This is a genomic window from Maricaulis sp., from assembly GCF_048268525.1.
In the GTDB taxonomy this organism is placed as follows: Bacteria; Pseudomonadota; Alphaproteobacteria; order Caulobacterales; family Maricaulaceae; genus Maricaulis.
The window spans coordinates 1-55915 of record NZ_JBLWVH010000017.1 but is presented as its reverse complement, the minus strand read 5'-3'; the positions used below and the strand labels follow the sequence as shown (position 1 = coordinate 55915).

At 63.9% G+C, this 55915-nt stretch carries 55 protein-coding genes and 2 tRNA genes (2 of these 57 running past the window's edge); 27 read left to right on the top strand and 30 right to left on the bottom strand.

Annotated features, from left to right (window positions below):
- On the bottom strand, nt 1-4 hold the 5' portion of the coding sequence (locus ACN0X9_RS10185) for a hypothetical protein (RefSeq protein WP_417487489.1). 1640 nt of this gene lie to the left of the window's left edge; the window shows 4 of its 1644 coding nt (coding positions 1-4); its start codon is at nt 2-4; its stop codon lies off the left edge, out of view.
- Nucleotides 1-113: the 5' portion of a hypothetical protein gene (locus tag ACN0X9_RS10180; RefSeq protein ID WP_190273920.1), read on the bottom strand. It extends 28 nt beyond the left edge of the window; the window shows 113 of its 141 coding nt (coding positions 1-113); its start codon is at nt 111-113; its stop codon lies beyond the left edge, outside the window. The genes ACN0X9_RS10185 and ACN0X9_RS10180 overlap by 32 nt, the downstream gene beginning before the upstream one ends.
- Before the next feature lie 107 nt (nt 114-220).
- On the opposite strand from ACN0X9_RS10180, the gene ACN0X9_RS10175 reads away from it, so the two are divergent.
- The 3 genes from ACN0X9_RS10175 to ACN0X9_RS10165 are packed head-to-tail and all read left to right on the top strand — an operon-like array spanning nt 221 to nt 3146.
- The gene (locus ACN0X9_RS10175; protein ID WP_417487488.1) at nt 221-760 is read left to right on the top strand and encodes a shikimate kinase; all 540 of its coding nucleotides are present in this window, start codon (nt 221-223) and stop codon (nt 758-760) included.
- Nucleotides 757-1860, top strand: a complete 1104-nt coding sequence (gene aroB, locus ACN0X9_RS10170; RefSeq protein WP_417487487.1) for a 3-dehydroquinate synthase — start codon at nt 757-759, stop codon at nt 1858-1860. The genes ACN0X9_RS10175 and aroB overlap by 4 nt, the downstream gene beginning before the upstream one ends.
- The gene (locus tag ACN0X9_RS10165; protein ID WP_417487486.1) at nt 1857-3146 is read left to right on the top strand and encodes an HlyC/CorC family transporter; all 1290 of its coding nucleotides are present in this window, start codon (nt 1857-1859) and stop codon (nt 3144-3146) included. Before aroB ends, ACN0X9_RS10165 begins: the two co-directional genes overlap by 4 nt.
- Before the next feature lie 32 nt (nt 3147-3178).
- On the opposite strand, the gene ACN0X9_RS10160 is transcribed toward ACN0X9_RS10165, so the two are convergent.
- Together ACN0X9_RS10160 and ACN0X9_RS10155 are read right to left on the bottom strand one after the other, a co-directional pair.
- Nucleotides 3179-3952 (bottom strand): hypothetical protein, encoded by a 774-nt coding sequence (locus ACN0X9_RS10160; protein ID WP_417487485.1) that lies wholly within the window; start codon nt 3950-3952, stop codon nt 3179-3181.
- A 51-nt stretch (nt 3953-4003) separates the two neighbouring features.
- On the bottom strand, nt 4004-4273 hold the full coding sequence (locus ACN0X9_RS10155) for a BolA family protein (RefSeq protein WP_417487484.1): 270 nt from the start codon (nt 4271-4273) through the stop codon (nt 4004-4006).
- A 65-nt stretch (nt 4274-4338) separates the two neighbouring features.
- On the opposite strand from ACN0X9_RS10155, the gene ACN0X9_RS10150 reads away from it, so the two are divergent.
- The 3 genes from ACN0X9_RS10150 to cobS all read left to right on the top strand — a co-directional run bounded on the left by ACN0X9_RS10150 (nt 4339) and on the right by cobS (nt 6560).
- Entirely contained in the window at nt 4339-4953 is a 615-nt protein-coding gene (locus ACN0X9_RS10150; protein ID WP_417487483.1) for a J domain-containing protein, read from the top strand.
- 71 nt (nt 4954-5024) lie between these two features.
- Nucleotides 5025-5444, top strand: coding sequence for a hypothetical protein (locus ACN0X9_RS10145; RefSeq protein WP_417487482.1), 420 nt, complete (start codon nt 5025-5027; stop codon nt 5442-5444).
- Between the two features lie 129 nt (nt 5445-5573).
- Nucleotides 5574-6560 carry a cobaltochelatase subunit CobS gene (gene cobS, locus ACN0X9_RS10140; protein WP_417487481.1) on the top strand — a complete coding sequence of 329 codons (987 nt, stop codon included), beginning with the start codon at nt 5574-5576 and terminating at the stop codon, nt 6558-6560.
- Here the strand turns inward: cobS and ACN0X9_RS10135 are convergent.
- Genes ACN0X9_RS10135 through ACN0X9_RS10125 form a run of 3 tightly spaced genes read right to left on the bottom strand, consistent with a single transcriptional unit; the run spans nt 6557 to nt 9638 of the window.
- Nucleotides 6557-6901, bottom strand: coding sequence for a copper-binding protein (locus ACN0X9_RS10135; protein ID WP_417487480.1), 345 nt, complete (start codon nt 6899-6901; stop codon nt 6557-6559). The genes cobS and ACN0X9_RS10135 overlap by 4 nt on opposite strands.
- On the bottom strand, nt 6898-8277 hold the full coding sequence (locus ACN0X9_RS10130; protein WP_417487479.1) for a multicopper oxidase family protein: 1380 nt from the start codon (nt 8275-8277) through the stop codon (nt 6898-6900). Before ACN0X9_RS10130 ends, ACN0X9_RS10135 begins: the two co-directional genes overlap by 4 nt.
- Entirely contained in the window at nt 8277-9638 is a 1362-nt protein-coding gene (locus tag ACN0X9_RS10125; protein WP_417487478.1) for a TolC family protein, read from the bottom strand. The genes ACN0X9_RS10130 and ACN0X9_RS10125 overlap by 1 nt, the downstream gene beginning before the upstream one ends.
- 40 nt (nt 9639-9678) lie before the next feature.
- On the opposite strand from ACN0X9_RS10125, the gene ACN0X9_RS10120 reads away from it, so the two are divergent.
- Nucleotides 9679-9975, top strand: a complete 297-nt coding sequence (locus tag ACN0X9_RS10120) for a metal-sensitive transcriptional regulator (RefSeq protein WP_417487477.1) — start codon at nt 9679-9681, stop codon at nt 9973-9975.
- On the opposite strand, the gene ACN0X9_RS10115 is transcribed toward ACN0X9_RS10120, so the two are convergent.
- Nucleotides 9963-10907: an NAD(P)/FAD-dependent oxidoreductase gene (locus ACN0X9_RS10115; protein ID WP_417487476.1), complete on the bottom strand. Its 945-nt coding sequence runs from the start codon at nt 10905-10907 to the stop codon at nt 9963-9965. The two genes, ACN0X9_RS10120 and ACN0X9_RS10115, sit on opposite strands and share 13 nt — an antisense overlap.
- Before the next feature lie 66 nt (nt 10908-10973).
- Nucleotides 10974-11801, bottom strand: a complete 828-nt coding sequence (locus ACN0X9_RS10110) for a flagellin (protein ID WP_417487508.1) — start codon at nt 11799-11801, stop codon at nt 10974-10976.
- 208 nt (nt 11802-12009) lie between these two features.
- On the opposite strand from ACN0X9_RS10110, the gene cobT reads away from it, so the two are divergent.
- On the top strand, nt 12010-13908 hold the full coding sequence (gene cobT / locus ACN0X9_RS10105) for a cobaltochelatase subunit CobT (RefSeq protein ID WP_417487475.1): 1899 nt from the start codon (nt 12010-12012) through the stop codon (nt 13906-13908).
- A gap of 70 nt (nt 13909-13978) precedes the next feature.
- Nucleotides 13979-14935, top strand: coding sequence for an esterase-like activity of phytase family protein (locus ACN0X9_RS10100; RefSeq protein WP_417487474.1), 957 nt, complete (start codon nt 13979-13981; stop codon nt 14933-14935).
- Nucleotides 14936-15654: 719 nt separating this feature from the next.
- Here ACN0X9_RS10100 and ACN0X9_RS10095 read toward each other — a convergent pair.
- The 4 genes from ACN0X9_RS10095 to rpmB form a co-directional block, all read right to left on the bottom strand.
- Nucleotides 15655-17367: a serine hydrolase domain-containing protein gene (locus ACN0X9_RS10095; RefSeq protein WP_417487473.1), complete on the bottom strand. Its 1713-nt coding sequence runs from the start codon at nt 17365-17367 to the stop codon at nt 15655-15657.
- A gap of 122 nt (nt 17368-17489) precedes the next feature.
- Nucleotides 17490-18620 carry a helix-turn-helix domain-containing protein gene (locus tag ACN0X9_RS10090; RefSeq protein ID WP_417487472.1) on the bottom strand — a complete coding sequence of 377 codons (1131 nt, stop codon included), beginning with the start codon at nt 18618-18620 and terminating at the stop codon, nt 17490-17492.
- A 93-nt stretch (nt 18621-18713) separates the two neighbouring features.
- Nucleotides 18714-20453 carry an amidohydrolase gene (locus ACN0X9_RS10085; RefSeq protein WP_417487471.1) on the bottom strand — a complete coding sequence of 580 codons (1740 nt, stop codon included), beginning with the start codon at nt 20451-20453 and terminating at the stop codon, nt 18714-18716.
- Between the two features lie 105 nt (nt 20454-20558).
- Nucleotides 20559-20843, bottom strand: a complete 285-nt coding sequence (gene rpmB / locus ACN0X9_RS10080; RefSeq protein ID WP_323761654.1) for a 50S ribosomal protein L28 — start codon at nt 20841-20843, stop codon at nt 20559-20561.
- 190 nt (nt 20844-21033) lie between these two features.
- Here rpmB and ACN0X9_RS10075 point away from each other — a divergent pair, with 190 nt between their 5' ends.
- The 7 genes from ACN0X9_RS10075 (at nt 21034) to ACN0X9_RS10045 (ending at nt 28171) form a co-directional block, all read left to right on the top strand.
- On the top strand, nt 21034-21846 hold the full coding sequence (locus ACN0X9_RS10075; protein ID WP_417487470.1) for a DUF3108 domain-containing protein: 813 nt from the start codon (nt 21034-21036) through the stop codon (nt 21844-21846).
- Between the two features lie 66 nt (nt 21847-21912).
- On the top strand, nt 21913-24693 hold the full coding sequence (locus tag ACN0X9_RS10070) for a helicase-related protein (protein ID WP_417487469.1): 2781 nt from the start codon (nt 21913-21915) through the stop codon (nt 24691-24693).
- A 10-nt stretch (nt 24694-24703) separates the two neighbouring features.
- Nucleotides 24704-25018 carry an RNA-binding S4 domain-containing protein gene (locus ACN0X9_RS10065; protein ID WP_417487468.1) on the top strand — a complete coding sequence of 105 codons (315 nt, stop codon included), beginning with the start codon at nt 24704-24706 and terminating at the stop codon, nt 25016-25018.
- A gap of 16 nt (nt 25019-25034) precedes the next feature.
- Entirely contained in the window at nt 25035-25484 is a 450-nt protein-coding gene (locus ACN0X9_RS10060) for a TerB family tellurite resistance protein (protein WP_417487467.1), read from the top strand.
- Nucleotides 25485-25559: 75 nt separating this feature from the next.
- Nucleotides 25560-25901 (top strand): ferredoxin FdxA, encoded by a 342-nt coding sequence (gene fdxA, locus ACN0X9_RS10055; RefSeq protein WP_323761659.1) that lies wholly within the window; start codon nt 25560-25562, stop codon nt 25899-25901.
- Between the two features lie 220 nt (nt 25902-26121).
- Entirely contained in the window at nt 26122-26631 is a 510-nt protein-coding gene (locus ACN0X9_RS10050) for a CarD family transcriptional regulator (RefSeq protein ID WP_417487466.1), read from the top strand.
- Nucleotides 26632-27253: 622 nt separating this feature from the next.
- Nucleotides 27254-28171 (top strand): RNA polymerase factor sigma-32, encoded by a 918-nt coding sequence (locus ACN0X9_RS10045; RefSeq protein WP_417487465.1) that lies wholly within the window; start codon nt 27254-27256, stop codon nt 28169-28171.
- Between the two features lie 211 nt (nt 28172-28382).
- Here the strand turns inward: ACN0X9_RS10045 and ACN0X9_RS10040 are convergent, their stop codons facing one another.
- Nucleotides 28383-29237 (bottom strand): thermonuclease family protein, encoded by an 855-nt coding sequence (locus ACN0X9_RS10040; protein ID WP_417487464.1) that lies wholly within the window; start codon nt 29235-29237, stop codon nt 28383-28385.
- 238 nt (nt 29238-29475) lie between these two features.
- Here ACN0X9_RS10040 and ACN0X9_RS10035 point away from each other — a divergent pair, with 238 nt between their 5' ends.
- Together ACN0X9_RS10035 and ACN0X9_RS10030 are read left to right on the top strand one after the other, a co-directional pair.
- Nucleotides 29476-30024 (top strand): methyl-accepting chemotaxis protein, encoded by a 549-nt coding sequence (locus ACN0X9_RS10035; protein WP_011644236.1) that lies wholly within the window; start codon nt 29476-29478, stop codon nt 30022-30024.
- A gap of 90 nt (nt 30025-30114) precedes the next feature.
- Nucleotides 30115-30765, top strand: a complete 651-nt coding sequence (locus tag ACN0X9_RS10030; RefSeq protein WP_417487463.1) for a 2-hydroxychromene-2-carboxylate isomerase — start codon at nt 30115-30117, stop codon at nt 30763-30765.
- Nucleotides 30766-30790: 25 nt separating this feature from the next.
- Here the strand turns inward: ACN0X9_RS10030 and ACN0X9_RS10025 are convergent, their stop codons facing one another.
- Both ACN0X9_RS10025 and ACN0X9_RS10020 read right to left on the bottom strand, forming a co-directional pair.
- Nucleotides 30791-33214 carry an EAL domain-containing protein gene (locus tag ACN0X9_RS10025; protein ID WP_417487462.1) on the bottom strand — a complete coding sequence of 808 codons (2424 nt, stop codon included), beginning with the start codon at nt 33212-33214 and terminating at the stop codon, nt 30791-30793.
- Between the two features lie 303 nt (nt 33215-33517).
- Nucleotides 33518-36400, bottom strand: coding sequence for a S8 family peptidase (locus tag ACN0X9_RS10020; protein ID WP_417487461.1), 2883 nt, complete (start codon nt 36398-36400; stop codon nt 33518-33520).
- Nucleotides 36401-36609: 209 nt separating this feature from the next.
- On the opposite strand from ACN0X9_RS10020, the gene ACN0X9_RS10015 reads away from it, so the two are divergent.
- From ACN0X9_RS10015 to ACN0X9_RS10005, 3 genes are all read left to right on the top strand, one after another.
- Nucleotides 36610-36686, top strand: a tRNA-Arg gene (locus ACN0X9_RS10015).
- A 168-nt stretch (nt 36687-36854) separates the two neighbouring features.
- Entirely contained in the window at nt 36855-38630 is a 1776-nt protein-coding gene (locus ACN0X9_RS10010) for a sensor histidine kinase (RefSeq protein WP_417487460.1), read from the top strand.
- Entirely contained in the window at nt 38627-39070 is a 444-nt protein-coding gene (locus ACN0X9_RS10005; RefSeq protein WP_417487459.1) for a response regulator, read from the top strand. The genes ACN0X9_RS10010 and ACN0X9_RS10005 overlap by 4 nt, the downstream gene beginning before the upstream one ends.
- A gap of 13 nt (nt 39071-39083) precedes the next feature.
- Here the strand turns inward: ACN0X9_RS10005 and ACN0X9_RS10000 are convergent, their stop codons facing one another.
- The 9 genes from ACN0X9_RS10000 to ACN0X9_RS09960 form a co-directional block, all read right to left on the bottom strand.
- Entirely contained in the window at nt 39084-40130 is a 1047-nt protein-coding gene (locus ACN0X9_RS10000) for an NAD(P)-dependent alcohol dehydrogenase (RefSeq protein WP_417487458.1), read from the bottom strand.
- Between the two features lie 73 nt (nt 40131-40203).
- The gene (gene pgeF / locus ACN0X9_RS09995) at nt 40204-40995 is read right to left on the bottom strand and encodes a peptidoglycan editing factor PgeF (protein ID WP_417487457.1); all 792 of its coding nucleotides are present in this window, start codon (nt 40993-40995) and stop codon (nt 40204-40206) included.
- Nucleotides 40992-42428 carry a protein adenylyltransferase SelO gene (locus ACN0X9_RS09990; protein ID WP_417487456.1) on the bottom strand — a complete coding sequence of 479 codons (1437 nt, stop codon included), beginning with the start codon at nt 42426-42428 and terminating at the stop codon, nt 40992-40994. The genes pgeF and ACN0X9_RS09990 overlap by 4 nt, the downstream gene beginning before the upstream one ends.
- Nucleotides 42429-42466: 38 nt before the next feature.
- A complete protein-coding gene (locus tag ACN0X9_RS09985; protein ID WP_417487455.1) occupies nt 42467-43390 on the bottom strand; it encodes an alpha/beta hydrolase in 924 nt (307 codons plus the stop codon).
- Nucleotides 43391-43445: 55 nt separating this feature from the next.
- Nucleotides 43446-43670 (bottom strand): hypothetical protein, encoded by a 225-nt coding sequence (locus ACN0X9_RS09980; RefSeq protein ID WP_417487454.1) that lies wholly within the window; start codon nt 43668-43670, stop codon nt 43446-43448.
- Between the two features lie 161 nt (nt 43671-43831).
- Entirely contained in the window at nt 43832-44413 is a 582-nt protein-coding gene (locus ACN0X9_RS09975; RefSeq protein WP_417487453.1) for a DUF924 family protein, read from the bottom strand.
- Nucleotides 44410-46266, bottom strand: coding sequence for a long-chain-acyl-CoA synthetase (locus ACN0X9_RS09970; RefSeq protein ID WP_417487452.1), 1857 nt, complete (start codon nt 46264-46266; stop codon nt 44410-44412). The genes ACN0X9_RS09975 and ACN0X9_RS09970 overlap by 4 nt, the downstream gene beginning before the upstream one ends.
- 91 nt (nt 46267-46357) lie before the next feature.
- Nucleotides 46358-47245 carry a DUF417 family protein gene (locus tag ACN0X9_RS09965; protein WP_417487507.1) on the bottom strand — a complete coding sequence of 296 codons (888 nt, stop codon included), beginning with the start codon at nt 47243-47245 and terminating at the stop codon, nt 46358-46360.
- 440 nt (nt 47246-47685) lie between these two features.
- A tRNA-Leu gene (locus tag ACN0X9_RS09960) sits at nt 47686-47770 on the bottom strand.
- A gap of 159 nt (nt 47771-47929) precedes the next feature.
- On the opposite strand from ACN0X9_RS09960, the gene ACN0X9_RS09955 reads away from it, so the two are divergent.
- The 3 genes from ACN0X9_RS09955 to ACN0X9_RS09945 are packed head-to-tail and all read left to right on the top strand — an operon-like array spanning nt 47930 to nt 49723.
- A complete protein-coding gene (locus tag ACN0X9_RS09955) occupies nt 47930-48559 on the top strand; it encodes an exopolysaccharide biosynthesis protein (RefSeq protein WP_417487451.1) in 630 nt (209 codons plus the stop codon).
- A gap of 58 nt (nt 48560-48617) precedes the next feature.
- On the top strand, nt 48618-49145 hold the full coding sequence (locus ACN0X9_RS09950) for a disulfide bond formation protein B (RefSeq protein ID WP_417487450.1): 528 nt from the start codon (nt 48618-48620) through the stop codon (nt 49143-49145).
- The gene (locus tag ACN0X9_RS09945; RefSeq protein WP_417487449.1) at nt 49142-49723 is read left to right on the top strand and encodes a demethoxyubiquinone hydroxylase family protein; all 582 of its coding nucleotides are present in this window, start codon (nt 49142-49144) and stop codon (nt 49721-49723) included. Before ACN0X9_RS09950 ends, ACN0X9_RS09945 begins: the two co-directional genes overlap by 4 nt.
- Nucleotides 49724-49732: 9 nt before the next feature.
- Here ACN0X9_RS09945 and ACN0X9_RS09940 read toward each other — a convergent pair whose 3' ends face one another.
- The 3 genes from ACN0X9_RS09940 to ACN0X9_RS09930 all read right to left on the bottom strand — a co-directional run bounded on the left by ACN0X9_RS09940 (nt 49733) and on the right by ACN0X9_RS09930 (nt 51719).
- The gene (locus ACN0X9_RS09940; RefSeq protein ID WP_417487448.1) at nt 49733-50242 is read right to left on the bottom strand and encodes a DUF1697 domain-containing protein; all 510 of its coding nucleotides are present in this window, start codon (nt 50240-50242) and stop codon (nt 49733-49735) included.
- Nucleotides 50243-50259: 17 nt separating this feature from the next.
- Nucleotides 50260-50826 carry an HNH endonuclease gene (locus tag ACN0X9_RS09935; RefSeq protein WP_011644287.1) on the bottom strand — a complete coding sequence of 189 codons (567 nt, stop codon included), beginning with the start codon at nt 50824-50826 and terminating at the stop codon, nt 50260-50262.
- A gap of 227 nt (nt 50827-51053) precedes the next feature.
- On the bottom strand, nt 51054-51719 hold the full coding sequence (locus tag ACN0X9_RS09930) for an alpha/beta hydrolase (RefSeq protein WP_417487447.1): 666 nt from the start codon (nt 51717-51719) through the stop codon (nt 51054-51056).
- 252 nt (nt 51720-51971) lie between these two features.
- On the opposite strand from ACN0X9_RS09930, the gene gluQRS reads away from it, so the two are divergent.
- Complete coding sequence (gluQRS, locus tag ACN0X9_RS09925; protein ID WP_417487446.1) at nt 51972-52808, top strand: tRNA glutamyl-Q(34) synthetase GluQRS; 837 nt, start codon at nt 51972-51974, stop codon at nt 52806-52808.
- Here the strand turns inward: gluQRS and ACN0X9_RS09920 are convergent.
- A complete protein-coding gene (locus ACN0X9_RS09920) occupies nt 52805-53365 on the bottom strand; it encodes a hypothetical protein (protein WP_417487445.1) in 561 nt (186 codons plus the stop codon). The genes gluQRS and ACN0X9_RS09920 overlap by 4 nt on opposite strands.
- A gap of 137 nt (nt 53366-53502) precedes the next feature.
- Here ACN0X9_RS09920 and ACN0X9_RS09915 point away from each other — a divergent pair, with 137 nt between their 5' ends.
- Entirely contained in the window at nt 53503-54552 is a 1050-nt protein-coding gene (locus tag ACN0X9_RS09915; RefSeq protein ID WP_417487444.1) for a Rieske 2Fe-2S domain-containing protein, read from the top strand.
- Nucleotides 54552-54758: a twin transmembrane helix small protein gene (locus tag ACN0X9_RS09910; protein WP_417487443.1), complete on the top strand. Its 207-nt coding sequence runs from the start codon at nt 54552-54554 to the stop codon at nt 54756-54758. The genes ACN0X9_RS09915 and ACN0X9_RS09910 overlap by 1 nt, the downstream gene beginning before the upstream one ends.
- Before the next feature lie 9 nt (nt 54759-54767).
- On the opposite strand, the gene ACN0X9_RS09905 is transcribed toward ACN0X9_RS09910, so the two are convergent.
- Entirely contained in the window at nt 54768-55874 is a 1107-nt protein-coding gene (locus ACN0X9_RS09905; protein ID WP_417487442.1) for a serine hydrolase domain-containing protein, read from the bottom strand.
- Nucleotides 55875-55915: the final 41 nt, after the last annotated feature.

Below are 55915 nucleotides of genomic sequence, written 5' to 3'. Positions count from 1 at the left end.
ACACGCACATTCTCCCGGGTCGGTTCAAGGCCGTTGGCGATCATGACCAGCGTGCCGAATCCGATCGCGACGAGACCGGCGATAACCGCCACACCCACCAGAAAACCACGCATGAATCCGACTCCTCAATCCCTCGAAAACCCGCCACACAGCTGCGGGTCAGTCAGTATCCGACCCTAACCCTGATTGCGGCGATTTCCAGACCGTTTATACCGCTAGCATGTCCTACGCCTACAAACCGCGGAAATCGCTCGTGCTCATCGGCTTGATGGGCGTCGGCAAGACCACAGTTGGTCGCCGCCTGGCGCATGCCCTGAAACTGCAGTTTCGCGACGCCGACGAGGAAGTCGAAAAAGCCGCCGGACGCAGCGTGTCAGAGATATTCGAGGATTTCGGCGAGCACGCCTTCCGCGATGGCGAGCGCAAGGTCATCGCCCGCCTGCTGGAGGAGCCGCCCATGGTGCTGGCGCTTGGCGGCGGTGCCTTTGTCGATGGCGAGACCCGCGACCGGGTCAAGGCGCTGGCGACCTCGATCTGGCTGCAGGCCGATGTCGAAACCCTGGTGCAACGCGTCGCCCGCCGCGACACCCGCCCGCTGCTGCGCGATGAAGACCCGGAAACCGTGCTGAGGACCTTGCTCAACAAGCGGCAGGCCGCGTATGCAGAAGCGGACATTCATGTGGATGCGTCCGGCGGGTCACACCAGATCACGCTCGACACGATTTTGCAGGCACTGGAAAGCCGGGAGGCGAGGGCGTGAGTGACATTCTGCGGGTCGCCGTCGGCCTGGGAGACCGGGCCTATGACGTGCTGGTCGGCGCCGGCGCCCTGTCCGCAGCCGGGCCGGAGCTGGCCGCCCATTTCCCGCGCGGCCGGGCCATCCTCGTGACCGACCGTCATGTCGCCGACCTTCACCTCGCTGCCATGGAAGAGCAGTTGACCGAACTGGGCCTGCGCGTCGAACCGGTCATTGTCGCACCGGGTGAAACATCGAAGAGTTGGGCCGGGCTGGAACAGGTTGTCGACGCGCTGCTGGACCGCAATATCGAGCGCTCCGAAGCCGTGATCGCGCTGGGCGGCGGTGTCATTGGCGACCTGACCGGCTTTGCAGCAGCCGTGACCAAGCGCGGCGTCAACTTCATCCAGATCCCGACCACCCTGCTCGCCCAGGTCGACAGTTCGGTCGGCGGCAAGACCGGGATCAACACCACACATGGCAAGAATTTCGCCGGCAGTTTCCATCAGCCCAAACTGGTGATCGCTGATCGCGACCTCCTGGCCACGCTCCCGGACCGCGAGCGCCGGGCCGGCTATGCGGAGATCGTCAAGGCGGCGCTGATCGGCGACGCCCCGCTGTTCGAGCAGCTCGTAGCGGCTGGCCCGGACGTGCTCGACGGGGCCGATCTGGACCGGGCCGTCGCAGCGGCTGTCGCCTTCAAGGCGCGGATCGTCGCCGAGGACGAGCGCGAGACCGGTGTCCGCGCCCTGCTCAATCTGGGCCATACATTCGGACATGCCTTCGAGGCCGACGCCCCCAAGGACGTGATCCGTCATGGCGAGGCTGTCGCCGTCGGAACGGCACTGGCCTTTGCCTATTCCGCCCGTCGCGGCGATTGCAGCGCTGAAAACGCGGCGCGGGTTGCGGCCCATCTGCGCACGGTCGGCCTGCCAGCGAGCCCCGGCGAGCTGGCCCATACTGACTGGGACGCCGCCAGCCTTGTCTCCCGCATGCGGGACGACAAGAAGAACCGCGACGGCCGCATCACCCTCATCCTCGCCCGCGCCATCGGCGACGCCTTCATTGACCACGCCGCCGATGAAGCCGACCTTCTCACCTTTATGGAGACCCAGCTCTCATGAGCCTCGACTGGACGATCATCGGACCGGCCCTCACCATTGTCGGCCTGCTATTGCTGTCAGCCTTCTTTTCCGGCTCGGAAACCTCGCTGACCGCGACTTCCCGCGCCCGCATGCTGCAGCTCGAACGCGACAAGAATCCGGCTGCCGCGCGGGTCAATATCCTGATTTCCGACGGCGAAGGCCTTCTGGGTTCAATCCTGCTCGGCAACAATCTCGTCAACATCCTGGCGTCGATGATTGCCGGGCAATTGTTCGAGACCCTGCTGGGCGGCAACAGCGTCGTCTGGGCGACCCTGGTCATGACCATCCTGGTCCTGGTCTTTGCCGAGGTGATGCCGAAGACCTACGCCCTGTCGAATCCGGAACGGTTCGCGCTGGCGGTTTCACGGCCGATCCTGATCATCGTCCGGGTGTTCGCGCCCCTGGTCGGTGCTGTCCAGTTCGTGGTCCGCAATGTGTTGCGCATGTTCGGCGCCAATGTGGACGGACCGGTCCTGTCATCCCATGACGAGCTGCGCGGCGCCATCGCGCTGCACCACGAGGAAGGCGGGGTGGTCAAGGATGACCGCGACATGCTGGGCGGCGTGCTCGACCTGCGCGACCTGACCGTTGATGACATCATGGTGCACCGCAAATCGATCGTGATGATCGACGCTGACAAGCCCTCCGAAGCGATTGTCACCGAGGCGCTTCACTCGCCCCATACGCGCCTGCCGATCTACAAGGGCGATACCGAGAATATCATCGGCATCCTGCATGTCCGTGACATTGCTCGCGCCCTCCACGAAGCCGACGGCAATGCCTCTGTCATTGATATCGACGCCTTGCGGCGCGACGCCTGGTTCGTACCGGAAACCACCGAGGTCCTCGACCAGCTCAACGCCTTCCGCGAAAAGCGCGAGCACTTTGCCCTGGTCGTCGACGAGTATGGCGCGCTGATGGGTCTGGTGACGCTGGAGGACATCCTCGAGGAAATCGTCGGCGCGATCGAGGACGAGCACGATGTCGCGGTTGAGGGCATCCAGCCTGACGGCGATGGCATCTGGCTGGTCGATGGTGACCTGCCGATCCGCGACCTCAACCGGGCGCTCGACTGGGAACTGCCGGACGAGGAGGCCGTGACCATTGCCGGCCTGGTCATCCATGAAGCCCAGACCATACCGGAACGCGGTCAGGTTTTCGGCTTCCACGGCGCCCGCTTCGAAGTCGTCGAGCGTCGCCGCAACCAGATCACCAAGCTGCGTGTCTCGGTCAGCCCGGATGATGTGGTGGTGAATGGCGCCTGATCAGCCAGGTCCGGTGCGCTGATCGCGGGAAATCAGCTACCGTCCTGTGCCGCAGCGTCGATCAGCTCACGATAGGCGTCGCAGGTTCCGCGCGGCGTTTCGGCTTCGACAGTCTCGCCATCAGCCCGGGCTTCCTCGACCAGATCCCCGAAAGCGTCGGCAAAGACGCTTGAGAGGTCCATGACATCGGCAAGATCAGAAAATGCGTCGGTGCCGCCGAGTATCGTCGTCACACCGCCGCCCGAAGCCAGATGGTTCTGGGAGGCCCAGCGGATCGCCGCCACCTGCCGACCCTCGCCATCGAGGATTTCCGCCTCCACGCCCAGCGCACCAATGCCCAGGGGCACGCGCGGATTGAGGGGGCCGGGCACGGCAACGCCGATCAGTCGGGAGACCCCGGTTGTCGCGACATTATTGCGCCGGATGCCGTTGATCATGGCACTCACCTCACCATCCCTGTCGACCGCCGGTGCACTGGCAACCGGGCGAACGTCAAAGCCGGCCCGCGCCAGGCGCTGACACAGATCGCGGGACAGTTGGCGCCGCACATCATCCAGGCGCGCCGGCGGGATGTCCGGATCGATATCGGCTCCGGCCGCCAGCGTCACCGGCGGAAGATAAAGCCGCCCCATTGTCGCCAAAGCCGGCCCGTCGGCATATTCCTCGACGGCAAGCAGGCGCCGCTCACCGGCAATGAGTTGCTCGGACGACGACAGCGAGGATGGCGCATCGAAACGGGTCGTACACGCGGATGTCGCGCCCGCTACAATGAGTAGCAGGGCCAGCCGCCAAACAAGATCCGACATGATTGTTTCCCCTTGCCTTGCCGAACAACCCTCTACCGGGCCAATCGAGACTTATTCGCTCGTCCCGCGTGCGCGGATCACCAGGGCATGTATCGGACCGGCCAATTCCTCCGCCAGCGCCTCGTTGACCAGGCGGTGACGGGCGACCCGAGACAAGCCGTCAAAGCGGCTGGCGACGATATCAACCGTGAAATGGCTCTCGCCACCCGGCCGGGCGCCGGCATGACCGGCATGGAGGTGACTATCATCAGTGACCGTCAAGGCACTGGGTGTGAACGCTTTTTGCAGTTTGTTCTCGATCCGGACTGCGACATCACCCATTTTCACACCTCTTTGTTCACCGGCTTCATTGCCGCTTTACAGACGCATGACCATAATTGGTGATCATGTCAGAAGCCTACAATTACAAACCGCGGTTCAAAGACATCCGCATCAAGCCGCCCAAGGATCAGCCGGCGCCGGAAGAGCGTGTCTGCGAATGGCCGGGCTGCAAGAAGCATGGCAATAGCCGGGCTCCCAAGGCCAATGACCGGCTGAATGATTTCTACTGGTTCTGCCAGAGCCACGCCTCGGAATACAACAAGTCGTGGAATTTCTTCGAGGGCATGAGCGAGAACGCCGCCCAGTCCTTCCGCGAGAGCGCCGCCTATGGTCATCGCCCGACCTGGGGCTGGAAGAACACCCATTCCGCCTCGGCCAAGGCCGCCAGGGCCAGTCGCGATTTTGCCGACGGCTTCAATGATCCCTACGGCATGTTCGGAGACCGCAAGGACCCGCACAAGGAAGCGCCGCGCGAAAAATCCCTGGGCCGTCTTCAGACCAAGGCGCTGGAGACCATGTCCCTGGAGCCGGATGTCGACCCGTCGACGGTGCGCAAGCGCTATGCCGAGCTGGTCAAGCAATTGCACCCGGACGCCAATGGCGGCGACCGCTCCAGTGAAGAGCAACTCGGCCGGGTCATCGCCTCCTACCAGATCCTGAAAAGCGCCGGCATGGCGTGACGCCGCACGGCTAACACTTTGTTTGTTTTAACGGGCGATTCTGGACCCGGGCAAAACAAGTGATTGTGCTGATGTCTGAGAATTCCGGGCCTGGTTTTCCGTTCCGATGGCTGTCGATTGGTCTCGCCGGCCTGCCGCTGCTCTACATGGCGCTCTGGTCTGCCATGATCATCGGCACGTTTACCGGGCTCTGGCATCCTCATATCGGCGGCCTTGATGTCGGCACGGCGATCCGCCGATCCGAACCCATCGAGATCATCGGGTTCTGCGCCATGAGCCTTGCCTGGCTGGTCGGGATGATCCTGGCGGCACTGCAGCGCAGGCTGGGATTGTACCTGATGATCGCCGGCAGTCTGATCCATATCGTCGTCTGGCTGAAAATCACCGATGGCCAATACTATGCCGGTCAGTTCGGCATGCTGGTCATCATCACCGAGATGCTGGCTGTCACGCTGGTTCATTTCGCCACGCGCGGCCGCCGACTGATCTGAATGGCATGCAGTCACCGGCATTGACTTGAAGCCGCGCCGGGCGTGCGATACCTCCGGTATATCACCTCCCTCGCGCCGCAGCCCTGCCGCTGACAATAACAGGCGCGCCCAGCCATAAAGACCGGTTCGATGAGCGATAGTTTCCCCCTTTCCGCGCCTGATGCCAAAGCCGACTGCCAGGCCCTGTTCGGCTTTGATCCCGGCTTCGAGGTGGCGATGTTCTCGGCGCCGGACGCACACACGCCGATCCTTGACCCGGACTATGTCTTCGACCCGGCGACTACGCGCTCGATCCTCGCCGGCTTTGCCTATAATCGCCGGGTGATGATCCAGGGCTATCACGGCACCGGCAAGTCGACCCATATCGAACAGGTCGCCGCCCGCCTCAACTGGCCGATGGTCCGGGTCAATCTGGACAGTCATGTCAGCCGCATCGACATGGTCGGCAAGGACGCCATCGTGCTGAAGGATGGCAAGCAGATCACCGAATTCCAGGAAGGCATCCTGCCCTGGGCCCTGCAGCGCCCGGTCGCCCTCCTGTTTGATGAGTACGACGCCGGCCGTCCCGACGTGATGTTCGTGATCCAGCGCGTGCTGGAAGCCTCGGGCTCGCTGACCCTGCTGGACCAGACCAAGGTCATCCGGCCGAACCCGTCCTTCCGCCTCTTCGCCACCACCAACACGATCGGCCTGGGGGACACGACCGGCCTCTATCACGGCACGCAGCAGATCAACCAGGGCCAGATGGACCGCTGGTCGATCGTCGCCACGCTGAACTATCTGCCGCGCGAGACCGAAAACGCCATCGTACTGGCCAAGATGAAAAAGCTGGCCGGCTCGGACGAAGGCCGCAAACAGGTCGAGGACATGGTCAAGGTCGCCGACCTCACCCGCGAAGCCTTCATCAATGGCGACATCTCCACCGTGATGAGCCCGCGCACCGTGCTGACCTGGGCCGAGAACCAGGAAATCTTCGGCGATCTCGGCATGGCCTTCCGCCTCACCTTCCTGAACAAGTGCGACGAACTGGAACGCCCGGTCATCGCCGAGATGTATCAGCGGGTGTTTGGCGTGGATCTGCCGGAAGCGCCGGTGAAAAGTGTGAGCGCGGCTTAGCCCACGCTCTCATCCACCTCCGCCGCGATCACTACCAGCTCGCCGTCGCGGCGCGTCACCGTGACCATCAGTGCGGCTCCCGGCTGGAACAGCGCGATATCCACGCGCTCATGGATCGCGAAGGGCATGACCATGGCGCCCATGCCCAGTTCCGGCATGGCTTCATGGCGCAGGAGGGTTGTGCGGGCCTCTGTGTCGACCGTGCGCACATCGGCGGAGACGATTGACTGGGCCATGGTTTCGGCATCGGCCATGGCGTGACCACCATGATGATCGTGGTTGCCGTGATGATCGGCGCTGGCGGTGGCGAGCAGGAGGCTGGTGGCGAGAAGTGTGATCATGGCTGATGTCCTTGATGCGGGTTGGCGGAGGTCGGAGCGTCCTCAGCGGTCGTGTCTATACCGTCGCGGCTAAGTTCATCGGCGCGGGCCGGGCGGGCCTCGCCTTCGGGATTGTCATACCAGCCCGGATCGCCATCGCCGGTCAGTCGGTCACGGACTTTCAGGATGGTGAACATGCCGCCCATGGTGATGTAGTCGCGCGGCCCCGGCGCCCCGACCATGGGCAGGGAATTGTCTGGCACCGGCATATGGCCCATCTCGATGTGTTGGCCCATCTCGCCCATCCCGTCCTGGCCCATCGTCATATAGGTCGGCAGGAGGGCGCCGACGGCGCGGTCGATGCGGCGGGCATTGACGCCGGTGAGATTGGGAATGCCATGGCCCATCTGGTTCATGACGTGATGGGTCATGTGGCAATGCATGGCCCAGTCGCCCGGATTGTCGGCGACGAAGTCGACTGTCCGCGTGGACCCGGTCGGCACCAGCACGGTGGTGTCGGGATGGCGCGCCGAAACCGGGATCACGCCGCCATCGGTCTCGGTGATGGTGAAGGCATAGCCGTGCAGATGGATCGGGTGATGATCCATGGCAGAGAGATTGCCGAAGCGGATCCGCACCCGTTCGCCACGCTCGGCAACGAGGGGTGAAGTGCCGGGATAACAACGCGCATTCATGGTCAGGATGTTGAAATCGCCCATCGCATTGGGATCAGGGCGTTCGGCACCGGGATGCAGCACCCATTCCGACAGCATGATGGCATAGTCGCGATCCGGGCGCGGCCCCGTTGGCTGGCGCGGATGAACCACGATCATGCCCATCATGCCAAGCGCCATCTGGGTCATCTCGTCATGATGCGAGTGGTACATGAATGTGCCGTGCTGGCGGAAAGTCCACTCGTAGACGAAGGTCTCGCCGGGCAGGATGGCGCGCTGGTTGAGACCGCCCACCCCGTCCATGCCCGAGGGCAGGATGACGCCATGCCAGTGCACGGTGGTCGGTGCCGGCAGGCGATTGGTGACATAGACCCGCACCCGGTCACCCTCAACCGCCTCGATGGTCGGGCCATGGGTGCGGCCATTATAGCCCCAGGTTCTCGCGTTGAGGCCGGGCGCGAAACTGTGCTCGACCTCTTCGGGAATGAGATGAAAGACCTTCACCCCGTCGACAATCCGGTAGGGCAGGGTCGCGCCATCCGGCGTGACCACGGGCGTGTAATCGCGGCCCGGCCGTCCGGGAGAATAGGTCCGGTCATGCGGCACCGAGGCGCTGTGGGCGCGGGGCGAAACCGGCTGGGCCGAGGCCGAGCCGGTGGCCAGACCGGTCGCGGCGAGACCGGCAGACCCGGCCAGCAGGGCATCGCGTCTGGAAATACCCATCAGTGATCTCCCTCGCCCCGGGTCGGGGCTGTGTCACCGCTATCGCTGGCTGCGACCATCGCGGGCGAGCCACCGGCGCGGATCTGGTCGAGCACGATCCGCGCCTGGTGCCAATCGGCCAGCGCCTCGACATAGGCCTGACCGGTCCGGCTGCGCATCTGCACAGCGGCCATCAGATCAAAGACGCTGACCTGCATGGCATTATACTGGCGCATCGTCGCATCCATCAGGCGCTCACTGGTCGGCAGGGCGTCATCTTCAATATGGGTGAAACGCCGTTGCGCCAGCATCGCCATGGCCTCGGCCGCCTCCAGGGCATTGCGGATATCATAGGCCAGGGCGGCGTGTTGATGAATGGCCTGTTCCGTCCGCAGCTGTGCGGCAGTGCGACGGGCCGAGCCGGTATCGAAGATCGGCAGGGCAAATTCCAGCATCCAGCCGCGGGACCAGTCACCATCCTCGCGCTCGAAGACGCCGCCCAGCTCGACATGTTCGAGAAGGCTGCCCCAGTTCTCCAGCCCCGCCTCGCCGGCGGCCGCTTCGACATTGGCGCGGGCAGCGGCCAGGGGCAGGCTGGCGGTCAATGCGGCCTGCGGGTCGAGCGCCTCGAGCGGCGCCCTGCCAGCGTCCAGCCGCGAGGGCAGCTGGTCTGCTGAAACGGGAATACCGAGCTGACGCCCCAGGGCGAGCCGCGCCTGCAGGGCAGCGTGCTCCGCCTCCAGATAGTCCAGCTCGGCCTGCTGGGCGAACATCCGCTCGCGCTCCAATTCCAGCGCCGGGGAATTGCCCGCCGAACGGATTTCCTCAGCCACAACGAGGCTTGCCGCTGCAGCATCGCGGATGCGCTGCTGCAGGTCCAGTCGTTGACGAGCGGCGACGGCCTCGACCCAGGCGCGGCGTGTGTCGGCAATGAAGTCCAGGGCCGCCAATACGGTCCCGGCCTGCCGGGCCTCATAGCGATCCTGCGCGGCAGCGGCCCGCCAGGGCGTCGCCGCAATACCCAACAGGGAGGCGCGCAGATCCACATCCCAGACGCGGCCATGGCCATCACCCGGCAAGGTCATGACCTCGACCAGCGGATTGACCGGGCGCGATGCCATCACCTGGTCGGCCCGGGCCAGGCCAGCCTCGTTCAGGCGTGCCAGAAGACGGTGATTATTGGCCAGCGCCAGGCTGACCGCCATGTCTTCGCTGACCATCCCGCCCTCGCGCGGCAGGGCCGGGTCGGCGACCGGTCCGCTCCGTTCGGCGAGGTTGGCCATCACATTGGCCTGCTCGGCAGCCGGATCGACCGTTGCGCAGGCGGAAACAGCAAGAAGGATCGCCAGGACTGGCAGGGCATTGAAGCGCGTTCGTTTCATAAGCTTGCGCTATCATACCCCCCGGGGGTATACAAGATACATGTCCGAGATCCAAACGCCCCTCACCCCGGCCCGGGAAAAATCCCTGGCCCGCCTCAAGCGCATTGAGGGCCAGGTGCGTGGCATTGGCCGCATGCTGGAAGAGGACCGCTATTGCATCGACGTGCTCACGCAACTGTCAGCCGTGAAATCGGCCTTGGCCGCGGTCGAAGGCGAAATCCTGCGTGATCATGCCGGCCATTGCGTCGCCCACGCCATCGAAAGCGGCGATACCGACGCTCAGAAAGCGAAGATGGACGAGCTGATAGGCCTGCTGGCCAAGCACTATCGGCTCTGAATTTCCAGCATTTGCCCGGCGAGGGCCCGGCCGGACAGATAGGCCGCCTCGACCCGAGGCCCGAGACACCAGTCGCCGGCCAGACCGATACGGGCGTCACCATCCCACAGGCAGGGCGAATCGAGGGCGTTGAGGACGCGGGCATAACGCCAGCGGTGGACCTGACTCGACCGGATCTCAGGCAGGGAACCGGCCCAGGATTCAAAAGCGCTCCCAAGCAAGCCGAGGACCGTCTCCGGATCCTCCTCGAGATGGGTTTCGCTCCAGCCCGGCCCGGCCTGGATGACCCAGTTCTCGCCCTCACCTGACCGGCCCGGCTTGGTGGAGTCGCAGGCGATCCACGCACAAGGCCCATCCGAGGCGCGATACACGCGCGGAGCCTGTTCGAGCGGTTCAGCCAGCGAGAGCATCAAGGTCCAGCAAGGCGCGTAACGCACGGCGTCGAGCCGGTCAGCCAGCGGCGTGACGCCGGAAAGCAAGGTCTTGGCCTGGGGAGCGGGAATGGCGACTGCGAGCCGGTCTGCCTGAAGCCTCTCACCATTTTCGCAGGCCACCAGCCAACCCTCACCGTCTTGCCCAACCGTCTCGACATGACAGGCTTTGCGGATCTCCAGCCCCTCGGCCAATGACGCGACCAGCTTGCTCATTCCCGGCGCGCCGACCCACCAGGTGCGGTCGACACCCAATTGTTCCCATGGCGCGGCCGAGCCTGTCGCCGCAGCCTGGTCGAGCCAGGCAGCGAAGCCGGCATCACGGGCGGTGACATATTGGGCGCCATGGTCGAAAGACCCGTATTGCGTCCGCCGGGTGGCCAAACGGCCTCCCAGGCCGCGCGCCTTGTCGAGCACAATGACATTTTCGCCGGAATCCGCGAGATGCCGGGCGCAGGCCAGGCCGGCCATGCCGGCTCCGATTACGATGTTTGATGTCACGCTGAACCCCGCGCCTGCTTTCAGGCCCACTTAGGGCGCAGCGCCAAAGACGGCAAGCAGCCTGCCTTACTGGAAGAAATTCAGGATCACCCGCGGCGAGCGGTTGGCGATCTCCAGCGCCTGCATGCCCAGCTGCTCCCGCACCTGGAGCGCCTGCAATTTTGCGCTCTCGCGGCCAAGGTCTGAATCGACCAGATTGCCGATCCCGGCGCTGGTCACGTCCATCTGTTTGACCAGCAGGGTTTTCTGGATTTCCAGAGACCGCAGACCGACACCCAATCGGGAGACAGCCGATGTCACATCGACCAGCGAAGCCTCGAACGCAACGACGTCAGCGCTGGTTGGCTGGGTCGCGACAATCGCGTTATCGCTCTGCGGCAGGTTGGCTGCCAGTCCGGCGTCGAAAATTCCGCCACCATCGGTCAGGTCCTCGGCGGCGATGGTCATGGTGCTGCCTGGGTCCTTGCCGATCAGGACCGACAGGTCCTCGCCACCACTTTCCAGCAGGTTGAGATCATTGAAACTGGCATTCTCGGCCAGACGCGTCGCCTGGTTGCCCAATTCGATAAAGTCGGTCATCAGGCTGCGCCAGCTTTGTTCATCCAGCGTGGTATCGGACGCAGCAACGAGCTTGGACTGCATCTCCACCATCAAATCGGAAATGCCTTCGGCGGCAGCGAGCGCGGTCTCGACCACGCCGGTGCCCAGATCAATGGATGTGAGGGCGCTCTGCCGGGACTCATTGTCCGTGCGCATGACCTGGGCCATCGCCCAGACCGTGCCATTATCACTGGCACTGCCTACCTTGAGCCCCGTCGCGATTCGGTCGTGCACCTTGGCACTTTCCGATTGCAGCATGCTCATATGCTGCAGCGCGGAGTTCACTGAGGCCATGGAATGGACCGAAAAGGTCATCCGTCGACTCTCACCACCATCTGGTCGGCCCGCCCTGGCATTTTTGCCTGTACGGGCCCGCTGCCCAGTTTTCCACGATTGGGTTAGCGAGACGTTTACAAACCGGGCGACCAAGGCTCCGGAGCGGACTGGAAAAGGATGGCGGCGACGGCTCGATTTCCGTGATCAATCCGCTAGGTTTGGCACCATGAGCCAGCCCCCTGCCGATCCGGACGCTTTCAAGCGCGCCCTTGCCACCACCACCCGCGCCATTGCCGGCGACCGGGACCTCGATGTGCGCTTTGGCGGCGAGATCGCCGGCCTGTCAGGCGGCCGGATGGTGCTGCCCAATCCGGGCGCCGAGCCCTCGCCGGAAGCGGCGGCTGCCGTGCGCGGCCGTGCCGATGCGCTGGCGCTGCGACTGGCCCATCACGACGAAGCCGCCCATGCCCGCATCCTGCCGCCCGGTGCCACGGCGCGCGCCATCTTCCACGCCGCCGAGCAAGCGCGGGTCGAAGGCCTGGGGGCCCGCGACATGCGCGGCATGGCCGGCAATCTGGACGCCGCCCTCGCCATACGTTGCAAACAAAAGGGCTGGCAGCGTGTCGAAGACCGCCAGTCCGCTCCGATGGAAGAGGCCCTCGCCCTGCTGGTCCGCGAGCGCATCACCGGCCAGCCTTCGCCAAAGGAGGCCGACGGGCTGATGTCGCTGTGGCGCGACCAGATGGAGGCTGTCGCCGGACTGTCGCTCGACGCACTGGCCGAGAATGCCGACGACCAGACCGCCTTTGCGGATCTGTTGCGCACCGTGATCCATGATCTCGACCTGTCGGACGAGCTCGGCGGCGACCCCGAGCAATCCGAGAATCCCGATGACGAGGATGAAGGCGTCGATCGCGAGGAACGCACCGGCGACGATGCCGAGGGCGAGGACCAGCAGGGCGACCAGCCCGATACTCCCGACGCCGCCGGAACGGCCGGCGATGAAGAGGAAATCAACGCCGATACAGACGACGCCGATACCCGGATCGATGCGATGGATGATGAGGGCTCGGCCCAGACCGCCATGCGCCCGAACTGGCAGCCGTCCGGCGATGACAAGGCCAAGTCCTACAAGGTCTTCACCCGCGAGTTCGACGAGGTCATCCAGGCGTCCGACCTGTGTGACAACGAAGAACTCGAACGCTTGCGCAAATATCTCGACAATACGCTGAAAGGTCTCGACCAGGTCGTCGGCCGCCTCGCCAACCGGCTGCAACGCCGCCTGATGGCGCAGCAGGAACGGGCCTGGAAATTCGACCTCGAGGAGGGCGTGCTCGACGGCTCCCGTCTCGCCCGCGTCATCGCCGACCCGACCTTGCCGCTGTCCTACAAGCAGGAGAGCGATACCGAGTTTCGCGACACGATCGTTACCCTGGTGCTGGACAATTCCGGCTCCATGCGCGGCCGTCCGATCATGGTCGCGGCGGCCTGTGCCGACATTCTCGCCCGCACGCTGGAACGCTGCGGCGTGAAGACCGAGATCCTCGGCTTCACCACCAAGGCCTGGAAGGGCGGGCGCTCGAAGGAGAAATGGCTGGCCGAAGGCAAGCCACCGCATCCCGGCCGCCTCAATGATCTGCGCCACATCATCTACAAGGCTGCCGACACGCCCTGGCGCCGGGCCCGGGTCAATCTCGGCCTGATGATGCGCGAGGGCCTGCTGAAGGAAAACATCGATGGCGAGGCCCTGCAATGGGCCTGGAAGCGCATGGCCGCCCGTCCCGAACAGCGCCGCATCATGATGGTGATTTCCGACGGTGCCCCGGTCGATGACGGCACCCAGTCGGCCAATTCCGCCGGCTATCTGGAACGCCATCTGCGCGAAACCATCGCCATGATCGAAACCCGCTCGGAGGTCGAACTCCTGGCCATCGGCATCGGCCACGACGTCACCCGCTGGTATCGCCGCGCGGTCACGATCAACGATGTCGAACAACTCGGCGGCGCCATGACCGACCAGCTGGCGGCGCTGTTCGACGAGGATGGTGGCGGCAAAGCCGGCTTCTCCAGCGGAAAGCCGGGCCTGAACCGGGTCGATTTCTCGTCGATTGCCGGGCGAGTCTAGAGGGCTGGTCCGTCCCGCCGCACCGGTCTAGACAGGCCCTATCCTCGTAGCTGCGAACAAGGCCGGCCCCATGCGCTCTTTGCTTCTCCCCCTCCTCCCGCTGTGTCTGGCCGCCTGCTCGGCCGATCCCGACCTGACACCGCCCGGCAGCCAGGCCGTACCGCTCTATGAGCAATCACCCGATCGAACAGACCTGGACCGGCTGAGCTATCTGGGCGGGGTCGCGCTGACCGATCCCGATGAGCGGTTCGGCGGTTTCTCGGCCCTCACCCTGTCACCCGATGGCGCCCGCCTCCTCGCCGTGTCCGACAGCGCCTATTGGATGACCGCCAATATCGACTGGGGCGAGACCGACGGCAGCCTCTCCGTCGGCGGGTTTTCAATCACCCCCATCCTCTCTCGCACCGGCGATCCGCTGGACGGACGGGCCGCCGACAGCGAGGCCATCGCGGATCTGGGTGGCGGCGCCTACGCCGTCAGTTTCGAACGCGAACACCGGATCAACACCTATGCGCTGGGTGAGGACTGGAGCCGGCTGGACAGTATCGGCGAAGCCTTTCCGGCACCGCCGGGTGCGGCCGAATTCACCGATAATGGCGGCATGGAAGGGCTCACCACCCTGCCTGGTGGCGCCCTGCTCGCCGGCGTGGAAGATGGCAGCGCCGGCACCTATCCACTCTGGCTGCACCGGGAGGGAGACTGGTCCCGGTCCGATCTGGCGGCCGAGCCGGATTATGGCCTGACCTCGCTGGATTATCATGACGGCCATGTCTACGCGCTTGAACGCTTCTGGCAGTCCGGCATCGGAAACCGGATCCGGATCCTGCGCTTTGCGGTCGACGCCCTGGAAGCTGGCCCCCCCATCGAAGCGGAACTGCTCGGGACGTTGGAGGCCGGAAAGACAGTCGATAATTTCGAGGGCCTCGCCATCACCGAACGCGATGGCCGGACCGTCCTCCTGCTGATGTCCGACGATAATTACAGCGGCTCCCAGCGGACTTTGCTTCTGGCCTTCCAGCTCGACTAGGCCCGCCCCTATTCCCCATTGAGCGGCCTTCCCGCCCGGCAGCCGACGCCAACGCGTCTGCTCAAAATGCCCGAATGACGGGCGGGAAGACGCGCCCCAGCAGCTCCTTTCCTGTGTTTGAAGTGATCGACAGGCTTGCCCGCGCCACGGCGAGATCGCCTGGCGGTTTGGGCAGGAGGAGGGTGCGGGATACCGGCCTCAGCCGATAAAGCGCTGATTTAATAACGGTAGCTTCGACAGGCATCCCGCACACGGAGTTTTCCCGGACGCTCTCGCCCCCGATTCCAATGCGTCAGGTAGATGGGGTCGGTCGTTTAGTGCCCCGCGACCTGGTCGCACGCCCTGCCGGAGCATCGGGGTGTCACTCCCGACGCGCGGACAGGCTCCGCTCGCTTCCGGGCACAAGTGACTGAGCTCGCGCCTCCCGTCCCGAAAACCAAGGGCATTATGTGTCGGCGGATAAGGGGTGGGGATAAGTTTGGAGGTTTTTTTTTGCCCCACCCACCGTCATCCCGGCGAAGGCCGGGACCCAGTCTGCGACGCAAGTTATTGCCAGGATTGGCGAAATCGAGTGTGCGAGACTGGGTACCGACTTGCGTCAGGATGACGGCTTTGGCGGTGCACAGCGGGGATAAGCCGCCTCTCCCCGACGGGGGGAGAAGCAAGGTGGACGGGGAGCGGGTCGGCGTCTTCAGCGCCGGATTTTGCCGCCAGCCTGATCAGGGCGTAACCCTTTCAAACCGGACATTCTCGGCCAGCGATGCCGACGCCGTCATGCCGGTCACCGCGCCACTCGCATCCCGTGTGAACGCAATCGCTTGAAGCGGACCCGACAGGCCGAGAAAGGAGTCCGTCTGATAGGGCGTGAGGCTGAAGGACGGCCGACGTGCGTGATCGGCGACCAGGACGCCGTTCTGCACGTTCAACACATAGCGTGTGGCCAGCTCTGCGCTTTCATAGACGCCGGCATAGTCGGCCAGGTTCATCGAGGCGGGATCAAACGGGTCCAGCTCGATGCGTCGCCCCGGGATCGTGCCATGCAGTCCGATGCGATATCGCAAACCGGGCGATTGCGCGTTTTGCGGCGCCTCGAACACAAGCGCGAGGTCGGGCGTTGCCGACAGCCGGAATTCGTGCGGGCCGATTTGCGGCAGGATGGTGGTCTCACCCCCCGGCGCCCCGTACTGGGCAAACCCCAGCCCGTCATCATTCGCCGAAATCGTGAAGATGATGCCGGGATACACTTCGTAATGGCCGACATATTGATCCAGCTCGGCCCGCGTGGCCGGTGTCCAGTCCGGGCTGGCGGGAAGCCGGTATTCCGGCCTGTCGCCCAGGAACAGGTCAACAAGGTCAAAGGCGAGGTCGGCGGTGTCGAAGTCGGTCCGGTTGCTCAGGATCACCAGGGTGAACCCATGCGCCGGCACGCGCAGAAGAAAGGACCGGTAGCCGGCATCGCGTCCACCATGGGACCAGGTCTCAAGCCCGTTATGGATCCGCCGCTCCTGCCCCCGACCGAAGATCGCTGCATCCCCATTGTCGGCGTGATTGCGCTCCGCCATCTGATCGAAGACGAACGCATTCCCGACGTCGCGCGTCTCGAAATTCCGCCCCCAGGCCAGCAGGTCCGGAGCATTGGTATGGAGTCCTGTCGAGCCGATGGTTTCGCCAGCCGCGATGATCGGGGCAAAGCTGTCCCGGGACGGGTAGTAAGAAGTGGCACGCCCGCGAATAAGGGCGTTCCGGTCGCCATCAAACCGCGTGGCGGTCATGCCAATCGGCTCAAACATGCGGGTCCGCGTGAACTCGTCAAAAGACATGCCGGAGATCCGGGCGACGAGCTCGGCCAGCAGCGTATAGCCGGTATTGCTGTATTCGATCTCGCTGCCGGCCGGGAAATTCACGCCGCGCTGGCGGGCATTCAAGGCCATGACCTGGTCACGGGTGCGGATATCATCGTCGAGCCAGCCGGCCATGGTGGTCAGCGTATGTTGCTCACGCAGCCCGCCAGCATGGTCGAGCAGATGTCGCACGGTGACCGGTTGCGGCGGCTCAAAGAGTTCGGGAATGTAGTCGCGGATATCGTCATCGAGCGAAATCGCGCCTTCAGAAGCCAGCAACAACACCGCGAAGGCGGTGAACTGTTTGGCGACGGAAGCGACCTGGAACACGGTGTCCGGCGCAATCGGTACGGCATGTTCGAGATTGGCCAGACCGGCAGCGTCCATCCAGACCGGCTCACCCTCCATGGCGACCGCCACCGCGACACCCGGCGCGATGTCGGACTTCCAGGGCTCGATCAGGGATTGAGCCGCCCGTGTCTCGGGCTCGTCGACAAAGTCCGGTGCGGGTGCCAACCCGCTACAAGCGGTCAAAGACAGGCTGACGACAACGCCCAGGAGGCGGGCAGCAGGGAAGTTGGAAAACATCATGTGGACCCTCGTTTTGTGTGGGGTCCTGAATGCCCGGGCGGGCGGCGCGCTTCGACCGACTTCGTGAAGTCGAACCCTTTTGTGCAAACCCGGACGGGTATTCGCTTACCCGAACGCGTCGCTCACATCGTCGAGCCGCGCTCGCGATAGGCGCTCGGGGTCACGCCCGCATGTTTCCGGAAGGCGGTGTTGAACGAGGATTTGGAGTTGAAGCCGACCGCGTAAAGGATTTCCAGGACCGACTGGCGCGGCGTCGCGAGCAGCAGATCCTGGGCCTTTCTCACCCGATAGCCATTCACGAAATCGAAGAAATGCATGCCGGTCGACTGGTTGAGCAGTTCGGACACTTCGCGCGGCGTCATGGCGAGCTGGTCGGCCAGGCTGGCGAGGTTCAAGCGCGGATCCAGATAGGGTTCATGACGATCCATGAACTCCAGCACGGTCTCGACCTGTCGCTGCCGGGCATCCATCTGGCCGGCTGAACCGCCCCCGGCCCGGCGATTGCCCAGGTCCAGCACGCGCCGGTCGACATCGCGGAACAAGTGCGGCTGGAGGAGTGACTTCAGCGCGATCCAGCTGGTGATCGCCAGGGCCAGCAGCGCGCCAAATACCTGCAGTCCGAGCACCAGCTGGCTGGCCGCCGTAAAGGCCAGGAGATTGCGCACCAGGATCAGTGTGTGCGCAATCAGCGAAACCACCGCCAGCTGGGTCAGCCAGATCAGCATTTCCGAGCGGGCACCGGAATGATGCTCGCGAAACAGGCTGCGAAACTGCCACAGCACGGCCAGCACCGCACTCATATAGCCGTAGTAGCTGATATGGCTGCCGATCCAGAGCGCATCGGCTTCCAGTACGGAGATGCGAACGCCGTCATCGGCCGCGGCTGCAAACGGGATCTGGCTGCCCGGCACGATCAGCACCAGCGCCAGCAAACAGGGAATGAGGTGCGCGATGTCGCGGCGCCTGAGGGCAAAGTCCGAATAGCAGGACGAGACAAAGAAACCGAAAAAGACCGGCATCTGAAGAAAGCCGAGCGCCACCCTGATCCCGTTGCTCCAGGAATTGGCATTGCCCGGATTGACCCACAGCCAGCCACTCATTTCGATCGCGGTCAGCAGCAGGAAGAGCGCGAGAAACGTGTTCGGCTGCCGGCGCACTGTAGGCACGGACAGCAGGAAACCGGCCAGCAGCACGCAGACAAAGCTGATCAGGATCGACATGACCCCGAAGAAATTTCCCAGTGTCAGATCCATGGCAGACGCGCCTTCATCAACCCGGCCCCGCCGCGACAGCGCCGCCGGACGCCAGGCGGTGGGCCGATCGCCCGATCAACAGGATGCCGCCCCCTACTCCCCGTGATGGAAGCTGTCCGGGCTCTCATACACCACCTCGCCATCGACCACGGTCATCCAGGGTTCGACGGTGAGGATGTCCGCTTCCGGGATGGTCATGATGTCGTCGGAGAAGACGGTGAAGTCGGCGCGCATGCCGACGGCGATGGTACCGAGTTCGTCCTCGCGGAAGGAGGCATAGGCCGGCCAGGCGGTGAAGAGCTTCAAGGCGTCCTCGCGCGACAGGGCTTCTTCGGCATGCCAGTTCTCGCCCTGGAAACCGGACAGGTCGGCCCGGGCCACGGCGGCATAGTATTCGATGCGCGGATCGCCCTGTTCGACCGGGGCATCGGAACCGCCGGTGATGTGGGCGCCGGCATCCAGCAGGCTTTGCCAGGCATAGGCGCCGACAAGGCGTTCATCACCCAGCCGGTCTGGTGCGAAATGCAGATCGCCGATGGCGTGGCTGGGCTGGAAGGAGGCGATAACACCGAGTTCGGCAAAGCGGGGAATGTCGGCCGGATCAAGGATCTGGCTGTGCTCGTCCCGCCAGCGCGGATCGGCCAGCGCCCATTCCTCCTGCGGCACCTGTGCGCGCGCTTCCTCGACCCAGTCCAGGAGATAGCGATTGCCGCGATCACCGATGGCGTGGACATTCATCTGGATGCCCTGACGCAGCGCATCGGTGAACAGGCCGATGGTTTCGTCGGCTTCGGCGATGGCCAGGCCGGAGGATTCCGGACGGTCGGCATAGGGCTCCAGCAAGGCCGCGCCGCGCGAACCGAGCGCACCATCCATGTAGAGTTTGACAGCTCGGGTGATGACACGCCCGTCGGCGACATCACGGCGCCCACCGGCCGCCAGCGGCGCATACCCTTCCGGTCCCACCGAGAGATAGCTGCGCAAGGGCAGCTCACCACTGATCGCAAGATCTTCAATGATCGGCACGATGGACCATGGCACGGACATGTCATGGGCCCCGGTCCAGCCCAGGCTGACCAGACGCTCCGCACCCTCGGCATAGGTCTCGCGGACGACTTCCGGAGACGGCGCCTCGACCAGTGAGGACATCGCGCCCATGGCGGTGTCGACCAGGAGGCCGGTCGGGTCACCCGCCTCGTCAAACAGGATTTCCCCGCCGGACGGGGCGACGCTGTCGCGGGTGATGCCGGCGGCCTCCAGAGCCGCACTGTTGGCGACCAGGGCATGACCGTCGGCGCGGCGCAGGATGACCGGATTGTCGGGCGAGACCGGGTCGAGATCCTGGCGGGTCGGGAAGCGCCCTTCCGGCCAATGCGTCTCGATCCAGCCGCGCCCGGCGAGCGTGGCGCCCTCGGGCGTATCGGCGATCGCCGCCTCGACGCTGGCGACCAGCTCGGCGAGCGAGGTGACGCTGTCCAGATTGAGCGTGCGCTCGCGCTGGCCGACGCCGTAAACATGGATATGGCTGTCGGTGAAGCCGGGATACATCGCTCCGCCATTGAGATCGACCAGACGGGTCTCGTCGCCGATCCAGGCCTGGGCCGCTTCCTCTGGGCCGGCGAAGGCAATGCGGCCATCGCGGACTGCGACGGCGCCGACCATCGGCTCGTCATCGCGTGCGGTGTAGATGGGTCCGCCCCAGATCACCAGATCGGCGGCGCTGTCGCGCAGATCTGCCGTTCCGCCTTCCTGGATCAGCCCGGCCTCCTCGCTTTGACCACACCCGGCTACGGCCAGAACGGCCAGCGAAATCATCCATGTCTTGGCACTCATGAGAAAGCCTCCCCGCTTGTTGCCGGGAGGCTATATCGCGTCGCCAGACACGACAACGCCCGCAGCAAGCCGCGGGCGTTGTAAATCCGTCAGACCGTCCGGTGCCTAGGCAGCCATGGCCTTCTTCAGGTCGCGCTTGATCTTCAGGGCCTTGTCCGAGAGCGTCTCGTCACGGGCCTTGAGGAGGTAGACGTCCAGACCACCGACATGGTCAACCGAGCGCAGGGCCTTGGCCGCAACGCGCAGCTTGAAGCCACGACCGAGCTTTTCAGAAGCTAGGGTCACATCGCACAGGTTCGGCAGAAAACGGCGGCGGGACTTGTTCTGAGCGTGAGAAACATTGTTTCCCGTCAAAACGCCAGTTCCCGTCAGTTCGCAACGACGCGCCATAATCGCACCTTTCAAATATAAAAATCCGTGCGCACCGGTATTGCGACCAGTGCGAGAGCGGGCGAAATAAAGGAGGTATTGCGGGCCGTCAAGCTCGCCGCGTTCATCTTGCAGTCGGATTGGATCAGTTATTGCAGTTGAACTACCATATGGGTTAGGGCCTTGGGGGCTCGGATCGGGAGAGTTTCGCGTGAAAAAGACTTGGATTTACGGGGCGATGGCCTTGGCAGCCCTCGCGGCGCCCACGACCGCCATTGCTGATGACGCCGCCATGGCAGATTCCACAGCAGCCACCCAGGGCGTGACAGTCCAGTATGCCGGCTCGGTAATGGTGTTCCAGGTCGCCAATATCGTGGTGTCCAGCCAGTTTGCCGACGACACCTACCAGGCCTCGGCGCGATTCACCGCCGCCGGACTGGCCGCACTTTTCACCGATGCCGACATCGAGGCCGGTGTCAGCGGCTATCGCGAGGGCGAACAATTGCGCCCCTGGCATTATAGCCACCTCAATCATGCCAGCTCGAAGAACCGGGTCGTGGCGATCGATTTCCCTGACGGCATTGCCACCCCGGATATCGAGCCGCCCTTCGGCTCCATGGGCGAACCGCCTGCGACCGACGAAGAACGCGCCGGCGCCGCTGATCCGCTGTCGACTCTTCTGGCAATGGGATTGGGCGCGGTTGAGCGCGGAACCTCCCATTGCGACGGCAGCCTGCCGGTCTTTGACGGCCGCGCCCGCTATAACCTGCGCTTTGAAGATGGCGGCACCGACCGTGTCCGCACCCGGGCCTGGTCAGGCGATGCCGTGGTCTGTCACGCCTATTACGAGCCGGTCTCCGGCTATGAGGCCGACGAATTCCCCTCGGACGAGGACATTTCCCGCCCGATCACCTTCTGGCTGGCCCCCGTGCATGACGGCGACATTCATGTCCCCGTGCGCATCCGGACCAATGCCGGTTTTGGTGGCGTGACCATCGTCGCCCGCTCGATCGCCGAACACTGATCCTCGCACAGCCCGCCCGCTCACACAGGATTGCCCCTGACGGGCCTTGTGTGTGAGGAGTAGCGCATGGCGCTTCACCGCAACGAGCCCGGCCAGGTCACGGCGGCCCTCGGCCCGACCAATACCGGCAAGACCCATCTCGCCGTCGAGCGGATGATGGGCCGTGCCTCCGGCATGATCGGCCTGCCGCTGCGGCTGTTGGCCCGCGAAGTCTATGACCGGGTGGTCAAGGCCAAGGGCGTCGCGTCAGTGGCGCTGATCACGGGTGAGGAGAAGATCGTCCCGCCCAATGCCCGCTATTTCATCTGCACGGTCGAATCCATGCCCGTGGAAAAACGGGTCGCCTTTGTCGCCGTCGACGAGATCCAGCTGGGAGCCGACACCGAACGCGGGCATGTTTTCACTGACCGTCTGTTGCGCGCCCGCGGCACCGAAGAGACCATGCTGCTGGGCGCGGGCACCATGTATCGCATGGTGCGCGAACTCGTGCCCGAGGCCGAGATCACCTATCGCGAGCGCTTCTCGCAACTGACCTATGCCGGCCCGGCCAACCTGACCCGCCTGCCACGCCGCTCGGCGGTTGTCGCCTTCTCGGCCGAGGCGGTCTATGCGATCGCGGAATTGCTGCGGCGCCGCCGCGGCGGGGCGGCGGTGGTGATGGGCGGCCTGTCGCCCCGGACCCGCAATGCCCAAGTCGAGCTCTACCAGTCCGGCGAGGTCGACTTCCTGGTCGCCACCGATGCCATTGGCATGGGGCTGAACATGGATATCGACCATGTCGCCTTCGCCGAGAGCCGCAAGTTTGACGGTCGCCGCCGTCGCCAGCTGACCGCCGCAGAAATGGCCCAGATCGCCGGCCGCGCCGGTCGCTTCCGCAATGACGGCACATTCGGCGAAACGGCCGACTGCCGCCCCTTTGATCCCGACCGGGTGGAAGCCATCGAAAGCCATCGCTTCGCACCGGTTGAGAAACTGCAATGGCGTAACCCCGACCTCGACGAACGCTCACTGGAGGCGCTCCAGTTCACGCTGGGCAAACCTTCGCGTGACCGCCTGCTGGAACGGGTTGGCGAAGCCTCCGACGAAAAGGCCCTGGGTGTGCTGGCGACTGATCGCGAGATCCGCGACCGCGTCACCTCCCCGGCCGCCGTGCGCCGCCTGTGGGATGCCTGCCGCCTGCCCGACTTCCGCAAGGCAACGCTGGACGCCCATGCAAGGCTGATCAAGTCGATCTATCTGCACCTGACCGGTCCGGGCGGACGTTTGCCCGATGACTGGATGGCCGGCCAGCTGGAACGCTTCAAGAAGACCTCGGGCGATGTCGATGCCCTCGCTGCCCGTCTCGCGCATGTGCGCACCTGGGCCTATGCCGCCCACCGCGCCGACTGGACCCGCGACCCCGCCCATTGGCGTGGCGTCACCCGCGAGATCGAGGACCGCCTGTCCGACGCCTTGCACGAACGCCTGATGCAGCGCTTCGTCGATCGGCGCACCAGCGCACTTGTGAAAGGGCTGCGCGATGAGAGAGATTTGCTGGCAGGGGTCGCCAGCAATGGCGAGGTTACGGTAGAAGGCCATTTCGTCGGCCGTCTGGTCGGCCTTACATTCAATCCGGATGCCCAGGGTCGCGAGCTCGCGGCCCGGACCCTGAAATCGGCAGCGCTTCGCGCGTTGCGCCCTGAAATAAACCGACGGTTGGGAGCGCTGGCGACAATCACCATGGACGATCTTACTTTCTCCGATGACGGCCAGATCAGTGTGGGCGGCGAAGCCGTCGCCCAGCTCATCGCCGGCCCGTCGCCTCTCAAGCCGGCGATCAAGCTGATCGGTGGCGACCTCGGTGCGCCCGAAGCCCAGTCACGCGCCAGGGCCGGCCTGGAAGCCAGTCTGACGGCCCATATCGAAGCCCGGCTGGCGCCGCTGTTCCGGCTGCGCGATGCCGGTCAGGCTGACGACATGCCCGGTCTCGCCCGTGGCCTGGCCTGGCGCCTGTATGAGGCCGGTGGTGCCCTGCCCCGGCTGACGGTCAGCGATGATGTGCGCAACCTGTCCCAGGTCGAACGACGCGCCCTGCGCGCCGCTGGCGTGCGCATCGGCGAGCACATGATCTATGTCCCCGAGCTGGTCAAACCGGCGCCGGCGCGTCTCAACGCGCTGCTGCACGCGGTCGCGGCCGGTCGCACGGACCTGGCCTGGATGCCGGCCCCGGGTCTGACCTCGATTGCCAATGACCGCTCCCGCACCCGGGCCGACTATGCCGCCGTCGGCTTCCAGCCCTGCGGTCCACGTGCGGTCCGCTTCGACATGCTGGAACGCCTCGCCGACACGCTGCGCGAAGCCGGCAAGGACGAAGGCAAGGGTTTCCCGCTGACCGCCGACATGACGGCCGTGCTGGGCTGTTCGGTCGAGGATCTGCGCGGCACATTGTCCGCCCTGGGATATCGCCGCATCCAGCAGGGGCCGGACCCGGAGAAAGCTGAAGGCGAGCGCTGGGACCGGCGTCGCAGCAAGCATCCCGGCAGCGGTCGCCAGGACGGTGGCCAGCAGGACGGGGCCCAGCGCCAGGGAGGTCAGCGCCGCGGTGCCCGCAAGCCGGCGCAAGCCGCCGCGGCTCCTGTGGACCTGTCCGACAGCCCGTTCGCAGCGCTGGCGGCCCTGGCCCTGCCGGAAGCGCCGAAACGCCAGCCACGCCCGCCGCGCAAACGCCGCAAGGGTGGCACCAAGTCCGAAGCCAAGCCGGAACAGGCTGCGGACGCAGCACCCAACGTGAAGGCCGAGGCTAAGGCCGGCGCCGCTGCCACGCCCGAAACGCCCACCACCAAGCCATCTCCGGACGAGGCATCGTGAAGGCCTGTCGATGAGCGAGATGGGTGACGGGATACGCATTGATGTCTGGCTGTGGCAGGCCCGGCAGTTCAAGACCCGCAGCCTCGCCACCGCCATCGTCCAGAAAGGCCGCTTGCGGATCACCAGTGGCGGCCAGACCCGCAAGATCAACAAGCCCTCCACGCTGGTGCGCGCAGGCGACATATTGACCCTGCCGCGCAATGGCGGGATCGTGCGGCTGGAGATACGGGCGCTGGGCACAAGGCGCGGTCCGGCGAGCGAGGCGCAGGCGCTGTATCGCCTGGTCGATGACACGCAGTCCGCCGAAAGCACCACACACGCCTGACCATTGGACCCGAGCCATGTTTGAAGCCATCCGCAATTTCTTCGCCTCGGCCGACGCCGATCTTCGGCCCGAGACCGATCCCCATGTCGCTGCCTGCACCCTGCTGGTGGAAGCGGCCCTCGCCGACGGCATCTATGCCGATTGCGAGCAGGACCAGATCCGCGACATCCTGTCCGGCGCCTTCGGCCTGTCAGCGGCACGCGTCGCGCATGTGCTGGAACAGGGCGAGGAACTGGCCGAGAGCGCTGTTGATCACCACCGCTTCACCAAGGTGGTCAAGGCCTGCCTGTCCCGCCAGGAACGGATCGGGCTGGTCGAGCAATTATGGTTGGTCGCGCTGGCCGATGGCGAGAAATCGCCCTTCGAAGATGCCTTCATCCGGCGTATCGGGCCGCTGTTGGCGGTCGATGACCGGGACCGCATCTTTGCCCGCACACGTGCAGAAGCGCGACTGCGGACCCGTTGACAAAAACGCCTTCGCGGCCCATGTCCCGCCAGCAACCCTGCCTTTGAACCTGTCCCCAACGAAGTTCCGGCCAACATGACCTATATTGTCACCGACGCCTGCGTGCGCTGCAAATATACGGACTGCGTGGAAGTCTGCCCTGTTGATTGCTTCTACGAGGGCGAGAATTTCCTCGTGATCCATCCGGACGAGTGCATTGATTGCGGCGTCTGTGAGCCGGAATGCCCGGTCGAGGCCATCAAGCCCGACACCGAGGACGACAAGGACGGCAAGTGGTTGGCCATCAACTCGAAATTCGCCGAGACCTGGCCCAATATAACGCTGCGCAAGGACGCCCCCGCCGACGCCGACGCGATGGCCGAGGAGACCGGCAAATACGAGAAATATTTCTCCGAGAAACCGGGCAGCGGCGACTAGCCGTTTCGGGTTAACCAAGCGCTACCGTTTGGAAATCGCCGAATTTTATGCTATGTTGGCCACATTGATGGGAGGCGCCTGTCGCGCCGCCCGCCTTTCTACACGGTGATTTGCGCGCAGAATTTTCGATCTCAGAGCCGGGTGGGTGCCGGAATTCCTTTGAGAGCGATCTGCGACTTTTTGTGTTTCCGTGGCAGCAAGGCCCAACGAGAGAGCATCCATGACGAAAAACGACAAGTCTTTCAAAAAGGGCGACTTTATTGTGTATCCCGCGCACGGCGTAGGCCGCGTGACGGGTGTTGAAAAAGACAGCGTCGCAGGCTTCGACATCGAAGTGTATGTCGTCACCTTCGAGCAGGACAAGATGACGCTGCGCGTGCCGACCGCCAAGACCGAAGCGTCTGGCATGCGGCCGCTCTCCAGCGACAAGATCGTCAAGGACGCGCTGAAGACCCTGAAGGGCAAGGCCAAGGTCAAGCGCACCATGTGGAGCCGCCGGGCCCAGGAATACGAAGCCAAGATCAATTCCGGTGACCTGATCCAGATCGCCGAAGTCGTTCGCGACCTGCACCGTGCCGAAGACCAGCCGGAGCAATCCTACTCCGAACGCCAGCTCTATGAGTCGGCCCTGGACCGCATGGTTCGCGAACTCGCTGCCGTCGAGAATATCGAGCACGAGGCCGCCCGCGAAATGCTGTCGACCTCCCTCGCCAAGAAAGTTGCCGCCTGATCCACCCGATCAAGCCGCGAAACTGACACGAAACGCCCGGCCAATTGGCTGGGCGTTTTCGTTTTGGGGTGCCGCGGGCTGGCCATCGGATGATGCGATCTCGACGTCATCCCCCGGTGGCCGCAAAGCGGACATCCGGGGGACCTCGACCACCCAGCAGGCCGCCCTAGCCTTACCATCCCAACCGGAAGGCCTGCGAAAGCAAGCGGCGAGAATAAATGGGGACACGCACCATTTTTCGCGCACGGTGCGCGGAGTAGGCCATTAATCCCATGACAGCCAGCGGGCCGTATCCGGTTTTCCAGCTCAAGGGTGAAACCGCGAAGCGGCCGCTGCGCGGCCCTTGACCTGGAAAACCGGATACGGCGACATCCTGGCAAGGGATGTATGGTTTAGTGGGCGCCGCGGGCGCCAATCCTTCATAGCGCCTCCGCCCACTTTTCCCGGACCCGCGTCAGCGCGATCCGGGACCGACGCGAGGCTCATCGCGGGCTGGACGGTTTCGCCGGCCCCGGGTCTGCGCCCGGGGAAAATGGTGGGCCCGTGATCTGCCCGCCTTGCCGCCATGTGATCCGAACATCCGGTACGGACGTAAGACCTCCTGAAACCAAGGAGGACCACCATGACGACCGCCAAGGCCGCCACTGCACGTTCTGCCCACCCGTCTGCCGCCCGCGATGCCGGCGAGCAGCGTTTCGTCAAATCGGCGATGGCCCGCGATCTCCTGTCCCGCGAGGACGAGGCCGATCTCGCCCGCCGCTGGAAAGACGATCGCGACGAAAAAGCCCTCCATGAGCTGACCGAAGCCCATATGCGGCTGGTGATCGCCGTGGCCGCCAAGTTCAAGCGTTATGGCCTGCCCTTCTCCGACCTGATCCAGGAAGGCAATATCGGCCTGATGAAAGCCGCCGACCGTTTCGACCCCGAGCGCGATGTTCGTTTCTCTACCTATGTCACCTGGTGGATCCGCTCCTGCATCCAGGACTACGTCCTGCGCAACTGGTCGATCGTGCGAACCGGCACGACATCGGCCCAGAAGTCGCTGTTTTTCAACCTGCGCCGGATGCGCGCGAATATTGGCGATCTCGACGGCAGCTCGATCACGCCGGAAAATCGCCAGCGCATCGCCAAGGACCTGAGAGTGCGTGAGAGGGACGTGGAGAGCATGGCGATGCGCCTGAGCGCATCCGACCGGTCCCTGAACGCGCCGGTCGGCGACAGCGAGGACGGCCAGTGGCAGGACTTCCTGGTCGATGAGAGCGTGGCGCCGGAAGAGGAGGTCATGAACCGCACCGACACGGAGCGCCGCTCAGCCTGGCTTGGTCAGGCGCTGGATGGGCTGAACCCGCGCGAACAATTCATCATTCGCGAGCGCCGCCTCAACGAGGAAGGTTCTACCCTCGCCAGCCTTGGCGACGTATTGGGTATTTCCAAGGAACGCGTGCGCCAGATCGAGAATGCGGCTCTCGACAAGCTGCGTGGACACCTGACGGCGGCCGTGGGCGATCCGTATGAAGCGGGCCTCCTTCCGGACGCCTGACGCGACGACACCTGAAGCGCCAGGGCCTGATACGCAAAGCTCGACACGCCCCGACACGCCTGGAGGTCTGCGTCCAGCCTGGCCTGAGGCCCGTGTGCGCGCGAAGGTCCGGGCCAGGGTATGGAGCCGGAGTATGGAGCCAGAGTATGGAGCCAGAGTATGGAGCCGGAGTATGGACTCGCGCTGGCGATCCCTGCCCTGAGCGGCTCTCCTATCGCGGCTGCGATGCGGCCGCGTCCTCTTCCAGCAATTCGATGCGGGCCGGGTGATCGATCACGATCATCGGCCCGTTTTCGTCGCTCAGCCATCCGCGGACCCGCACGCGCCTGCCTGTCATGGCCTCAGGGGTTAATCCGGCATCGAGGAAGGCCTGACTGTCCGGCGCATCAATGCGGACCGTGAAGTCCGTGCGATAGTCGCTTCCGAAATTGAGGTAGATGCGGCCGGAATTGAGCCGGACCGCCTCCAGGACACGACCTTCAACGATCTGGGCAGACCCTACATCCTGCGCCCGCGCGTCCGGGTGGGTGTCGCGGACTTGATGGTCCGGCCGGGCCCACAGCCCCCGCCTGTCCCGGCGCGCCCGCGCTTCAGTCATCAGCAGGATCGGCGCCTGGGCCTGGTTGTCGGCATGGCTCATCACCCTCGCCAACCCGGCCTCGACCAGCCGGTATTGCAGCCAGTCAGCGGCGGCATCCCCACTCACGAGAACCTGCGCCAGGGCCCTGTCATAGCGGTCACGGCGCAAACCGGAATAAACAAGTTCGACGTCACGACCCGCCACCTGATCGGCCAGCCAGGCCCGGGTCTCGTCCGGTATCGGCGTGTCGACCTCCGCGAGCCTGACCTCCAGCGGTCCGGCTTCGGTCTCGATGGTCAGGGTCAGCGCTCCCGACATCGCGACAAAGCGTCCGCGCTCGCCTGATTCGCCGTCAGGCCGGAGCGTTGCCTGACCGGCCCCGTAGTCGGCCCCGTAGTCGGCCCCGTAGTTGTCCCCGTAGTTGTCCCCGACAGGCCGCGCCGCCTGTCCGGATGACGGGACGGCTCCAGTGTGTGTCGCCCGCACTCCCTGATTGTCTTCCTGTTGTACGGCACTCGTCGGCCCGCAGGCCGCCAAGCATGCCAAGGTCAAGCCAAGCCATCTCATATCGGTCTCCATGCCCGATAATGAATACCCTTATAAGTTGCATTATTCAATATGACTAACCCAAAATAGGCGGAAAATTGGCTGGCCCGTTTACCATTCCGTTTACCAACTACCGCTATTGCTGATGGCTGACATTTCAATCAGGGACACCCCTCCGATGAACGCCTACGCTTATACCGACGATGCCTCTGCCCATGAGGGCGCCACCACCGACGCCAATGCCATCGCTGAAGCCGTTGGCGAATCAGCGGCCCGCGCCTCGCAGGGCGCCGAGGCTGCCCAGGTGGCCCGCGATGCGATGAACCAGGTCGAGGAATCGAGCCAGGTGCTCGAGCGCCGCGTCGAGGCCCTCACCGACGCCTCACAGCGCATCAACGCCATCCTGTCGACGATTGAAGCGATTGCCAGCCAGACCAATCTTCTGGCCCTGAACGCGACCATCGAGGCCGCTCGCGCCGGCGATGCCGGTCGCGGCTTTGCGGTTGTCGCCGGTGAAGTGAAAGCGCTGGCCGGCCAGACCGCCAAGGCCACCGAGGACATTGCCTCGCGCATCTCGGCGCTCGACAATGAGGTCAAGGAAATCCTCGATGGTGTTCGCGGTTCCGGCCAGTCGGTGGCGCGCGGCAAGGAAGCCGTCGACCAGATGACCCAGGCGACCCAGGAAGTGGCCAGCCAGCTCAACACGCTGCGCGACCAGGTCCGCTAGACCGGGCCATACAGCCGAACAGCAAGGGCGGGCGCCGCAGGGCCCCGCCCTTTTGCTTGTCTGGCGCCCAGCCGGCCCTAGACTGCCGCCATGCCCCATCTTGTCGACCTGTTCTGGTCCTTTCGCAGCCCCTATTCCTATCTCGCCCTGCCACGCCTCGTGGCGCTGGAAGCGGAGTGGGATCTCACCATCAATGTCCGGCCGGTGCGGCCCCTGGCCCTGCGCCAGCCCGACTTCTTCGAGCGCGAAGACCCGATGTGGATGGGCTATCTGCTCACCGACGTGCTGCGCCTGGCCGAGTATCTCGGCATGCCGATCGGCCTGCCCTCGCCCGACCCGGTATTGATGCAGGCCGACCGCAAGCGCGCCGCGCCCGACCAGCCGCACATCCACCGCCTGACCCGGATCGGACTGGCCGCGGCGGAAACAGGATCAGGCCTCGCCGCACTGTCGGCAATTTCATCGAAAATCTGGTCCGGTGAAGACTGGACGGCAGCGGGCACCCTTGAGGATGCACTGACCGGCTGCGGACTGGATGCAGACACCCTGATCTCGACCGCCGAAACCGATGCAGACCGCCTCGATGCCATCCTCGCCGACAATGAGGCAGCCCTCACAGCCGCCGGTCATTGGGGCGTCCCGACCCTGGTCTGGAAGGGCGAACCCTTCTTCGGACAGGACCGCATCGACCTGCTGGTCTGGCGCCTGAAGCAAGACGGGCTTCAGCCTGCAAGTCCGTGACACGCACCACTTTCGCGCCAGGCCGTCAGGAAGACTGAGACCTCAGGATCGTCTCTTCCGGCGTTGCCAGAAACTCTGTCAGCTCGGCAAACGGCAAGGGTCTGGACAAGTGATAGCCTTGGATCCAGTCGCTGCCTAGAAGCTTCAGCGCGGCAAAATCGGGCTCTGTCTCGACCCCTTCAGCGACAACCTCCAAACCAAGATTGTGCGCCAGGTCGATGGTCGACTTTATCAGCATCCGGCCGCGCGCATTGGCATTCAGGTTGGACACGAACTGACGGTCAAGCTTCAGCTCATCGCTGGGGATCATCTGCAGATATGCCAGCGAGGACTGGCCGGTACCATAATCATCGATGGAGATCCGGGCGCCGGATTCACGCCACGCATTGAGGTGCTCGATCGCCTTCTCCGGATTGGTCATCACGGCCGTCTCGGTGATTTCGAGCGTGATCGGTCCGCTGGCACTGACAATCATGGAACGGACTGTGCGCGCGAATTCCGGATCGCCGACCAAGGCGCCGGAAATATTGATGGCGATGGCGATCGGCTTTCCTTCGGCGAGCAGACGTTTCTGGTCCTCGATGCTTTGCCGGAAAACCCACTCGGTGAAGGGCCGGATATGCCCGGTTTCCTCGGCTTGCGGAATGAATTGATCCGGCGAAATGAAGCCCCGCTCGGGATGGAACCAGCGGCTGAGCGCTTCCACGGATTCATACTGCCCGGTACGTACTTTCAGCTTTGGCTGGTAATAGAGCGACATCTCACCCTTTTCCGTCGCCCGCATCATTTCGCTCATCAATGACAGGTTCGCCGCGGGATTGCCGTACATGTCCGGATCAAATTCGGCATGGGACTGATTGTGGTTGCGCGCCTGATCGATCGCCAGATGAGCCTGGCGAATGGCGGTCTCTGCATCGTCGTCCCGTGCCAGACCACAAATGATCCCGACATCGATATTGAGATCGTCGACCTGGACGGCGGATTCGAACAATCCTGTTACATCCCGGGCCACGGCGCAGGCCTCGCGCGTGTCGGCGGAGGGCTGCAGCAATCCGAACAATCCCGGCAGGAGCCGGTACACCGTCACCGGATAATTGCCACCGGCCAGGCGGTCAGCAACGGCCTGCTCAAAACGCGAATAGACCCGGTAACCGAGCGCGCCGGACAAATGCTTGCGGCGCTTGATCTGGACCGCGATGACAACCGGCGCCTTGCCCGTCCTGGCCATGACCCCGGCCAGGTCGCGAAGCATGGCCGCGTGGGTGGGCAGCCCCGTACTGGCGTCCGTATAGAGGCTGTCTGACAATGCCCGCGCCTTCGCACGCGCCACGCGGCTTCTGGCAAACACGATCCCGGCAATGACGAGACAGAGCACACCGATGCCCGTGGCAATCATCATGTTGCGGGCCTGGCGCGCCCGGGCCAGTTCGAGCGCCTGTTCAAGGCCCTCGGAACGCAATTGCTGGATTTCGAGTTCCTGTTCCGTGAAGTCGAACTGGGCCCCCACCAGAGCGCTATTGGCCGAGCTCGCGAAAGCCGCCCGCTCGTCGGTCAGGCGTTTGAACGCCTGCAAATGGTCGTAGGCCAAGCCCCAGTCGCCGTGGGCGGCATAAATCTCTGCTGCACTCCCGTGCAATTCCATGAAGTTCTGCGATGTCGTCGCGATCTCGACATCGCGGAAAGCGACGCCAAGGAATCTGACAGCGCTTTGAGGGTCACCGCGGCCATAGGCGATCTGCGCGCGCACACCCCAGAAGAACCGGACCCATTCAAACGTGCCGTCATCAGCGACGAGGCTGAAAGCCGCATCAATCGTCGCGTCTGCCCCGTCATAATCCGCCAACTCGAGCTGCAAATTGGCCAGGTTGTTAAGCACACGTGCTTCAAGGATTGCGCTGCCCATGGCGTCTGCGAGCGCCCTCGCCTGCGCATAGGACGCGGCGGCCTCATCATAGCGCTCGAGCTGGGTCAGGGCGTTTGCCAGATTATTGTGGGCCGCAAGATCAAGCGCCGGGTCCTGATAGCGATCAAGCGCGTCCCTGAAATACTCAACGGCGCGCTCATATTGCCGGGCGTCGGAATAGACGGACGCCATGGACTGGAGTGCGATCGATTCGCTGCGAAGCTCCCCAACATCGCGATAGATTTCATAAGCGCGCTGATAATGTTCAAGGGCCTCGCCGTGCGCGCCCAATACTTTCTCGATCCGCCCGAGCGAGGTGAAGATGTCAGCCAGCAGTTTTGTCTCGGCCGGAGCCTCGCCCAATCGGCCTAGCGCCTCGAGGGCGTGCGGGTGTGCATCCTCGGCACGCCCCATGCGGGTCAACGCTTCGGACTGTAGCCATTCGGCCGTTGCCAATGCTTCATCACGTTCATTATTTATGAGCTGACCAGCCAATACTTCCGCACGCTCGGCCAGGGATAGGGCAGCCGTCGGATCGGCCATCATGACGGAGCGCGCCGCATCAACTGCTTCCGAAAAAGTGTGAACTGTTTCAGAGTCTTGCGCGCGAACAGCGGATGGCACCAGAGCCAGAACAAAGCTCAGGACGACCGCAACTATCGCCAGTGGACTTGCAGGCAAACGCACAAACTCTCTCCGAACGCATCGCTTTGGACGCCCTTGATGCCGAACTCTAGCAGTCTCCGTTAAAGGAATGCCTAATGAAGGGCGCCCACCCGCGAAGCGAGACAAATGAAAAGGGCCGCCAGCGCTCGCCGACGGCCCTCTTTCAACGCGCCGCCGCGAGGATCAGAAGCGCATTTCGAAGCGCACACCGCTGGTCGCGGCCGAGAACTCCGAGGCCTGCTCGTCGCCGGACAATTGCTGGCGACTGAAGACGCTCAAACGACGGTCCGATGATCCCAGCTCGGTCGCATAGATGACCTCGGCATAGACCGGACGCCGACCACCCAGCTCCCAGGTATCGCTCTGGACACCCAGCTCACCCGTCTCGCGATCGGTGACCGCCATCCCGGTATAGCCAAGGGCACCGCTTTCGATATGGAGCGGCTGAACCATGCTGAAGCGGACACCATCATTGTTCGAGAACAGCGCCTCGTAGCGGATGGAGACCTGTGCCGCAGTGCTGTCGATACGCTCGGCAATGTCGAGCAGGCCGCCATCAAAGGCCGTGGTCCGCGTCTGGGCCATGGTCATCGACGCGCTCAGGGAGATCCGCGAGGACGGCCGGGCGTCGACACCAAAGGTCAGGGCGGTCGTGTCCGCACCGCCCTCAAGGGCCAGGACACTGCCGCCCTGGGCACCGAGCAGGCCGGTCGCCTCGTGCAGCTGGGTCAGCGAGCCATTGACCGTTACAAGATCGCTCAGCGGATAGCTGAGATCGATATTGGCGGCGAAGGCCTGGTAAGGCGCAACGCTGTCAAACAGGGCGCGCTCCTCGCCAGTGCCCGGCATCACATAGAGCGCTTGCTCATGGGTGGTCGTGATACCGAAGGAGACTTGCAGATCGCCGTCCATGTTGAATGTGCTGGCGGCATAGGCACCGCCGGAGGCAAAGCCGAGGACCGGGTTCACCCCACCGCTTTCCGGACGATGGTCCGAGAAGAGATTGAAGCCGGTCTGGCTGGACAGCGCCAAGGCGCCCTCACCGACACCGAATTTCATGGACCGGCCGCTTTCCGTATCGGTCAGCTCGACACCGGCATGGAAGCCAAGATCACGGGCATAGCCGACATTGGACGGATCCAGCCTGGAGGCCGTGGCCGTCACCATCAGATTGCCGCGCCGGGACAGGACCCGGGACGCGCTGTTGATATCCGAGAAGCTGGTCCCGTTCAGCGACGCGCTGGTCCGCTCATAGATATATTGTTCGGCATAGGCATTGGCGACCGATTCCGCCAGCGAGCTGCCAACGATCAGATCGTCCACCGCGATCGAGAAGTCGCGATAGCTGTCGCCGATATCCTCGAACACTGTGACATAATGCTTGTTGGAATGGCGCAGTGACAGACGACCACCGGTGATGATCAATTCCGCCGCTTCGACCGGATTGCTGTGTTTGTCCAGCCCGTAGAGATTGGCCGCATCCAGCGGTGACATGGCGCCAGCGACATCGAGCATGCCGTGGCCATAGACCGCGTCGACACCCGGCTCGCCGAGATCCCGCGCCGACAAGAGCAGGACATCCGCCACTTCGCTGCCGTCGAGCCAATACCACCACCCCTTGACCAGGGCCGCCGCACCGGACACCAGCGGCGCCGCAAAAGAGGTCCCCGACACGCGGGTCACACCGCCTTCGCCGTCATCGACGAGGAGGAGCTCACCCGGTGCAACCAGGAAACGGTCCATCAGGCGCGAGCCGGTCTCGCAAACACCATTGGTCAGCAAGCAGGCTTCGCCCGGCGTATTGGAGAAGGACGAGATATTGCCGTTCGGGTCGACCGATCCGACGAGAAGCAGATTGTCGAGCACCGAGACACCGGTCCAGTCGAGGTCCACCGTCTGCGTGACACCGTCATTGCCGGCGGCGATCACGAAGGTCAGATCATCGGCATGGCGCGCCACCCGATCCTGGCGGAAGACCTCCGCCCATTCCTGGTGCAGGGTCCAGCCGGGCACGCCCAGTGACATGTTGATGACGGAAGTGCCACCATTGGCCAGGGACTCAACCCCGGCGGCAACATCATCCCAGCCGGCCGTATGGGATTCGTCGAACGGATTGTAAAAACGCAAGGCCGCATGCGGTGCGACACCCATGACACCGACACCATCGACCGGCGCACCGATCAGGCTGGCGACGGCATTGCCGTGATTGACATTGAGATAGTCACGCTCGCCGCCCTGTCCGCGGAAGCTTGAGCCATCGACCGTATTGACGCTGAAATCGAGCACGCCAACCAGCGGGGCCCGGCCCCAGTCATAGCTGGCGGCCATGGCCGGTGACCAATTGATGGCCGGCATCCAGTGATCGATATGGTCGACGCCGGAGAAGCCCATCAGGCTGTCATAGAAGGTCAGGAAGAATTCCGACCGCTGGCCGACACTGACCGAGGCCAGGCTGTCCGGATCGTCAAGATCAATGCCGAAGCGCGCCAGCAGGGCGTCGAGGAAGGCCTCGTCCATCGTCTGACCGGTCCGCGCTTCAATGGCGGCACCGAACACATCCTCGGCGCGATCGATGACCGACGCCATGTCATTGGCGATCGTCGTGTAGTCGCCTCCGCCGGCCGCCGCCTCATTCCACGCGGTATTGAGATCACCCCAGAGCGGGCCGACATCCTGCCAGAAAGGATTGATGTCGCTCCAGAAGGGATTGATGTCATCGCCGAACGGATTGATATCGCCCCAGAACGGATTGATGTCGTCACTGAAGAAGGGATTGATGTCCCCGCCAAAGGGATTGATATCGCCCCAGAATGGATTGATGTCGCCCCAGAATGGAGAGATGTCTCCATAAAAGGGATTAATGTCACCTCGGAACGGATTGATATCGCCCTGGAAGGGGTTGATGTCGCCCCGGAAAGGGTTGATGTCGCCGCGATAGGGATGGAGGAAATTCAGCCCGTCGCCATTCGCGTCATCATCGGACTCCTGCGCATGTGCAGGCATCATTGCCCCGGTCAGGGACAAGAGTGCAATCGCTGCAGCTCCGGACTTCAAATATTGACGCATGAGGAGCCTCCCAGCCCATTTACATGCGACCAATATCGCCCACTTACTTTTCGCCCCCGCTAACAGACGTTGTAAACAAAGGCTTAATTGAGCCACTGGTTAAGAATGGGTTTCCGGCTGGCGGAACCACACGATGTCCGCAAGCCACCGACGGACCGAAGTTCGCACTTGCGTCAGGAATTCAACTATTCCAGTTAGGCATTCTGGTCGGCCCCGTAGCTCAGTCGGATAGAGCAACAGATTCCTAATCTGTAGGCCACTGGTTCGAATCCAGTCGGGGTCACCAGCTTCGTTGGTTTGTGCACCGCATGCGCTGGCCTTTCCGCCTGGAGGGCCCGCTCCGGCCTGCGTGCCAATGCGCGAAGCACCCAACAACCTTAAACCATACAATGTCTTGACTGCACGGTATGGGTCGGTGTCCAATCGGATTCTCACTCAGGAAAGGCAACGGAGAATGCCAACGAGCGCGACCCTCGACCCGAGAACTCCGGCCGGGCTGTACTCGCCCGCCATAGCCAGCCTTGTTGTTGTGTTCATCATGTCCGAGGCCTTGCTTATCAGCTTGGCACCGGGCGGCGCCAATCTGATTGAAACCGGCGTCTCGGCGGCGTTGAGCCTGCTCATCGCCGGTCTCGTGCTGGCCATTCAAATGGTCCGCCGACAATCCTTGCTCCTGCGCCGCGCCAACGCCGTCCGCCAGCTCTCGGAGCAACGCTACGACCTGGTTGTGCGCGGCATGGCCATCGGCGTATGGGATTGGGATATTGGCGAAGACACATTGTTTCTCTCGCCCAACGCCAAGCAGATTTTGGGAATCCAGGCAGGTCAGTCGATCGAAGGTTCCAGCGGCTTTTTTTCACGCGTTCACCCGGATGATGCCGAGCCACTGCAGGAGGCCATCCGGAGCCATATCGACCAGGGCGTGCCCTTTTTTCGCGATATCAGGTTGATGCACAACAAGGGGCACCACGTTTGGTGCCATGTCACCGGTCAGGCCCTGTGGACCGGGCCGCAGGAAGCGATCCGGCTGGCGGGATCAATCGAGGACATCACCGAGGAGCGTGAGCGCGAACTGGCTCGTCGGCAAAGTGAAATGCGGCTTCGCGCGGTAACCCAGAGCGCCGTCGATGCGGTCGTGACCACCAATGCTGCCGGCATCATCCTGGAAGCGAACCCGGCCTGCCTGACCGTCTTCGGGCACGATCCGGCCAAGCTGGTCGGTGAAAATATCCGCCTCCTCACGCCGCTCGAGCACAGCCGCAAGCACGACTACTACATCCGGCACTACATCGAGACAGGATCGAGTGAAATCGTCGGAAAAGTCCGCGAAGTTGATGGGCGGCATGCCGACGGTCATGCCATCCCGATCGAACTCGCCGTGACCGAATACCGAGAGGGGGACGAGCACGTCTTTGTGGCAACAGCTCGCGACCTGTCCGACCGCAAGCGCGCCGAAGCCGAGCGTGAGGCCTTCATTGCCCGCCTCGAAGAGAGTAATTCCGAGCTTGAACGCTTCTCATTCGCCGCCTCGCACGATTTGCGCGAACCCTTGCGGATGATCGCCAATTTCTCGCAAATGCTGCATCGGCGCTATGCCGACAAGGTTGATGCGGACGGACGCCGGGCGCTGGACGTTTGCGCCAATTCGGCCAACCGCATGCAGGCCCTGCTGGATGATCTGATCTCGTTTTCGCGCGCCAGCGATGACCTGGGCCAGGTTGAAACCTTTCTGCCGAGCGACATGATTGACCTGGCGCGCCAGAATCTCGCCGAGGAGGCCGACCGAACGAAGGCCGCGTTTGCCGTCATTCACTTGCCAGAAACGATGCGCGCAAACCCGACCCGTTTTTCCCGGGTGTTTCAGAACCTGATCGCCAATGCACTGAAATACTCCGGCGCATCGGGACCACCTCGGATCCAGATTTCCGCCTCCCCCTTCGAGGCGGGCTGGCTATTCACGGTGTCCGACAATGGTATCGGCATGAAGCCGGAGTATTGCGAACAGATATTCGAACCGTTCAAACGCCTGCATTCAGCGGCAGAATATTCGGGAACCGGGATGGGGTTGGCGATTTGCCGCAAGATTGTCACGAGCGCCGGAGGCCGGATCTGGGCCGAGTCGGACCTGGGCAAGGGCAGCCGCTTCTATGTCTATTGGCCCGACCTCTCAGACCAGGCAGTCGACACCCCATCACAGCAGGCCATTGGCGCCAAGGGAGCGGATGCATGACGGGACAGACACGCGATATCGAAATTCTTCATGTCGAGGACAATGAGAGCGACGCCTTCCTGACCCGGATGGCATTCGAGGACAGCGCTTTCAAGGCACGCCTTCACGTCGTGGTGGATGGGGAGGCGGCGCTGAATTTCCTGTTCAGACGGGACGGGTTTGAGGACAAGCCGACGCCAGACATTGTGCTCTTGGATCTGAACCTGCCGAAATTGGACGGCAAACAGGTTCTCGAACAGCTCAAGACGGCGCCAGATCTGCGGCGCATACCGGTCATCATCCTGTCAAGCTCGCGCGCAGATCAGGATATCGCCGACAGTTATGACCGACATGCCAATGGTTATATTACCAAGCCCGACGAGTTCGGACGCATGCGTGGCTTGGTCGAGGCGATCGAGGAGTTCTGGTTCAGCGCCGCAACGCTCCCCGGCCAGCCGTGAGGGATGGCCGCTGTCAGGTCAGCGTCGCCATGTCGATGACGAAGCGGTATTTGACGTCGCTTTTCAGCATCCGCTCATAGGCCTCGTTGATGTCGGCCATGGCGATCATCTCGATGTCGGAATGAATGCCATGCTTGGCGCAGAAATCGAGCATTTCCTGGGTCTCGGCGATGCCGCCAATGGCCGAGCCGGCGATCGAGCGGCGCTTGGCCAGCAGGCGGCCGACCGAGGGTGAGGGGTGAGCCTCTTCAGGCACGCCGACCAGCACCAGCGAACCATTGACCTTCAGGCAGTCCAGATAGGGGTTGAGATTGTGCGAGGCGGCAACCGTGTTGAGGATGAAGTCGAGCGACAGGCGCTGCGCCTTCATCTGCTCGCGATCCTTGGAGATCACCACCTCGGAAGCACCGAGGCGTTTGGCGTCCTCGACCTTGCCCGGCGAGGTGGTGAACAACACCACCTCGGCGCCCATGGCCTTGGCCAGCTTGACCGCCATGTGGCCCAGCCCGCCCAGGCCGACGACACCGACGCGCTGGCCCGGCCCGACCTTCCAGTGCCGCAGCGGGGAGTAGGTGGTGATCCCGGCGCACAGGAGCGGCGCGGCACCGGCACGGTCCAGCGTGTCCGGAATGCGCAGGACGAAGCTCTCCTTGACGGTGATCTTCTGGGAATAACCGCCATAGGTATGGCTGCCATCCGGCAGGCGTCCGTTATACGTCCCCGTCGCTCCGGTATCGCAATACTGCTCAAGCCCTTCATCGCAATGGGCGCATGTACCGCAACTGTCGACAAGACACCCGACGCCCACTGTGTCGCCAGCCTTGAAGCGCGTGACCGAGGCGCCCACGGCGGCAACCGTACCAATGATCTCGTGCCCGGGAACACATGGGTAAGCCGTGTTCTTCCAGTCATTGCGCGCCTGGTGGAGATCGGAATGGCAGACCCCGCAATGGGTGATCTCGATCAGGACCTCGTCCGGCCCCGGCTCACGCCGGTCGAAGGAAAACGGCGCTAGATCGGCGTCGGCGGACTGGGCGGCATAACCGAGGGACTGCGGCATGAATGGCTCCGTTTCGATGCTTGGGTACGGAAACTTAAGGCAGTCGGGCAGAAAACCAAGGGGCGATTGTCGATCAGCCCGTGTGCGCCAGCGCGATAATGCCCGCCTGGCCGCCAAACAACCCGCTCTGGCCCTGATGATACGACCGGCGGGCCGAGAACAAGCGCGCTTCGGCCGCATAGGTGCACACGTCAGAACGCCAGATCGCGTCCGCCTCGATCCCGGCCATGATCAATTGCCGGCGGCAAGCCTCGCCGACATCCAGATGAGCCCCGCCTTCGGGGTCTTTCGGTGAGAGGATGCCGCCGGTCACCTCGAACACATCTTCAAACGCCGCGACCACTTCCGGACCGACCCGGTAATTGACCGCCGATATCGAGGGCCCGATGGCAGCGCGCAGGTCAGCCGGTTGGCAGCCATAGGCGTCGACCATGGCTTCCACCGTGGCCCCGACAATATCCTGCACCGTTCCGCGCCAGCCCGAATGGATCGCACCAATCGCCCGGCGCACAGGGTCAAACAACAGGATCGGGGTGCAGTCGGCGGTCTGGCAGGCCAAACCCAGCCCCGGCTGATCCGTGATCAGGGCATCCCCCTCCCCGGCCGGCTGATCGCCCTTGGGTGGTCCGTCGACCCGCAGCACCGCGCGGCCGTGAACCTGGTTGGCAAACACCAGCGCGTCCACGCCCAGCGCCTGCCGGACCCGGATCCTGTTTTCGGCGACATACGCAGCCTGGTCCCCGCGCGAGCGGGTCAGGTTGAGCGAGGTATACACCCCCTCACTGACACCGCCGGTGCGGGTGGTGAAGGCGTGAACGAGATCGGGGTGGTCGAGCGTCTCCGCCCGGATAAGGTCGAGTGTCATGGCCGGAACCCTACGCGCTTGTGGCCCAGATCAAAGCCCTTTCCGGCCTGCCGGACGGACCTGATCAACGCGTTGAAGCGTGACCAGTCGTCCTGATCGGCGATGGCGGCCCAGGCGGTTTCAACCTCATCGATCACCATTGTCACCGGCTCCGCTTGCTTGAACACAGAGTGGGACAACCGGTCCGCACGGACCGGCTCGCGTCCGGCAAAGGCATTGCGCCAGGCGTCGAATTCAGGTCCGGCATAGGCGTCGGCGCGCGGGCCGGACAGGGCGCGGTCAGCCGACGCCTCGCCACAGAACCAGTCGTGCAAAGGTGCTTCCCAGACCAGTTTCGACGCTTCCATGAAAGCCAGGAAGCTGCGGACCAGCACTTCATCCGCGGCCTCGCCGGCCGAGACCAGCCCGAAGCGGGCCAGGAAGGCATCCAGCAAGGCGGTTCGATAGAGTTCGGGATAGGCGTTGAGCGCGGCCTCGAGGGTCGAACGCTCACCGACCAGAGCCAGCGCATTGGCCAGCTGCTGCAGCGCCCAGAACACCGCTTCCGGCTGGCGGGCGAAACAATACAAGCCCTGCTCGTCGAAATAGGCGGCGGTGAAGCCGGGCTCGTAATGGGGCAGGAAGCGCCACGGCCCGTAGTCGAAACTCTCACCGGTCAGATTGATATTGTCGGTATTGAGAACACCGTGCACGAAACCCGCCGCCATCCAGCTGGCGGCCAGCCTGGCATTGGCCTCGACGACGGCTGACAGCAGCGCCGCCGGCGCGTCGGCCTCGCCAGCGAGCTGCGGGTAATAGTGCTCGATGGCGTGTCCGATCAGGGCATCGATGCGGTCAGCGGCCCCCTCGGTCGCATGGCGCTGGAAGGTACCGATGCGCAGATGCGAGTGCCCGAGACGGGTCAGCACGGCCGACCGGGTTGGCGAGGGTTCGTCATTGCGGGCCAGCTGTTCACCGGTCTCGAACACGCAGAACGCCTTGGACGTCTGCACACCCAGCGCTTCCAGCATTTCCGCCGCCAGCACTTCGCGGACCGCGCCCTTCAGGGTCAGGCGACCATCGCCGCCGCGCGACCAGGGCGTCTGGCCGGACCCTTTGGTCGCGAGGTCGAGCAGTCGCCCGGCATCATCGCGCACTTGCGCATGGAGGAAGCCGCGACCATCGCCCAGGTCCGGATTATAGGTACGGAACTGATGACCATGATAACGCATGGCGCGCGGCCGGGGCTGATTGTCCGGCAGGGGCTCGAAGCGCTGGAAGTGAGCTTCGCGCTCGGCCGGATTGAGACCGTCCAGACCGATGGCGCCGTCCCAGCGATCATTCCAGAAGCGCTCGATGGCGGCGGGGAAGTCTGCCGGTTCGACCGGGTCGGAAAACTCGTCGCCGAGTTTCGAGAAGGCCGGGTCGGGGCGGTAGGCGGAAGAAAAGCTCATAACTGGCAGCTAAGCGCGCCCGCGGCCGATTGCAAACCTCAACCGCGCAGCCCGTCGCCGAGAATGACTGCGGTCTCGTCGATGATCGCCTTGGCGCCCGGAAGAACCGCGGTCAGATTGAAATAGCCGTGTGGCAGGGTCTTGCCGATGGCGTAGCTGACGGGGATGCCCGCCGCAGCCAACCGGTCGCGATAGGCCTGTCCCTCGTCCAGCAGCGGGTCGAGCTCGGCGGCCACGATATGAGCCGGCGGCAGGCCGGCCAGATCATTGTTGAGCAGCGGCGAGACGGTCAGCTCGTTGGCCTGGTCCGGAGTGCTCAGATAGGCCCTGACGATCTGGTCCAGCGTGAAACTGGACAGGAGATGGCCCTCGAGCAGTTTCGGCTTGGCCTTGCGTCGTTCAACCAGTTGCAGGAGCGGATAGATCAGGAGCTGGAAACAGATCTGGTCACGCCGAGATTGGGCCAGGATTGCTGCCAGGCCACCTCCTGCCGAGTCGCCTGCTACGGCGATGCGGTCCGGCAGGGCGCCGATCTCGGCGGCGCCGCCTTCGGTCAGCCAGTCAAAAGCCGCCAGACAGTCTTCAACCCCGGCGGGCCAGGGGTGTTCCGGTGCGAGGCGATAATCGACCGCCAATACACGCGCGCCCGAATGGGCGGCCAGGCGACGGCACAGCCGGTCATGGCTCTCCAGATCACCGATCACATAGCCACCGCCATGCATGAAGAAGGTACAGGGACCGTCCGCCTCAACACCATTGGGACGATAGAGCCGCGCCGGAATGTCACCCTCGGCTCCTGGGACAGAAAGATCACGGACCTCGGCAACTTCCGGCGGGCGCACATCCATGTGCGGCGCGGCGTTGCTCAGGGTCTCGCGCATGCGCGGCGCGGCACGGGCCGGCTCAAGCGGGTCCGGCAATCCGAATTTGGTGAGGGCCTCAGGCCAGGCGGGCGTATCCATGCCGTCGGGTTAGCATGGCTGCGAGCGGAGGCAAACGCGGCAGATTGGACCAGGGTCAGTGTAGGGTAACAGCGCCGTCACGATCCAGCCGACCGGCCAGGGCGTCTTCCATCACCGAGCGCAGGGCGCGCCAGGCATCGGCGCTTTCGGGCAGACCCTGACCGTCCAGATCGGTCACCGCTTCGTCGGCATAGCCGATCGCCTGCGCCCCATGCAGATCGACCATGGTCCAGGCAATCTGGTGGATGTCTTGGGCGGTGATTTGCACATGCGGGGTCATTCTGGGCTCCTGCCGGAAGGGGTGTCTTGCCCAGTTAAGAGCAAGGCCCGGGCCACAAGGAGTCGTGATTAAATTTAAATAAATCAAATATTTATGTTTTCCACAGATCGGCGCGCCCTGCCCTGCGGTCGAAATTGCCGAGTCGTTCTGTCCGGGCAGTATCAGGCGCGTTTGCGGCCCGGTGCATATCCGCCGCCTTGCAGATACGCCGTTTCGGCCGGCGTGGAGGTCCGCTGGAGCGCCTCATTGCGGTAGGGAAAGCGACCGAACTGGCGGATCACATCGCGATGCTTGATGGCATGATCGAGCGTGCCGCTCCCCGACAGCCGCTCTCCGGCGAGAGCGACGCACAGATCCTGGTCCTCGATTTCCTCGGAATGCATGAAAGGCATGTAGACGAAGGCCCGGCGATCGTCCGGAATGGCCCAGTCGAAGCCGCGCTCAAGCATGTTCCAGGCAACATTGCGGGCGATCTCGTCATGCGCGAAGGCATGACCGGAGCCCCGCCAGGCATTGCGGGTGAACTGGTCGAACATCAGGATCAGGGCGAAACTGCCAAAGGCGCTGTCTTCCCACGGATGCTCGCTCTCCCACCACAGCCGCGCATGGTCCTCAATGGGACGGGCGAACAGACGCCGCACGCGGGCGTCGAAGGCCGGCGAGGACGCGTACCAGCGGGCCGGGCCGGCGGCCTCGAACCAGAAGTCGAGGATTTCGTCGATGGTGGGGTCGTGAATACTCATACCCGCAGGCTACCCGATTGGATCGCCTCGTACAGCTGCGGCGTCATCGGCACATAGCGCCCCTCGCCGGGGTGATCGAGCAGGATGGTATCCTCGACCTTGGTCGGATCGAACCCGTCCTTGACCAGATCGACCTTGCGGAACTTGAAGGTGCCGGTTGTGTCGGTCTGTTGCTGGAGACGCAGGAAGAGCGGGCGGGCGAAGGCCGGCAAGGACGCATGCACATGCGCATGCAGCGCCTCCAGATCCAGGCCCTTGGCAGCTTCGGTGACCAGCGCCGCCATGCCAGCGCGGCCAGAATGGCCGTTGACCTCAACGCCATAGACATTGGCCTGCTCGATGCCCTTGAAGGAAAAGGCCTCGGCGACCTCGCCGGTGGCCACATTCTCCGACTTCCAGCGGAAAGTGTCGCCGACCCGGTCGATGAAATAATAATAGCCCAACTTGTCGCGTGACATCAGATCACCGGTGCGGAACCAGGCATCGCCCGGCTCGTAGACATCGCGCAGCACCTTCTTCTCGGTGTCTTCCTCGGAACCGTAGCCGTCAAAGCGGAACCGCGCATCGGACGGATCGATCCGGCCAATCGCCTCGCCAACCTCGCCCGGTTCACACGGCACACAGCGCCCTTCAGTGGTGCGCAGCGGCATTTCGCTGTCGAGATCGAACTTCACCAGATCGATATTGAAGCGGCTTTTGAGATAACCCGGGACCCGGCCGACAGCGCCGGGCTGATTATAGGCGTTCACCAGGCCGACATTGCCCTCGGTCGAGCCATAAAATTCGACAATGTCCGGCACGTCGAAGCGGGCCTGGAAGGCATCCCAGACATCCCGGCGCATGCCATTGCCGATGGCGCAGCGAATGGTGTGCCCCGCTTCTTCCGGCACCGGGTCCGAATTGACCAGGAAGCGGCACAGCTCACCGACATACATGAACAGGGTTGCCTTGAAGCGCTGCACATCGGGCCAGAAGGCGGAGGCGGAGAAGCGCGGACGAATGACCAGCGCACCGCCGAATGACAGGGCGCAGCCGACCCCGCACAGGCCGCCGGTGGCATGATAGAGCGGCAGCACCATCATCATCCGATCTTCCGGCGCAGCCTTGGCGATGAGCGCGAAAATGTTGAGATAATAGAGCGCCCGCACATGCGTCATCAGCGCCGCCTTGGGCAGGCCGGTCGTGCCGCTGGTGAACATTTTCAACACCGGATCACCCGGCTCGACCGCCGCGCGTACAGCGCGATCAGGCCGCACATCACTCATCCCGGCGAGGGCATCATCCAGTCCTTTGGCTTCGGAGAAAGAACCGTCGAACGACCAGGCCTGGATGTCGCCGACACCGCAGGCCCGTGCCGCGTCATAGGCGTCAGAGAGGGCGCCCTCGACGATCGCGTGGCGGGTCTCGCCAATGGTCAGGCAGTGGGCCAGCGACTGCCCGGCCAGCTGGCTGTTGATCAGCGAGGTGACGATGCCGACCTTCGACAGACCGAACCAGACGGCGATATATTCCCAGCGATTGGTCATGAACAGGGCGACAGAGTCGCCGGGTTTCAGTCCCTGCTCCAGCGCCCAATTGGCGATTTTGTTGGCGAAGGCGTCAAACTGGCGATAGCTGATTTCGCCATCATCCAGGATGGCCATCGGGCGGTCGGGAAAGCGGTCGACGGTGGTCTCGATATGATCCGGGACACGCAGACCGGAGCCGGAGCCGACCTTGCCGATCTTCTTCAGCACCGAGAGCATGCTCGTCACATAATTGAACTCGCGCGCGATGGCGCCCAGCATGCCCATTCGACCAAACCTCCCTTGTTTCTTTGCGCGTGACGATATGGCCCGCCCCCTTGCGGTCAAGCGAGGGCGGCCGCTCGGGCGGCAAGTGTGAACACATGTTTCAGAAGATTACCGGCGAAAGCTGCGTCAAGCGAGCCGGTCCGCGGCCAGGCTAGCGGCGTCGCATGGTACCTTCACGGCCCGTCTCCGACAGCAGCGCCAGGCAGGCAGCCAGCAGGGGCAGGTCCTTGAGCAGGAAATGTCCGGCTCGCCCCAGCGCCGGGAAGCCACCCAAATCGGCCGACCAGCTTGCCGGAAAGGTGAACAGGAAACTCAGGGTCAGCACGAAGGTGAGCATGGCCAGACCCAACCCGATCCGGAACAGCGTATTGGAAAACCAGTAGCCGACCAGGGCGATGACGGTGATCAGTTCGATCATGCCGATCAGGTTGGACACGGTCTGCAGCGGCATCAGACCCAGCAGCCAGGCGAAGAACGGGCTGGTCTGAACCAGCGGCTCGATCCCGGCCGCCTCGACCGCGGTGAATTTCATGCCGCCGATCCAGCCCAGGACCAGCACCAGGCCCAGCCACATCACCGGCTGGCTCCACAGGCGCATGTCAGTGTGACGCTGGGCGAACATGCGTGAGTTCGCGAAGCTCCCGCCCCACAGGGACAGTCCCAGGATGGCGACATATTTCAGGATGCCCTGACCGGACCCGATGGCCGGAAACCCGCCCGCCGCTTCGATCCACACCGGATTGGTCAGCAACACCGTCAAGGCGAGGAAGGCATAGAGCCCGGTCATGGCAAAGCCGATGCGCCGGAAACTGCCCGACGGGATCGGCGCGCCGACCAGCACGGCGGCAATGATCTGGTAGACACCCAGCGTCTTGGCCGCAGATCCGGCCTGGTCGACCAGTCCGGACAGGAAGGCATGCCCCTCGATCCAGCTGCCAGTGATCTGGGTCCCGACCCCGGTGAAATTCATCACCCCGAACCACAGGAACATCACCGCCAGCGACAGGCGGGCAAACAACAACGCGTTTCCAGGCGACACCAAGATCAGGCCTCCGTCCAGGCTCGAAGCGAAAGGCTATCACCCGTCGCGGTGACTGACGAGGACGGATTTCAAGAGGTTGATGACGGTGCAGTCAGGGAGGGAATAAGGCGTGTCATGACACCCCCGGCCCCAACAGGGCCGCAAGCGCGACCGCGCGCCGGGCGGTCAGCCCGCCCCATCGGAGGCGTGAGCGCAGCGAGTTGCCGTGAGATCAAGACCCGGCCCCACAGGGCCGCAAGCGCGACCGCGCGCCAGCGCTCATGCGCTGCCCCATCGGAGGCGCGAGCACAGCGAGCTGCCGTGAGATAAAAAGTAACCCGCCCCGACGGACCGGTCGCGAATACCCCAGCCTTGAGCACGTTCCATGTGAGCATCGACCCCAGCTGCGAAAGCGGTGCCGGGCTCGGGTCGAGCGGAGCGGGAACAGGAAAGAAAAATGGTGCCCCTGGCCAGACTCGAACTGGCACTTCCGAAGAAAACGGATTTTGAATCCGTCGCGTCTACCAATTCCGCCACAGGGGCCTGTGATCGCCGGTCGGGCCTGTTTGGACAGGCGGTTCGAGCCGGGGAAATTCGGAGGCGCAAGCTGCCCATCCGGCCTCAACCTGTCAACAACCCATTGCGCTTGGCCGACCCTGTCCATGCAGCTAGGTTCGGGACCGCTCCACAACGGATGGGATGATGACTGACACCACTTCGCCGCGCGGCCTCATCGGGACGCTGGAACAGATTGCCGGGACGGCACCCGATGACGGGCTTTCGCTGGGTGAGTTCGTCGATGCGCTGGGCGAACGCGCCTTCGGGGTCATCCTGTTTGCGATGGCGCTGCCGGTCTGCATCCCCTTTCTCTATGGTGTGCCGCAGGTGATGGCGCTGCCGATGATGGCGCTGTCGGCGCAGATGGCGATGGGTCGGCCGGAGCCATGGCTGCCGTCCGGCTTCAAGGCGCGCCGGATCGACAAGGCGGGGCTGACCCGCATGGCACGCGGCGGCCGCAAATGGTTCGGCTGGCTCGAAGCGCTTGCCCGGCCGCGCCTGACCGGCCTGTCCGGCGCCATGGCCGAACGGTTTGTCGGTGGCACCTTCGTGCTGTTCTGCGCCTCGATCCTCGTCCCGCTGCCGCTGACCAATTCGACGCCGGGCATCGCGCTGGTCATCGGGTCGCTGGGCCTGCTCACCCGTGACGGCCTTCTGGTCCTCGCCGGACTGGTCCTCGGCATCGCCTGGATCGCGCTGCTGGTTACGCTGTTTTCATTTTTCGGCATGGCGGCTGTGGATGTATTGAAGGACTTCATCCGGTCCCTGGTCTGACCGGTTTTCGTTCATGTGCGCATTGGTCGCGGTGCGTGGCTCAGGTGATCTCGTAAGAATGCGTTTCATGAACCCGGTTCTGACCCAGTTTCCCCTGACCCGCTGGCCGCTGCTTCTGGCGGGCGGTTCGCTCATGCTCATGCTGGGCGCCTGGGGTTTTCAGTATATCGGCGGCTATGCGCCGTGCGCGCTCTGCTATGATCAGCGCCACATACATCTGACCGTGATCGCGCTGGGCCTGGTTTTCGGCGTGGCCCTGATTGTCCGGCCGGGCCTGGCGAAGTTTGCGCCGTGGATGATCTTCGCCATGGCGGCCGTGCTGGTCTACTCGGCCGGCTTTGCCTTCTGGCATGCCGGCGTCGAGTATGACTGGTGGGAAGGCCCCGCGACCTGTACGAGCACCGGCGGCATGCCGCAGGTTGACCTGTCCTGCATCATCGACGGCACCGACTGCGGCCCGATTGTCCTGTGCGATGAAGCGGCCTGGACCCTGCTGGGCATTTCAATGGCCGGTTACAACGCCCTGATTTCTGCTGTCATGGCGATTGTCGCCACGCTGGTCGGCATCAAGGGGCTGAAGTCATGACCAAGGCGGACCGGACCAAATCCTTCACCCCGCCCATGCCCGGCAATCGTCGCTCGCCGCGCCGCATCGAGGAAATGATCCGCGTCGATCATGCCGGCGAATATGGTGCCGTTGCCATCTATCAGGGGCAGCGCGCCGTGTTCAAAGCCCTGCCCCACAAGGCCCGCATTGCCCGCCAGCTGGAAGAGATGGAAGCCGACGAACAGGTCCATCTGGACGCGTTTGACGGGCTGATCTTCAAGCACGACGCCCGGCCGACCGCGCTGGCGCCGATCTGGAATATCGCTGGTCGGGCGCTGGGAACGGCCACCGCCCTGATGGGTGAGAAGGCCGCCCACGCCTGCACCGAAGCGGTCGAAAGCGTGATCGAGCAGCACTATGCCGGTCAGGTCGAGGAGCTGCGTGCCATGGGCGAGAACGAGCTGGCCGACCTGTTCGCCAAATTCCGCGAGGAAGAACTCGAACACCGCGACCTCGCCATCGAGGAAGGCGCCAAGCAGGCGCCGGGCTATGCCCTGCTGTCGCGCGCCATCGAGGCCGGTTGCCGGGTGGCGATCAAGGTCTCCGAGCGGGTCTGATCGCGGCGCCTAACCGGCCGCCATCTGCACCAGTTTTGCCACCGTGTTCATATTGCGCGCGGTCCCGGCCTTTGCTGCCGGAATGACCAGTTTCGACTGGCCCATACCGTCCACATAATGGGTGTAGATCTCGCGCTGACCGGCGCCGACCTTCTCGCCCGCCTGGTGTTTCAGCGTGGCCTGCAGATCGGCGGCCGGAGCGGTTTCAAGAAACAGTACCACGCAGCGATTGCCTGTCGCTTCGGGGAAGGGATTGTTGTCACACACGGCCTTCATCGCCGCCGGTGTGCGCATGATCACACCGACCGGCTTGCCCGCGTATTCTGCCAGCGCCGTCTCGAGTTTCGCTCCGGCTTCCGCGACACCCAGTTCGCTCTCGAAGACCAGGTTTCCGGAGGCGATATAGGTGCGCGGATTGTCGAAACCGATCCGCTTCGCCATGGCCTTGAGCTCGGCCATGGGCAGCTTGCCGGTACCGCCGACATTGACGGCCCGCAGCAGGGCGATGTGGGTTGGCATGAGGGCGCTCCGGACGTCTAGCGTTCCAGCTCGATATCCCAGTAAAGATAGTCCAGCCAGCTTTCATGCAGGAATTTCGGCGGGAAGCGGCGGCCCTGGGATTGCAGCTCGTGCATGTTGGGGCGTTGCGGCGGGCGCGGCAGCGGCATGCCCGCCTCGCGTGGTGTGCGGCCACCCTTTTTCAGATTGCACGGGCCGCAGGCGGCGACGATGTTTTCCCAGCTGGTCTTGCCGCCGGCGCGCCTCGGGATGACGTGGTCGAAGGTCAGCTGCTCGACGCCATGCTTGCCGCAATAGACGCATTTGAAACCGTCGCGGAGCCAGACATTGTATCGTGTGAAGGCCGGCGTGCGCTCCTGGTGGACATAGTCGCGCAGGGCGACCACTGATGGCACGTGCATCTCGAAACTGGGCGAATGCACGACCTCGTCATAATGCGAGACCACGGCCACCCGCTCCAGGAAGACATTCTTGATGGCTTCCTGCCACGGCCAGGTCGATAGCGGCCAATAACTCAATGGCTGATAGTCCGCATTCAGGACCAGACAGGGCCATCCCTGCAGTGCCCGATCAAGCACCTGCATGGCGACCTCCCTCGCTGCGACCGGTCCCAACCGGCCGGATGGGACAGATCAGGAGGGGGCGGGTATTCCGGACGAACGTCCTGAAAGCACACCTCCCGTCGCACGCCGGAGGCAGATCCGTTGGTTCGAATCACGTCGCACCCGGCGCTTGCAGGAAGGCTACTCCCGTTCGCGTGTCAGTCCTATGACGAGCTCGCGAATCCTCGATGACACCCCGCCTGTGTGGCTCAGCGGTAACGCCCGGCCAGGGCATTGGCGATGAAATGGCGACCGATTTCCAGCCCGTCCTCGCCGATGGAATGGGGCAGACCCTGCGAGATATGCCATTGCGCGCCGTGACCGGCGGCGGCCAGATTTTCCAGCGCGTCGAACATGAAACCGAGCGGCAGGACCTGGTCCTGGTCACCGTGAACCAGCATCACCGGCGGTTTGGAGCGCATCTCTTCTTTCAGGCGCCCGCCCCCCGGCAGCGCTCCGGAAAAGCCCATGATCCCGGCCACCGGCCGTTCGCGGCGCAACCCGGTCGCCAGCGACAGCATGGTCCCCTGCGAGAAGCCACACAGCACCAGATCCTGCTCGGTCAGGCCATAGCGGGTGAGTTCCTGGTCGATGAAGGCATCGACAATCGGCCAGGCGGTTGCCGCACCGGCCTCGATCCGCTCCGGATCAAGATTGGAGATCGGGAACCACTGATACCCGTCCGGCGCGCCCGGCACCGGGTCCGGCGCATTCGGCGATACCCACTGAACATGTGGCAGATCCCGCGCCCAATGCTGGCCCAACCCGATCAGGTCCTGCCCGTTCGAGCCATAGCCATGAAGGAAGATCACCAACTTTTTCGGTGCGGATCCATCCCGCGGCGCGACGCGCGGTCCGTCTATCGGTCGGGTCATGAAGGGCTCCGGATTGATTGCAGACTGGATAGAGGGATGCGGGGGATGGGGGCAAGAGGCGAGTGGGGCGCACGTACCATCCCGCATATTCTTGTCATCCCTGATGGACGCCCGGCGCAGGCCGGGCGCAAGTCAGGGACCTAATTCGTGGCACCACATGGATCCCTGCCCTGCGTCCGGCCTTTGCCGGACATCCGGCAGGGATGACAATCCGGGTATTGAGTTTTTTGAAAAACATGGCTCCCTCCCACAATGACCTTCACAACCCGCTTTGCGCCCTCTCCCACCGGGCACCTGCACATCGGCCATGCCTTCTCGGCCTGGACGGCGTTTCAGGCGGCGTGCGAGGCGGAGGGGCGGTTCATCCTGCGGATGGAGGATATCGATACCGTCCGTTGCAAGCCGGAATTCGAGCAGGTCATCCTCGACGATCTGATCTGGCTGGGGCTGGACTGGGAAGAGCCGGTCCGACGGCAGTCGGAGCATTTTGATGATTATGGGCGTGTGTTGGAGCGGCTGAAGGCGCTGGGCGTGGTCTATCGCTGTTTCAAGACACGGCGCGAAATCATGGCCGATATCGCCCGCGCGCCGCATGGCGTTGGCGAGGTCTATCGCGGACCCAATGAGCCAATGAGTGAGGACGCGGAAGCCGACCGGCTCGCGGCGGGCGAGGCCTTCGCCTGGCGCCTGTCGCTGGCACGGTGCCGCGACCTGCTGGGGCCGCGTTTTGCTACCATGCGCTATCTGGAAGAGGCCCAGGGCGATCAGCTCGCCGATCCGGACCCGCTGGGCGATGTCATCCTGGCGCGCAAGGATGTCGGCACCAGCTATCACATCGCGGTGGTGCATGATGACGCCCTTCAGGGCATCAGCCATGTCATTCGGGGCGAGGATCTGCGCGAGATGACGCCGCTCCATGTCCTCTTGCAGACCCTGCTCGACCTGCCGACACCCGTCTACCGGCATCACCGGCTTCTGCTGGACGAAAACGGCGAGCGCTTTGCCAAGCGCAACCAGTCGGTGACGCTGAAATCCCTGCGCGAGAGCGGCGTGACGCCGGACGAGGTCCGGGCCCGGTTTGACGGCTAGGGCATGCGCCCCGCGACCTCCTCACGCTCGAGCACACGGGTCAGCGTCCCGTCCCGCCAGACATATTCACGCACCGCCACCCGGCTGCCTGCGGAACCCGCGAACACGCCCTGACGGACCACGAAACGCGCCTCCTGGTAGTCGGTCCGGGTGGAGACTTCATTGCCCGACATCAACCAGATGACCCGGTAGTCCGTGCCCTCAGACATCAGGGCGGGAAAGGCGCAGATCGACCCGCCGCAAAAATAGGCGACCGCCGATCCCAGCTCGCTGCGGCATTGCAGGTCCTGGGTCGAGATGGCGAAATCGGGCAGACGGTCATCATTGATGAAGCCGACCGCCCGGGGCGCCGCTTCGATCGCGGCTTCGCTGCAAGTCAAGGCACCCTCACTCATGCGCGTCAGATGGGACTGTAGCGCCGCCACGGCCGCTCCCGGCAGGCGGGCCTCGTCAGGGAGCGGATCGGGCTCACCGGAACAGGCGGACAGGGCCATAACCGCCACCAGGCAGATTGTGGTGGCGGGCCTCCCCGGAACACCGGATCGCGTGTCGTGCATGCGCGTCATCCTCCAACGCGCCCCCTTTGCGACCATCAGACTAGCGCCCCGCCCCGGCGCGCGACAAGTCCATATGCCGCACATGTGATGCCGCCCGCCTGCTAGGCAGGCGCGGCACAACGCGCTATGTGGCGATCATGTTTGTCAAAGACCTGTGGTATTTCGGCGCCCTCACCAGCGAGCTCAAGCCGGGTCAGCATCTCCATCGCGAGCTGCTTGGCCAGCCGATCCTGTTCGGCCGCGACCATGACGGCAAGGCCTATGCCCTGAAGGACATCTGCCCGCACCGCGGCATCCTCTTGTCGGGTGGCGAAGCGCAGAACCATGATGGCGAGACCCAGGTTGAATGCCCCTATCATGGCTGGCGTTTCCGCACTGACGGCTCGTGCGCGGCGATCCCGTCGCTGACCGCCGACCAGGCCGAGGCGATGGACCTGACCAAGATCCGGGTACGCCGCTTTCCGGTCCAAGAGGATCAGGGCCTGATCTGGATCTGGTATGCCGACGAGGCCAATGCCGAGGTCGCGCCGAGCACCGACCCGCCCAAGCTCGACATTCCCGACGGGCACAGGCCGAAACTCGTGGTGCACGACGTTTTCAACTGCCATGTCGACCACGCCGTGATCGGTCTTATGGACCCGGCCCACATCCCCTACATCCACCGCCAATGGTGGTGGCGCTCGGCCAAGTCGGTGCACGAGAAGACCAAGAAATTCGGCCCCGTCGAGCGCGGTTTCTCGATGCTGCCGCACGTTCCGTCGAAGAATTCCTACCTCTATTCGCTGATGGGCGAGCCGCAGACCGAAATCCGCTTCCAGCTGCCCGGCCTGCGCACGGAATACGTCAAGGCCGGCGGCCGGCATTTCACAGGTTTTACCGCCGTTACGCCAACGAACGAAAATTCGACCGCGATCACCATCGTCGTCTACTGGGATCACTGGCTGCCATCGATCGTGCCCAACCCGGTGATCCGCAAGGGCATCGAGACCTTTGTCGGCCAGGACCGCGATGCGGTGAACGCCCAGCAGGTCGGCCTGGCCTATGATCCCAAGCTGATGCTGATCCATGACAGCGATGTGCAGGCGAAATGGTATTTCGCCCTCAAGCGCGCCTGGGACAAGCATCGCGAGACCGGCGAACCCTTCAAGAACCCCGTACGCGCATCCGAACTGCGCTGGAGAAGCTGATGGATACCTTCCTCACAGGTCTGCTCTACATCGCCATGCTGGCCGTCCTCGTGACGCTCGGCTTTGGTGTTTTCAACATGTACAAGTCGGACGACAAGGCGCGCTCGCGCTCGAACAAGCTGATGCGCCTGCGCGTCGTGCTGCAGTTCGCGGCCGTGCTGCTCATCGTCGCGATTTTCCTGGTGAAGGAAAACCTGGGCGGCTGACGCCAGCGGTCACTCGCCGAAAGCCTCGCGGGTTGCCCGGTTGAAATAGGGCCCCAGCGTCTCGACGTCGCCGTCATTGGCGCCAATGATCACCGCCCGGTCGCGATCCGGCCAGATCGTCATCTGCACCAGCCAGAGCGTGTTCGATCCGTTGTGGATCAACCGGGGGCCATCGATCGCCCAGCCCATGGCATAGTGTTCGCCAAACGGCGGCGTATGCAGGATCTCCCAGGACCCGGCATCGAGGAAGCCCGTATCCTCGCCACGCGCCCCGGCCATGTGCACAGCCAGATAGCGTGACAGGTCTTCCAGCGACATGTGGACCGTGCCGGCTGGTCCCAGAACCGGCGGATTGTCGGCCGTCGGACCGGGCGCATAGGCCGCCCGCCGCCCGAACAGGCCGGACCGGTGACCGCGCGGCTGATCGACGCTCTCGGCACTTCCCGGCGCACCAAAACCCGCGCTTGCCAGACCGAGCGGCTCGAACACCTCGCTTTGGATCAGGACTTCCCAGTCTTCCCCGGTTGCCTGCTCCAGCATGGCACCCGCCACGACATATCCCGCGTTGGAATAGAGGAATTCCGCTTCCGGCTCGGCCGCCGGCTCCGCCGACAACACCATCGCCGCATAGGCGATACGCTGCGGCGCGATTTCGCCACCTTGCGCCCCCTGGGCGATGAAGCTGAGCATGGCCGCCGGACCGACATTGGCCGGCAGACCGGACCGGTGACTGAGCAGGTGACGGAAGGTCAGCTCGCGATAGGCGGGATTGATGTCATCGACCACCTCGCCGAGGTGCTGGACAATCGTATCGTCCCAGCTGACACGTCCCTGCTCCACCAGTCGCGCCACCAGGGTCGCGGTCATGGACTTGGTATTGGAGCCGAGATGCCAGAGGTCATCCGGCTGAAGCGCGATATCGGTGTTGACCGCCCGCACTCCGGCGAGGCCGAGCTCGATCTCATCGCCCTGCCGGATGAGAATTCCGATTCCCGGCGCTCCGGTGCGCTCGCGGACGGTTTCCGCACCGGCCTGGACTCCGCCGTCCCGGGCGTCGGCGACCGACAGCGTCACCGCGACCAGGCTCGCCGCCAGGACCGTTATTGATTTCAGCATATTCCCCGCCCTTTCAACCGAGCCGTCCTGTCGCTAAGACT

Excerpts from the sequence above, each read along its gene's own strand:
- ACN0X9_RS10005 (WP_417487459.1), top strand. The coding sequence starts at position 38,627 with ATGACGGGACAGACACGCGATATCGAAATTCTTCATGTCGAGGACAAT.
- ACN0X9_RS10100 (WP_417487474.1), top strand. The coding sequence starts at position 13,979 with ATGCGCTCTTTGCTTCTCCCCCTCCTCCCGCTGTGTCTGGCCGCCTGC.
- ACN0X9_RS10045 (WP_417487465.1), top strand. The coding sequence starts at position 27,254 with ATGACGACCGCCAAGGCCGCCACTGCACGTTCTGCCCACCCGTCTGCC.
- ACN0X9_RS09940 (WP_417487448.1), bottom strand. The coding sequence starts at position 50,242 with ATGCCAACCCACATCGCCCTGCTGCGGGCCGTCAATGTCGGCGGTACC.
- rpmB (WP_323761654.1), bottom strand. The coding sequence starts at position 20,843 with ATGGCGCGTCGTTGCGAACTGACGGGAACTGGCGTTTTGACGGGAAAC.
- fdxA (WP_323761659.1), top strand. The coding sequence starts at position 25,560 with ATGACCTATATTGTCACCGACGCCTGCGTGCGCTGCAAATATACGGAC.
- ACN0X9_RS10155 (WP_417487484.1), bottom strand. The coding sequence starts at position 4,273 with ATGGGTGATGTCGCAGTCCGGATCGAGAACAAACTGCAAAAAGCGTTC.
- ACN0X9_RS10060 (WP_417487467.1), top strand. The coding sequence starts at position 25,035 with ATGTTTGAAGCCATCCGCAATTTCTTCGCCTCGGCCGACGCCGATCTT.
- ACN0X9_RS10175 (WP_417487488.1), top strand. The coding sequence starts at position 221 with ATGTCCTACGCCTACAAACCGCGGAAATCGCTCGTGCTCATCGGCTTG.
- ACN0X9_RS09920 (WP_417487445.1), bottom strand. The coding sequence starts at position 53,365 with ATGCACGACACGCGATCCGGTGTTCCGGGGAGGCCCGCCACCACAATC.
- ACN0X9_RS10090 (WP_417487472.1), bottom strand. The coding sequence starts at position 18,620 with ATGGATCTGACACTGGGAAATTTCTTCGGGGTCATGTCGATCCTGATC.
- ACN0X9_RS10025 (WP_417487462.1), bottom strand. The coding sequence starts at position 33,214 with ATGATGGCCGATCCGACGGCTGCCCTATCCCTGGCCGAGCGTGCGGAA.
- ACN0X9_RS10135 (WP_417487480.1), bottom strand. The coding sequence starts at position 6,901 with ATGATCACACTTCTCGCCACCAGCCTCCTGCTCGCCACCGCCAGCGCC.
- ACN0X9_RS09945 (WP_417487449.1), top strand. The coding sequence starts at position 49,142 with ATGACCAAGGCGGACCGGACCAAATCCTTCACCCCGCCCATGCCCGGC.
- ACN0X9_RS09975 (WP_417487453.1), bottom strand. The coding sequence starts at position 44,413 with ATGAGTATTCACGACCCCACCATCGACGAAATCCTCGACTTCTGGTTC.
- ACN0X9_RS09915 (WP_417487444.1), top strand. The coding sequence starts at position 53,503 with ATGTTTGTCAAAGACCTGTGGTATTTCGGCGCCCTCACCAGCGAGCTC.
- ACN0X9_RS10110 (WP_417487508.1), bottom strand. The coding sequence starts at position 11,801 with ATGGCCTCAGTGAACTCCGCGCTGCAGCATATGAGCATGCTGCAATCG.
- ACN0X9_RS10070 (WP_417487469.1), top strand. The coding sequence starts at position 21,913 with ATGGCGCTTCACCGCAACGAGCCCGGCCAGGTCACGGCGGCCCTCGGC.
- ACN0X9_RS10130 (WP_417487479.1), bottom strand. The coding sequence starts at position 8,277 with ATGGGTATTTCCAGACGCGATGCCCTGCTGGCCGGGTCTGCCGGTCTC.
- ACN0X9_RS10035 (WP_011644236.1), top strand. The coding sequence starts at position 29,476 with ATGAACGCCTACGCTTATACCGACGATGCCTCTGCCCATGAGGGCGCC.
- ACN0X9_RS09980 (WP_417487454.1), bottom strand. The coding sequence starts at position 43,670 with ATGACCCCGCATGTGCAAATCACCGCCCAAGACATCCACCAGATTGCC.
- ACN0X9_RS09950 (WP_417487450.1), top strand. The coding sequence starts at position 48,618 with ATGCGTTTCATGAACCCGGTTCTGACCCAGTTTCCCCTGACCCGCTGG.
- ACN0X9_RS09990 (WP_417487456.1), bottom strand. The coding sequence starts at position 42,428 with ATGAGCTTTTCTTCCGCCTACCGCCCCGACCCGGCCTTCTCGAAACTC.
- ACN0X9_RS09935 (WP_011644287.1), bottom strand. The coding sequence starts at position 50,826 with ATGCAGGTGCTTGATCGGGCACTGCAGGGATGGCCCTGTCTGGTCCTG.
- ACN0X9_RS10150 (WP_417487483.1), top strand. The coding sequence starts at position 4,339 with ATGTCAGAAGCCTACAATTACAAACCGCGGTTCAAAGACATCCGCATC.
- ACN0X9_RS09985 (WP_417487455.1), bottom strand. The coding sequence starts at position 43,390 with ATGGATACGCCCGCCTGGCCTGAGGCCCTCACCAAATTCGGATTGCCG.
- ACN0X9_RS10010 (WP_417487460.1), top strand. The coding sequence starts at position 36,855 with ATGCCAACGAGCGCGACCCTCGACCCGAGAACTCCGGCCGGGCTGTAC.
- ACN0X9_RS10050 (WP_417487466.1), top strand. The coding sequence starts at position 26,122 with ATGACGAAAAACGACAAGTCTTTCAAAAAGGGCGACTTTATTGTGTAT.
- ACN0X9_RS10125 (WP_417487478.1), bottom strand. The coding sequence starts at position 9,638 with ATGAAACGAACGCGCTTCAATGCCCTGCCAGTCCTGGCGATCCTTCTT.
- ACN0X9_RS10065 (WP_417487468.1), top strand. The coding sequence starts at position 24,704 with ATGAGCGAGATGGGTGACGGGATACGCATTGATGTCTGGCTGTGGCAG.
- ACN0X9_RS10145 (WP_417487482.1), top strand. The coding sequence starts at position 5,025 with ATGTCTGAGAATTCCGGGCCTGGTTTTCCGTTCCGATGGCTGTCGATT.
- gluQRS (WP_417487446.1), top strand. The coding sequence starts at position 51,972 with ATGACCTTCACAACCCGCTTTGCGCCCTCTCCCACCGGGCACCTGCAC.
- ACN0X9_RS10030 (WP_417487463.1), top strand. The coding sequence starts at position 30,115 with ATGCCCCATCTTGTCGACCTGTTCTGGTCCTTTCGCAGCCCCTATTCC.
- ACN0X9_RS10000 (WP_417487458.1), bottom strand. The coding sequence starts at position 40,130 with ATGCCGCAGTCCCTCGGTTATGCCGCCCAGTCCGCCGACGCCGATCTA.
- ACN0X9_RS10165 (WP_417487486.1), top strand. The coding sequence starts at position 1,857 with ATGAGCCTCGACTGGACGATCATCGGACCGGCCCTCACCATTGTCGGC.
- cobS (WP_417487481.1), top strand. The coding sequence starts at position 5,574 with ATGAGCGATAGTTTCCCCCTTTCCGCGCCTGATGCCAAAGCCGACTGC.
- ACN0X9_RS09905 (WP_417487442.1), bottom strand. The coding sequence starts at position 55,874 with ATGCTGAAATCAATAACGGTCCTGGCGGCGAGCCTGGTCGCGGTGACG.
- ACN0X9_RS09955 (WP_417487451.1), top strand. The coding sequence starts at position 47,930 with ATGACTGACACCACTTCGCCGCGCGGCCTCATCGGGACGCTGGAACAG.
- ACN0X9_RS10120 (WP_417487477.1), top strand. The coding sequence starts at position 9,679 with ATGTCCGAGATCCAAACGCCCCTCACCCCGGCCCGGGAAAAATCCCTG.
- pgeF (WP_417487457.1), bottom strand. The coding sequence starts at position 40,995 with ATGACACTCGACCTTATCCGGGCGGAGACGCTCGACCACCCCGATCTC.
- ACN0X9_RS10085 (WP_417487471.1), bottom strand. The coding sequence starts at position 20,453 with ATGAGTGCCAAGACATGGATGATTTCGCTGGCCGTTCTGGCCGTAGCC.
- ACN0X9_RS10095 (WP_417487473.1), bottom strand. The coding sequence starts at position 17,367 with ATGATGTTTTCCAACTTCCCTGCTGCCCGCCTCCTGGGCGTTGTCGTC.
- cobT (WP_417487475.1), top strand. The coding sequence starts at position 12,010 with ATGAGCCAGCCCCCTGCCGATCCGGACGCTTTCAAGCGCGCCCTTGCC.
- ACN0X9_RS10020 (WP_417487461.1), bottom strand. The coding sequence starts at position 36,400 with ATGCGTCAATATTTGAAGTCCGGAGCTGCAGCGATTGCACTCTTGTCC.
- ACN0X9_RS10160 (WP_417487485.1), bottom strand. The coding sequence starts at position 3,952 with ATGTCGGATCTTGTTTGGCGGCTGGCCCTGCTACTCATTGTAGCGGGC.
- ACN0X9_RS09930 (WP_417487447.1), bottom strand. The coding sequence starts at position 51,719 with ATGACCCGACCGATAGACGGACCGCGCGTCGCGCCGCGGGATGGATCC.
- ACN0X9_RS09910 (WP_417487443.1), top strand. The coding sequence starts at position 54,552 with ATGGATACCTTCCTCACAGGTCTGCTCTACATCGCCATGCTGGCCGTC.